This window comes from Microbacterium hydrocarbonoxydans, from assembly GCF_023715885.1.
Classification (GTDB): domain Bacteria; phylum Actinomycetota; class Actinomycetes; order Actinomycetales; family Microbacteriaceae; genus Microbacterium; species Microbacterium hydrocarbonoxydans_C.
In genome coordinates, this window is record NZ_JAMBOY010000002.1 from 395,746 (window position 1) to 453,416 (window position 57,671).

Sequence of the window (57,671 nt, forward strand, 5' to 3'; positions counted from 1 at the left end):
CCTGGTCGATCGAACGACGGGCATCCTCGAGAGCCTGATTCTTGCGGGACTCGAAGAGATCGTTCTGGATGACGAGGGCCATCGTCACGCAGGTGATGAGGATCGCCGTCGAGGTGAGGAGCAGGGTGATCGCCAGCGTGCGGAACCGCAGCGAGCGTCGCCACAGGGCGGCGAGCACGTCGGGCCACCCTCGCCAGTCGCGGAGGACGGCGACCGCGGTGGTGGTCGCTGTCGTCGCGGCCATGGGTCCTAGCCCGCACTCCCGGCACGGTAGCCGACACCGCGCACCGTCATGACGATCTTCGGGTTGTCCGGATCGAGCTCGACCTTGGCACGCAGCCGCTGCACGTGCACGTTGACGAGCCGCGTGTCGGCCTTGTAGTGGTAGCCCCAGACCTGCTCCAGGAGCATCTCGCGGGAGAAGACCTGCTGCGGCTTGGACGCGAGGGCGACGAGCAGCTGGAACTCGAGCGGAGTCAGAGCGATCGGGGAGTTTCCGCGGCGCACCTCGTGGGCGTCGACGTCGACCGTGAGATCTCCCACCCGCAGCTGCTCACCCACGGTCGAGGGAGCAGGACGCAGTCGCGTGCGGATGCGGGCGACGAGCTCCTTCGGATTGAAGGGCTTGACGATGTAGTCGTCCGCCCCCACCTCGAGTCCACGCACCACATCGGCCGTGTCGCTGCGCGCGGTCAGCATGATGATCGGCACGCCGGATTCCGCGCGGATGCGGGTGCAGATCTCGATGCCGTCCATGCCGGGCAGCATGAGGTCGAGCAGCACCAGGTCCGGGCGCTGCGTGCGCCATTCCTCGACAGCCTTGGCGCCGTCGGCGCAGAACACCGGCTCGAAGCCCTCCGTGCGCAGCACGATGCCGATCATCTCGGCGAGCGCGGTGTCGTCGTCGACCACAAGGATGCGTGAGGTCATAACTGTTACCTTATGGCACTCAGTCCCACGACTCCGCGTCTGCACGCGCGACGTGTGTTATGACACGATGGGAGCGCACGACGGAGGGAGTGCCGGTGACCGGCCAGACGTGGACCCCAGCCCCCAAGCGGGGCATCATCCCCCTGCATCCGCTCACATTCGGGATGCTGCTCGGCCGATCCTTCTCGGCTCTGCGCCACAACCCGAAGGTCCTCTTCGGTTTCGGCGTGGTGATCCAGCTGATCGTCGTCGTGCTCAGCGCGGCGGTCATGGGCTTCGTCTTCGCGACGACCTTCGCGCGGCTCGAGTCGCTCTCCCCCTCGTCCCCGGATTTCGAGGCGGTGCTCGCCGGCACGATCGGCATGAACCTCGTCGCCGGCATCGCGGTCGGGCTGGCGTCGATCGCCTTCACGGCCCTCATGCAGGGTGTGGTGGCCGCCGAGATCGGCAATGCGGCCGTCGGCGTCAAGGCCTCCCTCGGCGGGCTGTGGAAGAAGATGATCCCGGCGTTCTGGCGCCTCGCGGCTTTCGCTTCGCTGTCTGTGGCGTTCGTCTTCGGCATCATCGTGATCGCCTTCCTCATCATCGCCGGGTTCATCGCCGGCGGGCTCGGGGGGTCGATCGAGGCGATCGGCGGACTGGTCGTCCTGCTGATCCTGCTCGTGCTCGCGACCATCCCGCTCGTCGTCTGGCTCACCACCAAGCTGATGCTCGTGCCGTCGATCCTCGTGCTCGAGCGTGCGACGTTCCGCGAGGCGCTGGTGCGATCGTGGCGCCTGACCCGCGGACGCTTCTGGGTCGCCTGGGGCGTCACCTTCCTCATCGGCGCGATCATGGGCCTCGCCATGCAGGTGGTGAACATTCCGGTGGCTCTGCTCAGTTCGATGCTCGGGACGGTGATCGCACCGACGGGCTCGACCGACCCCTCGGCCATCATGGGCTTCGTCTTCGCCCTCCTCGCGCCCCAGATCCTCCTCCTCGTACTGCAGGCGATCACCCTCGTGGTGCAGAGCACCGCAGGGACCCTCGTCTACCTCGACTGCCGCATGCGGTACGAGGGCCTCGACCAGGCGCTCATCAGCCATGTCGAGCGCCGCGACCTCGGCTGGACCGACGAGCAGCTCGGCGATCCCTTCGTCGTCGACCCCGGTCGCGCGGTGACGAGCGCGCCGCCGCCCAAGCAGATGCCGGAGTGGGCGATGAACGCGCAGTACCCGGCGGCCGGGTATGCCGCGCAGCCCTACCCCGCACAGCCCTCCCCCGCGCAGTCCCACGCCGCACAGTCTTACCCTGCTGCGGCGCCTCAGCCGGTCTCTCCCACCCCGAACGCCTCCGGTCAGCCGCAGTCGCCTCCGCGCGACTCGGGTCCGGCGTACCCGGCCCCGCCTGCCTACGCTGCTCCGCCCGCACCCCCGGCGCCTCCGGCACCCCCCGCCGTGTCCCGTCCCGCCGCGACGCCCGGAACCGGCGACAGCTCGACCTGGGCGGCCCCCGGATCCGACTCGCACGGACCCGCATGATCGCTCTCCTCGACGTGTTCGCCCCGGACGGCGACGAGGCCCGGCGCTGGGCGGAGGAGGAACTCGCCGACCCGCGGTACGCCGACGCCAAGCCCACCTGGTTCGACATGGTCTCGCGTGACATCGGACGTTTCCTCGCCGATCTCTTCAGCTCCGACAACGGACAGAACATCGGGCCCACCGCACTGATCGTCGTCTGCGTCATCGTGTTCGCCGCTCTCGTGGCGGCGCTCATCATCTGGGGCAGGCCGCGACGCGGACGCGCGGTGCGGCGTCCGATCGCAGGCCTGCTCGGTGCGGACGACGATCGCTCGGCATCCCAGCTGCGAGCGGATGCCGAGCGCGCCGCCCGGTCCGGAGAGTGGGACGAGGCGACCGTCCTACGCTTCCGTGCCCTGGCACGGGGTCTCCTCGAGCGGGATCTCATCGATCCCTCGCCCGGCGCGACCGCGCAGGCGATCGCCCGTGAAGTCTCACGGGCCTTTCCGACCGAGGCCGTCGCCGTCCGGCGCGCGGCGACGTCGTTCGACGACGTGCGCTACCTCCGGCATCCGGCGTCCGCCGAGAGTTACGCCGAGCTCGCCGCCACCGACGACCGGCTGATCGCGCTTCGACCCGAACCGGCACTGGCATGACGACGGTGACGACGAGCGAGCAGCAGCCGACATCGACGGCGGACCGACCGGATCCGCGTCGGCGGGTCAAGGCGATGATCGGGTGGATCGTCGTCGTGGCGTTGGTCCTCCTCGGGGTCCTCGTCGCGACGCAGGTGGCCACCCAGATGCCCGGGGGTCGCGACGGGCTCGACCCGGAGGGCGTCGGAGACTCCGGGACGCGAGCACTCGCCGAGCTGCTGCGCGATCAGGGCGTCGAGATCGACGTGGTGCGCTCGCGCTCAGAGGTGAGGGCCGCGCTCGATTCCGACTCGACCCTCGCGATGGCGAATCCGTACACGCTCACCGACGAGGGCATCGCCGACCTCATCGAGCCTGCCGACCGCGTCGTCTTCCTCTCCGCCAGCACCCATCTCGTCGCCTCGCTCGGTCTCGGCGACAACGCGACCTCGGAATCCGCCGAGGTGGAGGCCGACTGCGACATCGCCGAGTTCGCGCGCGTGGGCGCGATCCGCCCCGACCGGGTCTTCGCCCCGGACCCCGGGGTGCGGGGCTGCTTCGGCACGGAGGATGCCGCGGCCGTGCTCATCGGCGAGATCGACGGTCAGACCCGGACGGTGGTGGAGGGTGCGCGGTTGTTCAGCAACGCGTACCTTGCCGAGAACGGAAACGCCGCCCTCGGACTCGCCCTGCTCGGACAGACGCAGAAGGTCGTCTGGTACGTGCCCAGCTTCACCGACACCGACATCGAGGCGGCCGAACCGGACACCCTCGGGTCGCTCACTCCGGAGTGGGTGACGCCGGCGATCCTCATGCTCATGCTCGCCGCCCTCGCCGCGGGCCTGTGGCGCGGGCAGCGCTTCGGCCCGCTCGTCGCCGAGACGTTGCCCGTCACGGTCCGGGCATCGGAGACGATGCTCGGTCGAGCACGGCTCACCGCCAAGGCCGGCGACGCCGCCCACGCCGCCGAGGCGATCCGCGACGGCAGCCGACGGCGGCTCGCCCGTCGTCTCGGACTCGCCGTGCAGGCGAGCGCCGACGAGGTGGCCGACGCGGCATCCGACCGCCTCCGCATCCCGCGAGGCTCGCTGCAGACTCTCCTCGCCGGCCCGCTCCCGACGGATGACGCCGGGCTCGTCGAACTGGGCCGCCGCCTGAGTGAGCTCGAAGGAGCCGTCGACGATACCCTCCGCGAGATGCGGAGCTCCGAGTGACCGATTTCTCCCCCGCCCCCGACCACGCCGAATCCGACCGGAAGCCGAGGCCCAGCGTGACCCCTGAGAACCCCACCGACGCGGACCTGCGTCAGGCGATGCATCGCGTCAGGACGGAGGTCGACAAGGCCGTCGTCGGCCAAGCCGGAACCGTGACCGGTCTCCTGGTCGCCCTCCTCGCCCGCGGACACGTGCTCCTGGAGGGCGTGCCGGGCGTCGCGAAGACGCTCGTCGTGCGGTCGTTCGCCCGCGCGCTCGGTCTCGACACCAAACGGGTGCAGTTCACCCCCGACCTCATGCCCGGCGACGTCACCGGCTCGCTCGTGTACGACGCGCGCACCGGGGAGTTCGACTTCCGCGCCGGGCCGGTCTTCACGAACATCCTCCTCGCCGACGAGATCAACCGCACGCCGCCCAAGACCCAGGCCGCACTCCTCGAGGCGATGGAGGAGCGTCAAGTCTCAGCGGACGGCACGAGCAGGCCGCTGCCCGACCCCTTCCTCGTGGCCGCGACCCAGAACCCGATCGAGCATGAGGGGACGTACTCGCTGCCCGAGGCTCAACTCGACCGGTTCCTCATGAAGCTGGTCGTGGGGATGCCGGAGCGCGACGCCGAGGTCTCGGTGCTGCGCAAGCACGCGTCCGGCTTCTCGCCCCGCGAACTCACCGGCGTGGAGGCCGTGGTGGATGCCGCGGTGATCCGCGCGGCTCAGGATGCCGCAGCCCGCGTCGACGTGACCGACGATGTGCTCGGGTACGTGGTCGACCTCGCGAGGGCCACCCGTCAGTCCCCGTCGGTCGAGCTCGGAGCGAGCCCGCGCGCATCCACCGGTCTGCTGGCCGCGGCGAAGGCGTGGGCCTGGCTCAACGCATCGTCCGCCGTGACGCCCGACCATATCCAGACCATGCTCGTTCCCGTGTGGCGCCACCGCCTGCAGCTGCGACCCGACGCGCAGATGGAAGGCGTGTCCGCGGACGCGGTGCTCACTTCCGTCGTGCAGCAGACCCGGGTGCCGATCTAGGTGTTCGTCACCGGTCGTCTCGCCCTCGCGGTGGGCATGGGGGTCATCCCCGTCATCCTCACCGGCCTCGCCGGGTACCCCGCGTACGTCGCGCTGGGAATCTGGATCGGGCTGTGCGTGCTGCTCACCGGTCTCGACGTCGCGCTTGCTCCGAGCCCCCGCTCGGTCGTCGTGACCCGCCGGGTGCCGAATCGCACGCGCATCGGCGAGCTCGTGCCGGTGAGCGTGGCGCTGCAGAACACCGGCAGCCGCACGCTGCACGCGCTGATCCGCGACGCGTGGCAGCCCACGGCCGGCGCGGACGGTGCCAGGCAGCGCCTCGACATCCCGCCCGGCGAGCGCCGCCGCGTGGAGATCCCGCTCCTCCCTCGCAGGCGGGGCGAGCTCGTGAGCGAGTTCGTCATGGTGCGGGCGCGGGGGCCTCTCGGCCTCGCAGGTCGACAGGCGCGCCACCGCGTGCGCGGGGCGATCCGCGTGCTGCCCGCCTTCTCCTCCCGAAAGCACCTGCCGTCCCGTCTGGCGCGTCTGCGCGAGCTCGACGGCAACACCAGCATCCAGGTGCGCGGTCAGGGCACCGAGTTTGACTCCCTCCGCGAGTACGTCCGCGGAGACGACGTGCGCTCGATCGACTGGCGTGCCACCGCGCGCGCGGGCACGACGATGCTGCGCACCTGGCGTCCCGAGCGTGACCGGCACGTCGTCATCATCATCGACACCGGGCGCACCGCGGCGGCACGAGTCGGAGACGGCACTCGTGTCGACGCGTCACTCGAAGCCACGCTGCTGCTCGCCGCCCTCGCCGCGCGAGCGGGCGACCACGTGCACCTGCTGATGTACGACCGCGTGGTGAGGGCTCGCGTCACGGGAGTCGAGGGCGCGGCCCTGCTCCCGGCTCTGACCGACGCGATGGCTCCGGTACACGCCCGTCTCGTCGACACCGACTGGCCGAGCGCGTTCGCCGCGGTGCGCACCCTCACGACGCGGCCGTCTCTCATCGTCGTGCTGACCGCGCAGGATGCCGCGGAGTCCGCCCGGGGCTTCCTCGGCGCCTTCCCCGATGCGACGCGGGCCACATCGATCCTCGTGGGCTCCGTGACCGACGACGGGATCGCCGACCTCGCCGGACTGCGCGGGAGCCGCGAAGAGATCTACGTCGCCGCCGCTGCTGAGCAGACGATGAGGGAGGCCGAGAACGTCGCCGACGCGATCCGCCGAGCTGGTGGAGAGGCGATCGCCGCCGACCCGGAATCGCTGCCGCCGCGCATCGCCGACCGCTACCTCGAACTCAAGGCCACCGGTCGGCTCTGAGGCCGGCTCAGCGTCGTCACGGGCTCGGGTCAGCCCGCGACGAGACGCGGGGTGCCCGCCTCGTACTCGACGAGGTCGCCGGTCTCGCCGCGAAGGTACGCACGTCGGCCGATCACCAGCATGTAGATGAGGAACACCGCGAGGGCGGCGACCCCGATGCCGATCTTGACCGGCCACGGGAGCGCCCAGCCCGTGACGAATCCCTCCACGAGGCCTGCGAGGAACAGGGCGAAGACCAGTCCGATCGCGACGGTGGCGAGGGATCGGCCCTCGGCGGCGAGCGACTCGCCGCGCGAGCGGTTCCCCGGCGCGACCCATGACCAGAACAGGTGCAGGCCGCCGGCTGCGGCGACGAAGATGCAGGTCATCTCGAGCAGACCGTGCGGAAGGATGTACAGCACCATGACGTCTGCGCGCCCGTGCGCGGTCATGACGGCACCCGAGATCCCGAGGCCCATGGCATTCTGCATGAGGGCGTTCACCGGCCAGATGCCCGTGATCCCGAACAGTACGCACTGCACGGCGATCCACGCGTTGTTCGTCCACACCATTCCCATGAAGACCGCGGCGGGGTTCTCGGTGTAATAGCCCGTGAAGCTCTCGTCCGCGTACTGCGCGAGCATGTCGGGCGGGCCGAGCGTGGCGATCAGTGCGGGATCGGAGGAGATCCAGACGGCGGTGCCGACTGCGACGGCGATGAACGACACCGCGATCACGAGCGTGGTCCACCGAAGACGGTAGAGGGCGGCGGGCAGCTGCAGCGAGAAGAAGCGGGCGACCTGGGTGAGGATGCTGTCGGACGCGCCGGTGAGACGCAGCCGGGCCCGCACCAGGATCGTGGAGAGGTAGGACCCCTGCGGCGAATCCCCCACCGAGGTCTTCAACTCGGCGAGATCGGCGGATGCCGCACGATAGCGCACGATCAACTCGTCGACGCCCGCTCCATCGAGCCGCTCTCGGCTCAGCCGGTCGAGCCGCTCCCACTCGGCGCGGCGTGCATCGGTCAGCGCATCGGCATCCACCTGATTTACTGTACTCATGTCCGCGCCGCTCGATATGTCTGACGAGGTGCTCTCCGGCGAAGCCGTCGCGATCGACGTGCAGCCGATCGGCTTCGTGCTGCGGGCAGTGGGCGCCATCATCGACATGCTCGTCGGTCTCGGCGTGTTCCTGCTGTGGATCTTCCTGCGCATCTGGCTGCTCGACGCCGGAATCCTCGACGAGGCGACGGACCGCATAGCCACGGTGAGCGCGCTCGTCGTGAGCTTCGTCGTGCTGCCGATCACGATGGAGATGGCGCTCAAGGGGCGGAGCCTCGGCAAGCTCGCCGTCGGCGGGCGCATCGTGCGCATCGACGGCGGCGCCACGGGCTTCCGGCACGCCTTCATCCGCGCTCTCCTCGGCGTCCTCGAGATCTACATGACCCTCGGCAGCGTCGCGGTGCTCGCCGGTGCCTTCAGCGCGCGTTCACAGCGCCTCGGCGACATGGTCGCCGGAACGTACAGCCAGCGCGTGCGCACCCCGAAGCTCATCCCGTCCGTTCCCGTGCTGCCACCGTCTCTGGCGGGGTGGGCGCAGATCGCCGACGTCGCTCGACTGCCGGACCGTCTCGCCCGCCGCATCTCGCAGTTCCTGCAGAGCGCACCCCGCATGGTGCCCGCAGCTCGGACGCGAGTGGCGCACGACCTGCTCGTCGAGGCGTCGCCGTTCATCTCGCCCCTTCCGCCCGTCTCGCCCGAAGAGGTGCTGATCGGCGCCACCGTTCTGCGCCGCGAGCGCGAGCGGCGGGCGCTGGAGAACGCCGACCGCAGGGCCGAGCGCCTGACGGGGCGGCGCGTCGGCGTCTAGCCGGGTCGGGGTCTCGCCGCTCGAGGTCTCGTCGATTCCGGGTCTAGGCGCGCAGCGCCTCGTGCCGCACCACGAGCCACCCCGCCGGAACGGAGAGCCTGTCGGCATGCGGGGCGCACAGGTCGTGGGCGTGCGGGTGGTTCGCGATGCCGAGCGGACCGAGCGCGGCCATCTGGTCGCCGTAATCGTACGTGAGCGTCGCCACGGCTTCACGCGCGCAGCCGACCTTCGAGCAGAGTCTTCCGTCCATCACCGTCAGGTTACGGCTGTGGCATGCCGCGGGCTCGACGCCGCGCCGCACTCGGTTCGGCCTAGACTTTCGCTATGCCCCGCAGGTCCCGCACGTCCGCCTCTCCCCGCCGCGGGGCACGCCATGGCCGACACGGTCGTCTCGGCCGCAGCGAGGTCGTCCGCCCCCCTCTCGCGCCCCTCGACGGCCGCATCGACCGGTTCGACCTGACCGTCGGCACCGCCGTCGAATTCCTCCGCGGCACGTGGCCGGAGCTGCAGGACGTGCGCTTCGAGATCGGGGCGATGCCGGCGTTCGAGAGCGCGGATGAGGTGCCCCGCTGGTACCTCGACCGGGAGAACCGCCGGATCGTGCTGTTCCGGCTCCCGATCGAACGGCTGCTGCCCCCGGGCCACGACGACAACGCGCACCGCCGTATGGCGATCGAGAGCGCGGTGTTCCGTGCCGCGGCCGAGTACGTCGGGCGCGAGCCCTGGGACCTCGGCGGTCACGACCACTGACGCCGGGCCGACGGCGTCCAGCGAGGTCAGGGATAGACGGTGATGGTCTGCTGCGCCCCCGCCTCCGGCCATACCGGCCAGCCCGCGAGCGCGCCGGCCGCGGTCATCCGCACGGAGGCGTGGACGGGGCCGGAGGTGCTCAGCGAATAGGAGGTCCGAGGGTTCACATCGAACGAGGCGGAGGATCCGGCGGGCACCGTGACCGACGACGACTCGCCGCCGAGCACCGCGACCTCGACCGTGGCGTCCTCGTCCTCGTCGTTGGCGAACACCAGGCGGGGCGACGGTCCGTCGGGGACCGCCACGACCACGTCGTCGTCGAACTCCGGAGCGGGCAGGAGCCACGCGAAGTCCGTCTGCGGCCCTGAGCCGTCCTGCTCGCGTATGCCGGTCAGGACGGGCGCTTCCGCCTCGATGTCGACGACGTACTCCCCGACCGGCACGGAGGCGAGGGAGATCTCCGTCGGTTGATCGGCCGCGAGCGTGACGGGTACCTCCGTGGCCGACGTGGAGTCGCCGACCTTCCGCATCGTGACGACGGCCTCCGTGTTGGCGTCGGGCGACATCAGACGCAGTACCGCCATCTCGCTGCCGTCAGCCGGCGCCTGCAGGACTTGGACGCCGGGGATCACGGCGTGCCGCTGCGGCGCCGCCACGGCATCCTGCAGGTCGACCCCCGCCGGGTCGAGCGTGCGGGTGAGCGAGGACTGCAGCACCGCCCGCACGGGAGATCCGGTGGCGGTCACCTTGACGATCGGGATCTCCGAGCCGCTCGCGATGGAAGACAGGGGCAGCGACACCTGGGTCGCCGGGGGCACGATGACCGAGGTGGAGGCACGGACCGTGCCGAAGACCGAGAGCGAGACGGTGCTGGGCACGGCGCCCGGGTTGGTGAGAACGACGATGTCCTTCGCACCGGTCTCGACGGTGCCGCCGATAAGCCACGACTCACTGCTCGCGGGTCGACAGGGAACGGCGGCGAGGCCGAAGAGATCGTCCTCCGCCAGCGAGAACGATTCTGTTCCGGCGATGAGCGGCGCCGTGCGGTCCCGCACCTCGCCGACGAGCCGGCGCACCTCACCCGCGCCGACGAGGTCGTCGGCCGTGATCGAGGTCGAGGCAGGCGTGCCGGCCGTTCCGTCGCTCGTGAAGCGCGGAGAAGCCGCCGACACCATCTCGAGCGAATTCAGCGGGTCACGACCGAGCGCGCGGAAGTCGCCGTTGCACACCAGCACGGCATCGCCGGGCAGCGGGGTGATGTCGGCCTGCGCCGGCTCGTGGGCGATCGTCGGCAGGGAGGCAGAGATCGCGAGCACAGTGCCGACGACGCAGGCCGCCGCGACGAGCGCCCCCGTGACCACGCGGGCACTGGTCGCCGCCACGCGGAAAGCACGGTTGCCGGTCATCGCCTGCCCTCCTCGGGGTCGGTGTCTGTCTCAGGATCCGGATCGAGGTCGCTCGGATGCTCCGGGGCCTGGTCGGTCGCGGCGTCATCGCGCGGATCGTCATCGGCGGCAGGACCGGACGGACCGGCGGGGTCTGCCGGATCGACGTCCGTATCGGCGGATGCGTGAGCATCCGCATCCGCTCTCGCTTCCGCCTCTGCCTCCGCCTCCCCATCCGCTGTCGCTTCCGCCGCGTCCTCCGCTTCCGCGGGCTGCGCATCGGCCCCGCCGTCGGTTTCCTCGGCGGGCTCGTCGTCCTCGGAGAGTTCCGGATCCTCCAGATCCTCAGCGTGCCGAGGCAGCACCAGACGTTCCTCGGCAGCCAGACCGACGATGCGCGGCGTCGCGCGCGCAGCACGGCGAGAGGCACGGGTGGGGATCGACAGGAGCAGGGCGGCGAACAGGAGCACGAGCTGCACCGCGATCACGAGACGGGCCGTCGCCTCCTGCCCTGCGGACAGCGTCGCGCGCGGAGCCGCATCCGCTTCCAGCCGGTAGAGGACCCCGCGATCGGTCGTACCCGCCTGCACGAATCCGGCGCGCTGGTCGAGGGCGGTGATGGCCGCGGTCCCGAGCGCCCTGGCGCGGTCCGACTGGTCGTCCGACACCGAGGCGAGGAGCACATAGGAGATCCCGAGGTCGCCGAGCTGTGCCGCGGCGTCGAAGTCGCGCGCCGAGAGCAAGTCGACCGACAGCGTGGTGATGTCTCGTCCGAGGGGCTCGGTCGCGGTGGAGAGCATCGTGGTCTGCGCTCCGAGCGTCTCGCTCGCGCCCCATGCGACCTCGGCCGCCAGCCCGCCCTCGTCGCGCGGGGTGAGCACGAGGGTTCCGACGGGGCTGTCCTCCCCCGCCTGCGCCGCCACATAGGCGGGCAGCGTCGACGCGGGCCCGTCGGTGAGCGCCGAGCGCCCCGTGTGGAAGGCCGCGAGCGCCGGCACGGCGGACGCGGCGACGGCGAGGCCGACGACGGCGGCGCCGACGATGCGCAGTCGGGGCAGCGAGACCGCGCTGTCGAGCGTCACGAGCGCCGCGCCGAGCACACCGAGCCAGGCGAGGCTCAGGCCGTTTCCCGGCCAGATCGCGACGGGAGTGCCCTGGGCGAACGAGACGGCGATGCCGACCGCGAGGAAGGCCGTGGCGAGTCCGCTCGCTGCCAGGACCAGGAGGGTGATCCCGACGCGCCAGCGCGGAGAGACCGCCGCGATCAGCGCGAGGAGCGCGAGCGGTGCGAAGAGCACCCCGATCCAGGGCGCCGGGCCAGGGCCGAGAATGTTCGCCCAGCCACCGAGGTCCGCGGAGGGGAATCCCGAGGCGAGAGCGAGGCGACCTGCCTGACCGGCGGCGACCTGAGGTCCCGCCCAGATCAGACCGGGGTCGCCGAGCAGGGCGACGAGGGTTCCGTGACGGAGCTGCCAAGCGACCAGGGGCGCGAACAGCGCCGCCGCGGGCACCAGCACCCAGAGGAGCCGGATCGCTCCGCGCACTCGAGCACCGGCAAGGCTGACGCCGACAGCGATCACCCACAGCAGCAGCAATGCCGGGACGAGGGACGGCGCACATGCCGCGACCCCCGCGAAGAGAAGGGACGCGGCGCCCGCGGCTCCCCACGAGCGATGCGCGACGACCGCCGCGTGGAAGAGCCATGGCAGCAGCAGGTGAACGAGGACGCCGGTGGGTCGGCCGTCGACGAGCGCGGTGAGGAACGTCGGCGCCAGCGCCCAGACGATCCCGGCGAGGATCCGGAGACCCGCACGATCCGTGACACGCGTCGCCGCGAACCACGCCCCGAGCACCGCGAGCGGGAGCGCGAGCACCCAGAGCAGGACGAGAGCGAAGGACGGGCCGGCCGGCCACAGCGAGCCGAGCACTGCGATCACCCCGGCGAAGGGATCGGCCGGCCCCACGACGTCGACTCCGAGACCGCGGATGCCCCAGGCCGCGTCGGCCCAGAGGGCTGCGAGCGTCGTGCGCAGCGGCAGCAGCGCACCGCCGCCGAGAACGGGCCACGCGAGCAGAGAGGTGAAGGTCGCGACGCTGACGACCAGGGCGGCGAGCACGGCCCACGCTCCTCCACCCGAGAAGAAGCGGAGTTCGTTGGCCACCCCGCGTTCGCTGCCGTGACCGTCATCCAGACGGCGGCGGAGATCGGCGCGGCTCACGCGCAGCGGCGCGATGCTGGACCAGGTGGATGTGCGGAACTCGCGGATGCGCCGGCGCGAGCGCGACACGGCTCCGACTCTTGCCATGGCGGTGGCGGCAGCTCCCCACTCCGGTGCCACGGCTTCCGGGCGCTTCCCGATCAGGTGCGTGATCGAGCGCCACAGAGCGAGCGGCAGCAGCGTCAGCCAATGCAGGGGAACCGCGGCCACCGGCGCGTAGGCGAGGCGGCGATGCAGCTGTGCGAGACGCTGGGCGAAGGCTCGTCGGCCTCGGCCTGTCGGCAGCGCCGCAGGGCCGTCGGGTGACACTGAGACCCGGGCGGCCGGCGCCAGGACGACGCGGCCGCCGCCGAGGCGGGCGCGGACGCCGAGGTCCAAGCCCTCGTCCGCTCCGCCGAGCGCGCGGTCGGGCCGCAGCGCGTCCCTGACCTGCGAGCGGATGAGCATCCCGCGGACGTCGGCGCCGAGGACGTCGTCGCGGCCGTCGTGCTGTCCCTGGTCGAGCTCGCCCGCGGCGAGCTCGACGGAGCGCCCGAGGCTCGTCATGCTCACGCCGAGTGAGACGATCTCGCGGTCGTCGTCCGTCTCCACGAGCTTCGGTGCAGCGATGGCAGCCGACGGCGAGCGCTCGAGTGTGCCGACGAGTCGTTCCAGCGCCCGAGGATGCGGGGCGGTGTCGTGCGCGAGAAGCCAGACAGCGCTGCCCTCAGGGATCCGCGGTCTCGCCAGCTCGACCGCATCGGCGAACGACGTGCTCGTGCGGGCCTCGATGACCCCCTCGACCAGTTCTCCGACGGTCGCGCTCTCCCGCGCCGTCGTCGCATCGCCGCACATCACGAGCGTGATCGCCGCCGGCGTGACGGTCTGTGAACGCAGAGCGTCCAGCGTGTGCAGCAACTGCGCGCGGGCGGACGAACCGGGGCGCGCGACGATGATGGCATGAACTCGGGCTGGCATGACGTCGTCAGCCTATGCGGGCCCGCGACTCGCCGGATGCAGTGGATGCGGCGTGGCCCGAAGCCCGGTCGTCAGCTCGCGCGGCGCTTGAGCTTGCGGCGCTCGCGCTCGGACAGACCGCCCCAGATGCCGAACCGCTCGTCATTGTTCAGGGCGTACTCGAGGCATTCGCCGCGTACGTCGCACGAGGTGCAGATCCTCTTGGCGTCGCGGGTCGACCCGCCCTTCTCGGGGAAGAAGGCCTCGGGGTCGGTCTGCGAGCACAGAGCGTCGGTCTGCCACGCGAGTGCGTTGTCGTCATCGGCCTCGACCCTGCGGACCCCCGGAACGCCGAGGTTGACCGGGTCGACGAACCAGTTGTCCGGCACGTCCGAACGGTATCCCGTCATCTCGATCTCCAACCCTGTATTCCGCCCCCTCGGCGGGCCGTGCACCACTAATTACACCCGTGTGATTCGCATCGGTCAAGTCGCGGATCGTAAACCCTCAACGATCTCTTGAAGGTTCACGGCGGTCCCTCGGCGTGTCGCGACGGCGTGTCGCGATCTCAGCGCGCGTCGGCTGCGGCTCCCGGCATCGCGATGAACGCCTCGCCCGCCCCTGCCAGGGTGACGCGCCCCTCCTCGGCGTCCGCGAACAGAACGGTACCGACCCGCACAGCTCTCCGTTCGCCGTCGGCACCCACCACCGCGACATCGCCGGCCGTCGCGAGCACCATCGTCGGTCCGCTCACCGGCACCTCGACGTCGTCGCCCGACAGGGCGGCGCGCTGCAGCGCGAAGTCCGCGACCGGGACCTCGTAGGTCGTGAGGGCGCCGCTCGCGGACGGTCGCAGCACCGGCACCTCGCCGGGGGCGGTGTCGAGGATCGACAGCAGCTCTGGGACGTCGATGCGCTTGGGCGTCAGGCCGCCGCGCAGCACGTTGTCGCTCGCCGCCATGATCTCGACGCCGAGACCGGAGATGTACGCGTGCAGAAGACCGGCGCGCAGGAAGACGCCCTCGCCCCGCTTCAGCACGACGTGATTCATCAGAAGCGCCACGACCACGCCCGGGTCGCCGGGGTAGGTCGTCGAGATCGCCGACACCGCCCGCAGGGTGTCCGCCCACTTCCCCGTCGCCGAGTCGGCTGCCGCTCGCACCGCAGTGATGACGTCGTCCACTTCGTCCTGGGCATCGCCGGAGAGCAGCCATCCGATCGCGTCGCGCAGGACGTCGCCCTCGCCGGAGAGGCGCTCGATGAGCGACTCCACACCGGTGCCGCCCCTCAGCTCGGCGAGCAGCCGCAGAGTGCCGGGCACCTCGCGCAGGCCGCTCAGAGACTCGAAGCGGTCGCTGAGGGCCACGATGAGCTCGGGCTTGTGGTTGTCGTCGCGGTAGTTGCGTCGCGGGTCGTCGAGGGCGAGCTCCGCCTCACGGCTCCATCCGTCGCGGGCCTGCGCGATCGTCGGGTGGACCTGGATCGACAGCGGCGATGCGGCTGCGAGCAGCTTGAGCAGGTACGGCAGCGTGCCACCGGTGACGGAATCGAGCGTTCCGCCCCCGTCGATGTCGGCGGGATCTCCGGGGTGGTCGCCGAACCAGACCTCCGCCTCGGGCTGAGCCGCCGGTTCGCGGCCCTCGAGCTCGGCGAGGAGTGTGGTGGATCCCCAGGCGTAGTCGCGGGGTGCGTTCGTCAGGCTGAGCAGCATGTCACCAGGGTAGGGCGCGCCGCGATCAGCGGGCGACTCGATGACACACGTCCGGGGGGGGGGGGGGGGATGACGGGCGGGACCGGGCGCGCGGCGCGTCCGGTCGATGCCCGGGTACGCGCGGTAGCCTGATCCCGATGGCGCAGTACACGAAGCATCCGGTCTCCGCTCCGCCCAGCGCACCGGAACGCGAGTCGACGGGGCATCTGCTGCTGCGCGGCTACATCATCCTCGTGCTGTTCGCGACATTCGCGCATTCCGCGGTCTACAACCTCGTCGGCGAGCTCGGCGCCGGCATCGTGCTCGCGGCGTTCGTCGTCGTCACGCTGGCGATCGGCATCCCGATGGTGTCCCGTCGCCGCCCCCAGGCCTTCGCCTGGCGCCGCCTGCCGTGGGCCGCGACCGCCTACACCGTGCTCGCTCTCGTGTCAGTCGCGTGGTCGCAGTGGCGCGGTGCCACGCTTCTCACGTGGGCCCTGCTCGCGGGAGTCACGGTTAACGCCCTCTTCATCGTGCACGTGCTGAGCTGGAGCGAGATCGTGCGCGCCCTCGCCTCGGCGTTCAAGTGGATTCTCGGTCTGTCGCTCGCGATCGAGCTGTGGGTCGCTGTCGTCGTGCACGGTCCGATCCTGCCGAACTTCTTCGTCCGGCCGGACGGCGATGTGAACGCGCACTGGTACTGGGTCCGCGGCAATCTGTTCGACGGCGAGCGCATCCAGGGCATCGTCGGCAACTCGAATTTGCTGGCGATCATCAGCCTGTTCGCCCTCATCACCTTCGCGATCCGATTCGCGGCACGGGCACGGTGGCGCACGACGCTCGCGCTGTGGTCGCTGCTCGCGGCGTTCTTCCTGATCAGGGCCGGCTCCGCGACCGCCTACGCCTGCGCGGCGGCAGCCCTCGTGGTCCTCGTCGTCGCACTGCTGATGCGTCGCACCACCACCCCCGGGGCCCGCACCCGTCTCTACATGGTCTTCATCGGGGGCGCAGCGGTGCTCGCAGCCGCTGTCTGGCTGCTGCGCGGACCGCTGCTCTCGGTGCTCGGCCGGAGCGCCGACCTCACCGGCCGCTCCGACAAGATCTGGGAGAAGGTGCTCGAGCGCGTCGCCCAGCATCCGCTCTTCGGCAACGGCTTCTCCAGCCCGTGGGTGCCGTTCGACCCGGCGTTCGACAGGTGGATCGTCGACCACGGGATCACGGTCTTCCACGCGCACAACATGTGGCTCGACGTCCTCATGCAGCTCGGCGTGGTCGGTCTCGTGCTGATGGCCCTCGCCTACCTGAGTCTGCTCTGGCGGTCCTGGTTCTTCGCGGTCGACCGCCCGCGCTGGGACCTCACCGCCGATCGCGAGTATTCCCCGCTCACCCTCCTGCCGAACCTCTTCACGGTCGTGCTGCTCGTGCAGGGTCTCACCGAGTCCACCCCGATCATGCTCTGGGGCTGGATGCTGCTGGTGATGCTCAGCTTCAAGATCAAGTCCGTCCCTCTCGTCGGGGTGGGTGAGCGCGACCGCGTGATCGAGCGCGGCGAGAGAGCGCGGCGGGTTCCGTGACGCCCGAACGGCGTCTCGCCGACCTGCTCGGATCCGCGGAGTTCGCCCGGGCGTTCACGATCGCGGTGCTCACCGCGGTGTTCGGATCGTTCACGATCGAGCGCCTCACGTCCCCCGTGACTCTGGCGACCATCATCGCCGTGCTGTGCGGTGTCGGGGCCAGCGTGCTCTGGGTCCGCCGTGCCGAGCTCTCGCCTCTCCGCCTCGCCCCGTCGTCGCTCCTCGCCTTCCTGGCGTGGGCGCTCGTGAGCCTGGTCTGGACGGCCGACAGATCCGACACCGCCTTCGGCTGGATGGCCCTCTTCGGCTTCGCGTTCCTCGCGATCGCCGTCGGGCACGTGCGCGACACCCTCCAGACGGTCCGCGCCCTCGGTGACACGCTGCGCATTCTGCTCGTGCTGTCGCTCGGGATGGAGATCCTCTCCGGCATCCTGCTCGACATGCCGTTCGGATTCCTCGGCATCCAGGGGAACCTCGCGCTCGGCGGCCCCGTGCAGGGGCTCTTCGGCAGTCGCAACATGCTGGGCTTCATCGCGGTCGTCGCGCTCATCACCTTCGTGATCGAGTGGCGGTCCCAGTCGGTCACGGCACCGCTCGCGATCCCCTCCATCGCTCTCGCCACACTGCTGGCGTTCCTCTCGTCCTCCCCCACCGTGATCGTCCTCGCGGTCGCCGTCGGGGTGAGCACGGTCGCGCTCACGATCGTGCGGCACACGCCGCGCGAGCGCCGCGGCGTCGTGCAGTGGGCGCTCAGCGTGCTGGTCGTCCTCGCCCTCCTCGCGGCCTTCATCCTCCGCCACGCGATCATCCGGCTGCTCGACGCCGGATCAGACTTCTCGATCCGCGCGACCCTGTGGAACACCATCCTCGACTTCGTCTCGCTCAAGCCGATCCAGGGCTGGGGCTGGTTCGGGCCCTGGGCGCGCGGCGAGTTCCCCTTCACCTACATCAACTTCCTTCTCGACGACCGGCACGGGAGCGCGCTGAACGCCTACTTCGACGTGGTGCTGCAGCTGGGTTGGGCCGGCCTCGTGCTCTTCCTGCTGCTCGGGGGCGTCGCGATGGTCCGGTCCTGGCTCGTCGCGAGCGCGCGCCGCTCCGTCGTCTACGCCTGGACGCCGCTCATGCTCGTCACGCTCGCCGTCGACTCGATGTTCGAGAGCTTCACCCTCGAGGGCGCCGGATGGTTCCTGCTCGTGCTCTGCGCTCTGCGCGCCGGTCAGTCACGGTCGTGGCGCGAGAACATCGACGCGGCGCACACCGGCGCGATCCCCACGCTGCATCCGGAGCGCTAGCCGCACGCGGCGCCCTCGGGGGATTCGTCGACTCGCCCGGTAGGCTGGGGTCTGCTCGCGGCGCCCTGCGAGACGACACCCTCCCGGAGATCCCACTCGTGACACACGTCCCCTTCGACCCGGCGTCCGCCACGATCGTCATCGTCACCTACAACCGATCGCACCTGCTCACCGGGCTCCTCGAGAGCATCGCGGCGATGGACCCCAAGCCCGGCCGCGTCGTGATCATCGACAACGCGTCCTCCGACGACACGACCGCGGTCGTCGAGTCCTTCCGCCCGCGACTGGGGACCGAGGTGGTGTACCGCCGTCTCGAGACCAACACGGGCGGCTCCGGCGGATTCAGCGAGGGTATGCGCACGGCGTACGAGCTCGGCTCCGAGTGGATCTGGATGATGGACGACGACGTCGAGGTCATGACCGACGGACTCGCCAAGATGGGCAAGTGGGCGCCGCGCTTCAAGAGCATCCAGGGACGCCGCTACGACTACGACGGCAGTGAGTTCTACTGGCAGTACCGTATCGCCGAGCGCATGGGCATCCCGATCCCGTTCGCGCCGTCGGGCTTCGACGCATCGGGGTTCAAGGAGATGAACAGCGGATGCTTCGAGGGCATGTTCATCCACCGCTCGATCGTCTCGCAGATCGGCCTCCCCGATCCCCGGTTCTTCATCTACTGGGATGACCAGATGTACGGCTGGCTCGCTTCCCGCAAGACCACCGCCGTGATCGTCGACGAGTTCGTGCTTCGCCGCACCCGCGAGATCAAGCAATGGGACATGGGCATCCGCCACATGAACGCATCGAGCAACGCGTACCGGTTCTACATCATGCGCAACCGCGCGTACCTCAAGCAGTACTACCGCGTACACGACAACTACAACCCAGTGCTCTTCGGCCTGGGGACCGCGATGACCTTCGCGAAAGAGCTCATCCGCCTGTTCTTCGTCGAGCGCACTGTGCGCGGCACGAGCAACCTCTTCCGCGGTCTCAAGGAGGGCGGCCGGCTCGGCCGCGACCGTTCGTGGAAGCCGATGCCACCTCTGGAGGCGTGAGTCGCATGGCCGAGAACACCCAGCCGGACCTGCAGTGGGGTCCGCTCGAGCAGAAGCCCGACAACCGGCGCAAGATCTGGGTCGTCGCAGGGCTCGCGGTCGCTGCGCTCATCGCCGTCGGCGCGCTTCTCTTCTTCCTGCTCCCGAAGGGCGAGTCCCCGACTCCCGGCAGCACACCGTCGGCATCAGCCGGTGAACCGACGGCCTCCCCGTCGGACGAGCCGACGGAACCAGCGGTGACCACCGCCCCCGAGCCTCAGGAGCCGAGCGTCGACGAGTTCCGCGCGCAGGTCGAAGCTTGGTTGTCGGATGCCGCCCGAGGGCTCGACATCGTCGCCGGCTCAACGGGCGAGGATTCGCTCTCCGCGGTCGGGATCCTCCAGGAAGATGCGCTCCGCCTCGGCTCAGCGCTTCCGCCCTCGTCGATCGCCGATGAATGGCGCGAGGGTGTGAGCGCCTACTCGGCGAGTCTGGACGAGCTGAAGAACGCGCTCTCACAGGGCTCCGACTCGTCCGCTCCGCTCGAAGCTGCACGCGGCGATGTGGTCGCGCTCTCGGAACTCGTCGGGAGCTGACGATCTCGGATTCGGCTCAACGCGGGTCGTAGTCCGCGTTGTAACGGTCGAGCACCTCGCCGATGGGCCCATCGAGCACGAGGCCGCCTTTGTCGAGGTACAAACCGCGGGTGCAGAATCGACGGAGATCTCGCTCGTTGTGACTGACGAAGAACAGCGTCCTCCCGTCGGCGAGCAGCTCGTCGATTCGTTTGTAGCACTTGTCTCGGAAGGCCTTGTCACCCACGGCGAGAACCTCGTCGACCAGCAGGATCGGCTCGTCGAGCTGGGAGACGACCGAGAACGCGAGCCGCACCTTCATGCCGTTGGAGAGGTGCTTGTAGGGGGTGTCCTCGAAACCAGCCAGCTCTGCGAACGAGATGATGTCGTCGTAGCGTCGCGACACCTCGTCGCGCGACATGCCGTGCAGCCCGGCGGTGAGCCGTACGTTCTCCCGAACAGTCAGATCTCCGACGAAGCCGCCGGTGATCTCGATGAGCGGTGCGACACCTCCGTGCACCTGAACCCTGCCTTCGTCGGGCAGCAGAACGCCCGCGACGAGACGCAGCAAGGTCGACTTGCCCTGGCCGTTCCGACCGACCACGCCGATCGACTCGCCCTGCTCGACAGCGAACGAGACACCACGCAGCGCCCAGAACTCTCCAGGTCGTGACCGACGCGACGCGCCGGCGAAAAGGTCTTTGAAGGATCGTCTGCCTCGCCTGTTGCGCCGAAAGTGAACGCCCAGATCCTCCACCTGGATCGCGGTGACCATCACAGCTCCTTAAGCACCGGGCGCTCGAGCGAGCGGAACGTCCAGACCCCCAGCGCGAGGATCACGAGGGTCATCACGACGCTCACAAGAAGGGTGAACAGATTCCACTGATCCGGGAAGAACGGCATGCGGTAGAGCATGAAGATCCCGGCGAGCGGGTTGAACGCTCCGAGAGTCTGGAAGACACCGGGCAGGTCGGTGACGTTGTAGATGATCGGCGTCGCGTAGAACATCGCCCGCAGAATCAGCGCCGTCGTACGCTCCAGATCCACGTACATCACACAGAGAGGCGCCACCAGCAGCCCGAGCCCGACGAGCAGTATCGTCTGGAGGATCATCGCCACCGGCATCCACAGCACGCCCCACCCGATCTGCACGGTCTGAGCGGGATCGGCCTCGACGACGAGATTGACCACGATGAAGATCAATAGCACGGGAAGGGAGAACAGGTACTCCATCCCCTTGCTGAGCACGATGCGATTGACCCAGATCGTGCGCGGAATCGACGTCGAGCGCACCAACCGCGCGTCCTTCTTGAAGGCTCGTGTGAAGTCCGATACCGACGAGTTGAACCAGACCCAGGGCAGCAGGGCGCTGATGAGGAAGATGATGTACGGTTCTTCGCCGACGTCTCGATGGAAGACCTGGGTGAACACGAACCAATAGATCGCGCTCATGACGAGCGGATCGAGCACCGACCACAGGTACCCCAGGAAGCTGGTCGAGTACCGGACCTTGAGGTCGCGCGCAGACAGCAACCAGAGGGAATGCAGGTAGCGCCGGGGCGTCCCGGGCGCCCCGACGACATCGTGACTCACAGAGACGAGTCTACGAGAGCGAGTTGTTCCACAGCGACAGGGCCGAGCCGATGGCCATGTGCATGTCGAGGTACTGGTAGGTGCCTAGGCGGCCGCCGAAGTGCACGTCTCGCTCGCCCTTGGCGAGTTCGCGATACGCCAGCAGGCCTTCACGATCGGTCGATGTGTTGACCGGGTAGTACGGCTCGTCCTCGCGATTTGCGAAGCGCGAGAACTCACGCATGATGACGGTCTTGTCGGAGTCGTAGACGTCCCTGCGCTCCGGGTGGAAGTGCTTGAACTCGTGGATGCGCGTGTAGGGCACGTCCATGTCCGGGTAGTTCATGACGCTCGTGCCCTGGAAGTCGCGGACGTCGAGGACCTCCTGCTCGAAGTCGAGGGTCCGCCAACTCAGCGCGCCCTCCGCGTAGTCGAAGTACCGGTCGACGGGCCCGGTGTATACGACGGGAAGCTGCCCGACGGTCGCCCTCTTATTCAGCGGCTGGGACTCGTCGAAGAAGTCTACGCCGAGCTTCACCTCGATGTTCGGGTGATCAGCCATGCGCTCGAGCCACGCGGTGTAGCCGTCGGTGGGCAGACCTTCCCAGGTGTCGTTGAAGTAGCGGTTGTCGTACGTGTATCGGACGGGCAGGCGGCTGATGATGTCGCCGGAGAGCTTGTGTGGGTCGGTCTGCCACTGTTTGGCCGTGTAGTCGCGGAAGAACGCCTCGAACAGCGGGCGGCCGACGAGCGCGATGCCCTTCTCCTCGAAGTTCGACGCGGTCTTCACGTCGAACTCGCCGGCCTGCTCGCGGACCAGCGCGCGAGCCTGGTCGGGCGTGTACGCCGCCTGGAAGAACTGGTTGATCGTCCCGAGGTTCACCGGCAGCGGGAAGACCGTGCCCTTATGGGTCGTGTAGACACGGTGCACATAGTTGGTGAAGGTCGTGAAGCGGTTGACGTACTCCCATACGGTCGGATTCGACGTGTGGAAGAGGTGCGCTCCGTAACGGTGGACCTCGATGCCCGTCTGGGGCTCCACCTCGCTGTACGCGTTCCCCCCGATGTGGTGACGGCGGTCGATGACCGTGACGCGACGTCCGGCGTTCGCCGCCCGTTCCGCGATGGTGAGGCCGAAGAAGCCCGATCCGACGACGAGGAGATCCATGGAGCTGCTTTCGTTCAGGGGCCCCGTGACGTAGCACGCGCACCACGTCCGGCCCGCATAAGAGCGTACGGTATTCACCTTCGAGGCGACTCCGGACACTCGCCGTGCGAGCGATAGGATCGGAGTCGATGTCCACCGACTCTCCGGCCACAGGTTGCCCGGCCTCCGAGCGCACGGTCTCCGTGATCGTTCCCGTCTACAATGCGATCTCACATCTGACAGCGACCGTCGACTCCATCCTGTCGCAGACGTACCCGCATCTCGAAGTGATCCTCGTCGACGACGGCTCCACCGACGGGTCGGGCGCTCTGTGCGACGACCTCGGCGCGGCGGACTCCCGCGTGCGCGTGATCCATCAGCCGAACGGAGGGATCGGTGCCGCACAGAACGCCGGTCTCGACGCAGCCACCGGCGGATTCATCACTTTCTGCGACAACGACGACCTCATGAGCCCACACCTCGTCGATCGGCTCCTGAGCGCTCTCGTCGAGGCCGACGCCGACATGAGCTGCTGTCGATGGTGGAATGTCGGCGCCAGTGGAGCACGAGCCGCACTCGCGCGACACCGCGACGATCCCCCTGGCGACATCGTCGTGTTCGACGATGCCGCCCGCAGCTACCAGAACGTGTTCAGCGTTGGTCTGCGACGTCTCCGCGGCGAGGAGCTGAAGTACTTCAGCGAGGCGAACTGGGGAAAGCTCTATCGGGCTTCCCTGTTCCAAGGCCTGCGCTTCCCGGAAGGACGCTTCGCACAGGACGTCGCCATAGCGATGGATCTCTACGAGCGCATCCGCCGCGTGGCTTCCCGCAGCGACCGCCTGTACTTCTGGCTCCAGCGCGGCGACAGTGTCTCGCATTCTCTGCGCTCCGCTGCGTACTACCACGACATCGTCCGAGCGCACGCCCGATCCTTCGAGAAAGCTCTCGCCCTCGGCGTATTACCGGCTCGGGCCTTCTACGGGCTCACGGCACTGCGCTACGAGCGACGCAGCGTAGGCTCCCCGTCGGAAGCCGAGACCTACCGTTCGGACCGAGTCCTCGTCCGCTCCCTGCGGGCTCGTCTGAATATCATCCAGCGCGTCCGGTGCTTCGGCCTGCTCGCGCTGCGGCGCGTCGAGGTGTTCGTCTACGACCGCACGATACATCGCCGTCAGTGACTCAACGACGGCGCGCGAAAAGGAAGTGCCAAGCTGCGCCGACAAGGGGACCCGCGATCAGGCCGATGACGGTGCGCGCACCGACGTCGCCGGGCGTGAGTGCGACCGTCGCGATCGCGAGCAGGCACGCGATGACCCATCCCGTCGCGAACACGGTGTGTCGTCCGGCCGCCAGGACTCGAGCACCCGTGACGGTGAGCAGGCCCAGGCACCCGGACGCGACGACGAGCCAGGTCAGCAGCAGGCCTTGCACTGCGAAGCCGTCCCCGAACAACCAGATGAGCACGCCCTCACCCCACAGTCCCGCGATCAAGCCCAGCACGGGCGTGATGACGGCGAGACCCAGCACGACGGCGTACATGAGCTTGCGCGCGGTCTCCGGCGATGCGCTGAATCTGGCGATGAGCATGCTCTGCAGCACGGTGAGGGGAACGAGGATGGGAGCTCTCGCGAGAGTCAGCGCCAGGACGACGGCGCCGAGGGCGGCGCGGTCGTCGCTTGCGACGATCGAAAGGACCAGCGGGAACCCGGTCACCAGAACCGCATTGGACGTCGAGGCGACGATCGTACGGCTCGCATTCGCCGCGAAAGCTCGATAGCTCTCGCGCACGAAGGCATGAGACCGCACGGCCGACCAGCGAGCCCACCCGACCAGAACGAGCGAGATGGGGAACGGGAGCGCGACCGCCCAGGCGATGACAGTCCCGTCTGCGCCCGCCCAGAGAGCGACGGCTACCAGGACGAGGCGGAGCAGGCCGTCGATGAAGGGGATGGCCGCGAAGCCTCCCCAGTGCCCGCTGCCGGCGAGAATGCCGTTGAGAGCGGCGACCCCGACGTACGATGCGACCCCGATCGCGAGCGGGAGCGCCCAGAGCGTGTTCCCGGCACCGAAGAGGGGCTCCGCCCAGAGGAGGGACGATAGCGAGACGAGCAGCAGCACGCACCCTCCGAGTGCGGCGGCGAAGCGAGGGACGGACGAACCACGCCGGCCGACGAGGCCATGCTTGCCGATGTCGGACACGGCTCGCGTGGTCTCCTGCTGAACGCCGAACAGCACACCCACGACCATGAAGAGCGCCGCCCAGTAGACCGAGAAGGACGCGTAGCCCACCGGTCCTACGGCCGGGGCCACGATGAGAAGGGTGATGAACCCGCTCGCTCCGGACACGGCAGTGGCGATGAGGACCAGGAGGATGCTGCGTCGCGGTCGCTGCCGAGCCGGGTTGTCCTCAGTCGCTACCATGCGCGCCGCGCTTCCCTTCTCGGGCGGGTTGATCGACGCCGGATCGCGCCCACGGCCTTCCTCGACCGACTCGGCAATTATGCCAGGCTGTATCGGGGTGGTCGGCCGCTCCACAGCCCGACGGCTCCGTCGATGGTGGCGTCGGCCGACCATATACTGGCAACCATGGTGTACCCCCTGGATCAAGTGCTGGTCGTGATGCCTGCGTTCAATGAATCCGAGGTGATCTCGCAGGTCATCTCCGAGGTTCGAGCGATCCTCCCGGGAGTCAGCGTCCTCGTCGTGAGCGACGGATCCACCGACGGCACGGTCGAGGTCGCCCGAGCAGCTGGTGCTCAGGTGCTCGAGCTGCCGTTCAATCTCGGTGTAGGAGGTGCGATGCGGCTCGGATTCCGCTACGCCGTCGAGAACGGCTTCCCGGTCGCCGTGCAACTGGATTCCGACGGGCAGCACAATCCCGCGGACGTGCCTGCACTCGTGGCGGAACTCGAGCGGTTCGATGTCGCCATCGGCGCGCGGTTCGCCGGGGAAGGCGAGTACACGGTGCGCGGTCCGCGCCGGTGGGCGATGAAATTCCTCTCCGGAACGTTGAGCAGAGCGCTCGCGACCAGACTCACCGACACCACTTCCGGCTTCAAGGCGCACGGACCCCGAGCTGTCGCGCTCTTCGCCCAGGACTTCCCCGCCGAGTACCTCGGCGACACGATCGAATCGCTCGTCACCGGTCACCGAGGGGGCCTCACCTTCACCCAGGTCGGTGTCGCGATGCGCGAGCGAGCCGGGGGCACGCCCTCTCACAACCAGTTGAAGTCCGCCGTCTACCTCGGGCGCGCCTTCTTCGCCCTGGTGATCGCGTTCCTCCGCCCGCGCCGCTGGACGACGGCAGCAGCATGATCCTCGCGCGCTATCTCCTCGGCATCCTCGGAGCACTGCTCATCCTGATCGTCGCAGTCGAGCTGTTGCGTCGGGGAAAGCTACGGGAACGGCACACCTTCTGGTGGCTGATCGCCGGCGCGTTGAGCCTCGTGGTCGCGGTCTTCCCGTCGATCCTCGATGGGCTCGCGGCGCTGTTGGGGGTGGACGTCCCCGTGAACCTCGTCTTCTTCGTCGGGATAGTCGTCCTCTTCCTCGTCTGCATACAGCAGTCGACGGAGCTCACGCGATCGGAAGAGCGGACGCGCACACTCGCCGAGCGGGTCGCACTGCTCGACGATCGTCTGCGCGAGGTGGAACGGCGGTCGCCCGCGTCCGAATCACGCGATCCCGAGTGACAGGTCCTTCGGCGTTCGCCATATAAGCTAGCCGTCATGACTTCTTCGGCCGGTGGGGACACCGCGGGCTCTTCCCCGCGGACCGTCGACTCCTCCTCTCCCTCCTCCCGACGCCACGTCGTTCGCGTTCTCATCGTCGCCTTCCTCGGATTCGCTGCTTTGCTCGGATGGAGCTTCGCGTCCCCGATCGGCGCGAGCCCCGACGACAACTTCCACCAGGTGAGCATCTGGTGCGCGCCGGGCGAACGCCCCGGCCTCTGCGAGACCACCGACAACCCCGACGAGCGATCGGTGCTGTCCGTGCTGGCGAACACCTCGATGTGCTACGCCTTCCAACCGGAGCACAACGGCAACTGCGAACCGGCGCTCTCGGGGATGACCACCACCGGACACGGCAACTTCATCGGCATGTACCCGCCGGTCTACTACAGCGTGATGAGCGTGTTCAGCACGGCGGACGTGCAGACCTCGATACTCACGATGCGTGTGTTCAATTCTTTCGTCGCAGTCGCTCTCGTGACGTCGATCTACCTCCTCGTCGATCGGAGACTCCGCACGCCGATGCTCTGGAGCCTCCTGCTCACGGCAGTGCCGATGGGGGCATTCCTCCTCGCGAGCGTGAACCCCAACGGGTGGGCCATCCTGTCGGCTGCGACCCTGTGGGTCGCCATGGTCGGTTTCTTCCGCGCGCCGACCAGGGCCCGACAGATCGCGCTCGGAGCGCTCGCTCTCATCGCAGCAGTCATGGGCGCGGGATCCCGAGGCGACTCGGCCGCCTACGCCGCGTTCGGGGCAGTGGTCGCAGCGATCCTCTCCTACGAGCGGACCCGCCGCTATCTCCTCTCGCTTCTCGTCCCCCTCGCGACGATCGTGATGGGGGCGGCCTTCTATCTGAGCTCCAGTCAGGTCGGCTCGGCGCTTGAGGGCCAGATGCCCGGAGGACCCGCTCACGAGGTCAACTTCATTCCCGACTTCATCAGCACCGTCCTCAACATCCCCCAGCTCTGGGTCGGAAACTTCGGTTCTCAGGCTCTCGCCTGGGGAGACGTCAAGATGCCAGCCATCGTGTGGTTCACCACGCTCGTGCTGTACGCGGGTATCGCGTTCTGGTCGCTCTCCTTCAAGCGTGATGTGCGGACCACGATCGTCATCGTGCTCGCCGGCATCGCGATGGTCATGGTGCCGAGTTGGGTGATCACTCAGAACGGCGTGGAGGTCGGCGTGCTGGTGCAGCCGCGCTATGTGCTTCCGCTCCAGGCTCTGTTCATCGGCCTCCTCCTGTACGGCGCCGGTGATCTGCGAGTCGCGCTGCGACGTGTTCAGCGCTGGATTCTGGTCATCGGCCTCGCCGCGGCGAACAGCATCGCCCTCTACCTCACGATGCGGCGGTTCCTCACGGGTACCGACTACGCCGGCTTCGACCTGAACAAGAACATCGAGTGGTGGTGGGAGAACATGCCGGTCCCGCCCGGGGTGTTCTGGGTCATCGGCTCCGTGGCGTTCGCCGCCCTCCTCGTCCTCGTCACAGGCGTTCTCTCGCATCGAGACGACAGCGCGGAGTTCGCGCCGACGACGCTGGCGCCGGCCTCGGGAGAGCCAGCGCCGTCCATCCGCTGAACAGAAACAGATAGGGCTCACAGTGCGTACTTCTCAGGGTCTCGCAATCGTCACCGGAGGAGCCGGATTCATCGGCGCCGCGATGTCGTCAAGGCTCGCAGACACATTCGATCGGGTCATCGCGTTCGACAACCTGCATCCCCAGATCCATCCCGACCACCGGCCATCCGACGGATTCGATCCGCGCGTCGAAGTCTTCGAAGCCGACATCACCGATGCGACTGCCTGGGACCGGCTGCTCCGCGATGCTAAGCCGGACGTCGTGATCCATCTTGCGGCCGAGACCGGCACTGGCCAGTCGCTCACAGAGTCGACCCGGCACACCATGGTCAACGTCGTCGGGACCTCCACCATGCTCGATGCGCTCACGCGCAACGACGCGGTGCCCCAGAGGATCGTCCTCGCGTCCTCCCGCGCGGTTTACGGAGAGGGTGCGTGGCGGTACACGACCGGCCCGCAAGCCGGGGATGTCTATTACCCCGGTCCTCGGCCTACCTCGATGTTCGAAGCGAAGCAGTGGGATTTCCCCGGAGCAGAACCGCTCGCGATGAACGCCGCTCTCGTTCAGCCGCGACCGGCGTCCGTCTACGGAGTGACGAAGCTGGCTCAGGAGGATCTGCTCCGCATATGGGGCGACGCGTTCAGGGTCGAGATCGGCATCGTGCGACTGCAGAACGTCTACGGGCCCGGTCAGACGCCGTCCAACCCATACACCGGCATCATGTCGCTGTTCTGCCGGGTGGCGCACAACGGCGAACAGATCTCCGTATACGAGGACGGCGAGGTGCGCCGCGATTTCATCATCATCGACGACGTCGCCCTGGCGATTCTCCGCATGGTTCAGGTTGACGACTGCCCCACCGTGCCCATCGACATCGGCTCCGGCTCATTCCAGACCGTCGGCGCGGCAGCAGAGCTCATCGCGAGTCTCTACGGAGCTCCGGCACCGCAGATCACGGGTCAATGGCGACATGGCGACGTGCGCCATGCCTGGGCCGACCCCGAGCCCGCGCGACGTCTCCTCGGCTTCAGCGCCGAGGTGGGCGTCGATGAGGGATTTCGCCGACTGGCGAGCTGGGTCGACACGCAGACCTCGTACCTCTGATTCAGCGCACGCGCGAGGGGCCCCGATCGGATGATCGAGGGCACTTCTCGCTTGTCGCTCACCGAGGAGGCAGAGTCGGAGGGAACTGCGAAAGATACCTCTCGGTGAAGACGTACAGCACCGTGTCCGCGTCGCAGACCTCAGCAGCGGCGACGATGTCCGGACGGTTGTCCGGGTAGTCCAGGTTGTGCCGCTCCTGGCAGGTCTGCTCGAACGCCTGGGCCCAGACCGGAGCAAGCGCTTCACCGGTCGAATCACGCATGATCAGCGCTCGGCCGACACCGGACTCCGACTCGGTTCGCGCAGGCATGTCGAGCAGACCGACCGTGCCATCCGAGGAGCCTGGCTGCTGGGCGCCGTCCGGACCGGTGATCGTCGAATCGACGGGTGCCGAGGTCGGAAGCATCGGCGATGCCCAGTCTTCCACGGTCGACGTGTTGCCGTAGGGGGTGAATTCGTTCGGGGCGTCGGAGAGCTCGACGCCCGTCGGATCGGGCGCGTCGATCCGGCTCCATACCGAATCAGGGTACAGATCGGATGCACAGGCCACGGTCTGCTGCCACGCCGCGTACGCACCGAACGGACTCCAGTGACTGTTCACGGCCGAGAACACAGGGGCGTCAGTCTTCGCCTCGTCCATGGCACCGCGCACGTCGACGAAGGGGATATCGCCAGAGTGCTCATAGAGCTGTTCCAGATGGGTCATACCTTGGATCTCATCGGCCCAGTCCGGCAGGTTGTCACGGTACAGCTCCCACTTCGCCGGAGCCACGACGATCACGAGCTCCCTGCCTTGCTCGGCGAGCTGATCATCGAGGTCACTGAAGTAGACGAGCCACTGCGCCAGCTGGCTGTCCATCCACGGTGCTCGTCCCAGGGCCTGTGAGAAGTTGTCCGACTGCTCATCACCCCAGAACTCGAATCCGTCCCTGCCTTCCACTCGCATGCCGAAGGCCTCAGGGTGGGCGGCGAACACCGCCTCCGATGCCACGGTCTGCTCCCCCGACCAGATGTCGGCGGGGTGGGCGGCAAACTCATCTGCGACGCAACTCGACGGCAGCGTGAGCTGCTGAGAGGGCTGTGACAGAGCCTCCGCCTGCGCCTGCGCGGCTTCTGCTTTGGAAGCCGCGCGTGCGCTCAGACCGACGATCGACATCGTCACCACGGCCACCATCAGGATGGCGAGAGGCACGAAGTACGCGATACGTCGGGCGCGGGATCGAGGAGGCTGTCGCTCGACATTGTGCATCGAGTGCAGCGACGGACCGGCGCTCACGATGCTGCTCTCTCACCCGAGCGCAGCGAGTCGGCGAAGCGAGTCGAGGAGAAGTCGGGGTTGACGATGCGACTCTTCACACGTGCGGTCAACGGCGAGACGCGTTCGGAGAGCGACCTCATCCATCTCGGGGTCCAATCCTTCAGCGACATGGCCGGCTTCTCGAGGAGGTGCCATGAAGCGATCGCCACCAGGTGGACGGCGATGACGATCACCACGTGGTAGGCGAGCCACCCGTAACGCTCGAGGCCGAAATACGTCGCCAGCGTCATCAGCGGCCACGCGTAGATGTAGATCCCGTACGAGAAGTCGCCGAACCTCGCCCACCGCGTGAGAGGCAATCGGACACCCACCCACATGAGGAAGTACAGGAATCCGAACTGCCCCAGAACGTTCCAACCTCCGAACGCGTAGGTGAACAGCCCCAGCCCGAGCATGCCGATAGCGACCCGGTCGTCGAGGACGATCTTGTCTCCATGAAGGGCGAAGAGCATCCCGAATGCGAAAGGGGCGAAGAACATGAGGATGAACGGATCCGCCAGCACCCGGTTTAGGCCGCCGATGTTCCCCGCGCCGAGCCACTGGAGAGCGTTCAAGGCGATCACGACGACGGCGAATGCCGTCGCGAAGCGCTTGGACGCGAGCGCACCGAACAGCCCCAGCAGTCCCACCACGATGTAGCAGAGGAACTCGTAGGAGAGCGTCCACGCGGAACCGTTCCAGTCCCGCACTCCGTGGTTCAGGAAGTACGGGACGGTCTCACCCAGTCCGGCGATGTTGCGCTCACCGAGGGTCAGGAACATGTTGTCGATGAAGTACGTCTTGGGCGATTCGACGGCGGCCGCCCAGTAGCCGTCGAATGTTCCTTTCTCCAGCCGCCAGGCGACGGGTGCCAACACGACCACGGTGAGGATGAGCGCCGCCCAGAAAGCCGGGAAGATCCTCAAGCAGCGCCGCCAGAAGTACCGCCAGATCGTCGAGCGACCCATCCTGGACTTCGTGATGAGGAAACCGGAGAAGAAGAAGAAGCCGGCGACCGCCACGCCTCCGAGCGACTGCTCGTCGGAGATCTGGATGCCGAGGTCATGACCCCCGTAGAATCCGGCGACGGGCCCCGAGTGGGAGAAGATGACGAGGAATGCGAGGAGCCACCTCAGAAAGTCCAGGGAGTTCGAGCGGGGATTGAACGCCTCGGCAACGGTCAATGGTCCGCGTGTCTTGTTCACGTGTCCTGTCCCTTTCGCGGCCCTCGCCCCATGCGCCATCTGACGTAGACGCGGCGCCCGGCGTCGTAAGCGGGATAGACCAGCCGAACAAGACGCGGAAGGCGGGACCGAACCGCGCGCTTGCTCACGCTGAGCAGAGTCGGTCCTTGCTGCAGACGGTCGAGATAATCCCGCTGCTGCATGACCGTGCCGGGCAGGCCCTGGCTGAAGTTCTGGAGTTTGAACTCGAGAGACGGGTAGTTGATCGACGCGAGCTCCGTGCTCTGCACGGTGTACACGGGCATACCCGCCCCGAGCGACGAGTAGGTGAACAGGCGCTCGACGACGTGCGCGAGCGACCCGTCGCCGTAGGCCTCGTCATCGAAGTCCTGCCAGGTCAGCCCGGCATCCACGAGCGTCCGCAGCGCCCGAGGGCGGGCGATGAACATCGACCCGTACGCGGACAGCGGAGTCGACTCGTCGAGAGGCGTCGTGATTCCGAGCTTCGCGCACAGGAGTCCTGCCCGTTCCTTGTTGAGGAACCAGGACTTGCCCAGCGTGGGGAAGCCGATGTGGATGACGGGCGGGATCACCATGCCCATCTCGGGACGCTCGGCGAACAGGTTCACGACGTTGGCCGCATAGTTGGCGGAGTGGACGAGATTGCCGAACAGGTGCCTCTTGAACCACCCGCCGGCGACGGCACCGTCCTGCGGGGAGCGCTTCGAGTGGAGTTTCACGACGATGTCGAAGCTGTCATCGCGCAGAAGGTCGGCACAGCCGAGAAGGAATGCCGAGACGTCGCGGCCGGCGTTGGACTCCGTGATCCTCACCTCATACGACGAGACTCCCCGTCGCGCCAGCGCGGTCTTGATGGAGGATTTCTTCTGCTCGGTGTCGGTCGTGACGACGACATGCTGCTCGCATGGGATGCGGTCGGCATAATCCATGAGCTCGTCGATCATGTCCTCGTAATAGCAGTGGATTGCGACGAGTGCCCGCATCCCCTTCACACGGTCGAGCTGCTCCGGCGTAATCTCCAACGCGTCCGAGTAGATCCGGTGGAGGGAGAAGTTGGTCGCGGCCACCCTCGGCTCCGTCGTTCGAGCGATGTTCTCCCACACCAGCTCGAGCGGATAGTCGGATGTCTGCTCGAGGATGTCGATCACATCACGCCCGATGATGGCGTAGTCGGAGAAGTAGAGCGGACTGTGGAAGAAGGTCCGACGTTTCAGGATCGGCAATCGCTCAGCAGTGAGCTGCACGACCTCGTCCAAGATGGGATTCAAGCTCGCATAATCCGAACCGGGAAAGAGCACCGCTGACGTGAATCCGAGGTTCTCGAAGTACTGCGTGAAGCGGCCCTCGTGCAGATCGACGGACTGCTCATAGCTGCTGATCATGGGCATAGACGCCCAGTACTCCCGGAACTCTTCCGACGTCAACAGCGGCTTGCGCACGGCGATCCAGTGCGACTGGATGTGACGCTCGAGTACGCCCTTCGCGGCAAAGGGATGCGGGCGCACCTCCTTGTGCTCGGTGATTCCCCAGAAGTCGACGTCCCACGTCTGCGCTTTCTCGAACATTTCCGAGAAGGGGTACATCGGTCCGAAGAAGGTGTAGTTGAGGAGGATCAGTTCATCGAACGCGGCGAGGCGCTCGAACCCGAACCGTTCCAGGCCCTCCTTGTAACCCCAGACGTCGAAACCGACGTTCTCACGCTCCCACACGTCGTCTGCGACCCTTTCGAGGTCCGCGCGACCCGCTTCTGTGAGTGGGCCGTTGGAGACGACGACGATGTGGTCGACGTGCTCGCGCAGCTTCTCGAGACAGTATGCGACGTAACGGTCGACTCCCCCGTCCTTCTCCCAGAAAAGATAGAACGCGATGCGTTTCACGGGGCTCCTTCAGGGGACGACAATCTCGTCGAGTATAGCCGCCGACACCACCGGCTCCCTGAGACCCGCTCATTCTCGCCAGCACGAAGAGCGCGGACGTGGCGCGCTCGTGCCGGCGTGGAGACCGGGATAGGATTGCGGTTTGAGCGGCGCGACGAAGACCAGTCCCGCCCCGGGCCCGACGTCGTCACGACCTGAGCGAGAACGCACCGCATGACTGATTCCCCCCGCACCGGCGAGCCGCACGGCTCGACCAATGTCCTGATCGTCACTCCCGACACCCTCGGCCGGAAGATGGGCGGCCCGGCTATCCGAGCCTGGGAGATCGCGAAGCGGCTCGGCCGCATCACCGATGTACGGCTGGTCTCCATCAAGGGCGCAACGCTGAGTCATGAGGCGTTCCAGGTGTTCACAGCCGATGACGATGAATTACGCGGCCACGTGGCGTGGGCAGACATCGTCATCGGTCAGGGCGAGGTGTTCGCGCTCCACCCCTGGCTGGTGGAGTCCGAGGCGATCATCGTCGTCGATGCCTACGACCCGCTACATCTCGAGGTCCTGGAGTCCGGCAAAGACGAGGGCGAGGAATCCCGCCGGTTCCTGGTCGACTACTGCATCGACATGCTCACGACCCAGCTTCGGCGCGCGGACTACGTGATCTGCGCATCGGAGAAACAACGCGACTTCTGGCTCGGACATCTCGGATCCCTCGGGCGCATCTCGCCGGCGAACTATGACGAGGACCACAGTCTGCGCGCGCTCATCGACGTCGTCCCTTTCGGTGTGTCCGACGATCCCGTCGTGCAGACCCGACACGGCATCCGTGATGAGATCGAAGGGGTCGGTCCCGACGACAAGATCATCATCTGGGGCGGTGGGGTCTACAACTGGTTCGATCCCCTCACACTCATCAGGGCGGTGCACAGGCTGTCGCAGGCACATGCCGACGTGAAGCTCTACTTCCTCGGTATGAAGTACCCCAATCCCGATGTACACGAGTCCAAGATGGCCGGCGACACGCTGCGGCTCGCCGAAGACCTCGGACTCGTCGGTACCCACGTCTTCTTCAACACGGACTGGGTCGAGTACGACGACCGCATCAACTTCCTTCTCGACGCCGACGTCGGCGTCAGCACCCACAGTGATCACATCGAGACCGCATTCAGCTTCCGAACGAGGATCCTCGACTACCTCTGGGCAGGCCTGCCGTTGATCGCGACGGACGGCGACGGGTTCGCTCCGCTGATCCGAGACAACGACCTGGGAATCGTCGTTCCCCCGAACGACGTCGATGCGCTCGCCGCCGCGCTTCAGGATCTCCTCTTCAGCGATCGGCTCGACGAGATCCGTGAGAACGTCCGCACCTTCGGACGGACGATCAGCTGGGATCAGGCGCTCGTGCCACTGATCGACTTCATCCGTGAGCCACGTCACGCGGCCGACTTCCCGTCATCGCTCACAGATTCGCTGGAGGCACACAGGCTGCTACACATCGAAGCCCTCGAGGCCAAGGTCCTCGAATTGGCGGCGGAGCTGGATGGCACCCAGCACGCACTCACCGACGCGCGCGGAGACCTCGACCTCCTGCACCGAAGCACCTCTTGGCGGATCACGAAACCCGTACGGATGTTGGGGCGCACTCTGCGACGGCGCTGATGTGGCGTTGCCGGATCCCAGGGCGACACCCCGACCGGCAGCCATGCCGGGGCGAGGGCGCCCTCCTCAGGATGCGATGGTGACCGTCGCGGCAACCGAGCCCAGAGTGGGCGTGGAGTCGTAGACGGTGAACATCTTCCCCTGCATCAGCACATGCGAATTGATATCGATGACCTCGGAGACGTTGGCGTTGATGTAGTACTGCCCTGCACCGAGGTGCACCTTCTCGATCCGGAAATCCACGTGGGTGTCGCCAGCCGGAATGGGGGGCAGCGTGATGTCGAGCCGCTCGGTGTTCGACGCGATCGTCATCTGACCGAGGGTGGTGTCGATGCTGAACCCGGCAGCCCAGCGAGACATCGCCTGATTCGCGCGAACCTCGATGCGCAGGGTCAGCGGCTCGCCCACCCGTACGGACGCCACTTCGGTGCCCGCATCGTCGAAGAGTCTGATCCCCGTGACCTCGACCGGCATGCCCGACTCGACTTCATGCGTCTCGTCCAGTCGACGCCCCTCGAGAACCTGCCTCAGCACGGCGACTCCCTCGTTGACGTCACCGTCGAAGACGATCTCTCCCGACTTCAACACGACGGCGCGATCGCACAGCTCCTGCACCTGCGAAGCCGAGTGCGAGACGAGAACGATCGTGCGCCCTTCCGCGCGGAACTGCGCGATGCGTTCCATGCACTTCCGCTGGAAGGCCTCGTCGCCGACAGCGAGCACCTCGTCCACGAGCAGCACGTCCGGGTCCGTGTGGACCGCGACCGCGAAGGCGAGACGCACGAACATCCCGGATGAATAGAACTTCACCTGGGTGTCGATGAACTCGCCGATGCCGCTGAACTCATGGATCGCGTCGAACTGCCTGTCGACCTCCTCGCGACTCAGACCGAGTATCGCAGCGTTCAGGTAGACGTTCTCGCGTCCACTCAGGTCGGGGTGGAAACCCGCGCCGAGCTCGAGCAGCGCGGCCATACGCCCACGAGAGAAGATCGCACCGCTCGTCGGCGCGAGGATGCCCCCGATGAGCTTGAGGAGCGTGCTCTTTCCTGAACCGTTGGCGCCCAGCAGACCGACCGTCGTCCCCGCCTGGATCTCCAGAGACACGTCATCGACAGCTGTGAAGCGCTCGCGGTGCTCGCGTCCCAGCTTGCCGAGGTGGAAGATACGGTCCTTGAGGGTGTTGTCCTTGCGGACTTGGAAGGACTTCGACACGCCCTCCACTCGTACGACGACGGGACCGGGTTCAGCGGATACGACCATCACAGCTCCTGTGCGAAGTTGCCCTGCAGTCGCTTGAAGACGCGATGCGCGAGAAAGACCAGTACAACGCCCACGACGAAGGCGATCAGAATCCGCAGACCGAGCTCTGGCGGGTAGTCCGCCTCCGTGCCGCTCCCCCAGAACGCGCGGTGGAATCCGAACACTCCAAGGGTGATCGGACTGTTCAAGTACACCTCTAGCACCCACGACGGGAGATTGAACGTGCGGAACGCGTCGGCCGCCATGTGCCACGAGTAGACGATCGGCGATGCCCACATCGCGAGCATGACGAGCAGCTCGAGCAGGTACTGCACGTCGCGCAGGTACACGTTGACTGCGGCCAGGAAGATTCCGAGAGCAAGGCCGTAGACGAGGATCAGCGCGACCGAGGGGAAGAACCACAGCATCTGAAGGAGATCATCCGGGAGCGCGCGGAAGACGAAGGCTGCGGCGAGCAGCACTCCACACTGGATGAGGAACATCACGCCCGCGCCACCGACGCTGGCGAGCGGGAAGATCTCCCGCGGGAGATAGATCTTCTTCACGAGCCCGGAGTTGGCGATGATGGAGCTCGCCGATCCGACCACCATCTCGCTGAAGAAGCTGTAGAGGGTGAGCCCGGAGAAGAGGTACACAGCGAAATCGGGGATGCCCTGCGCCGCCCGGAGGAATTGCCCGAGCACGATGAAGTACATGAGGAAGACGATGATGGGCCGGATGACGGTCCACAGGAACCCCAGCACACTGTCACGGTAGCGAGCCTGCAGGTCGCGCCGGACAAGGAGTCCGAGCAGCTCGCGACGCTGGAACAGCTCCCTCAGCTTCCCGCCGCGACCAACCGTCACGAGGCCCGACGAATCCGTCCGCGTGAACGGCGTGGCGGCAAGCAGCCTGTATCGAGCGTCCGTATCCACCTTGCTCCACTATCCTCAAACCAACTTGCCCACTCTACCGTAGGCATCCCTGCGCCCCCCTCGGAGCAACCGCCGAGCGACGATCCGATAGCCTCGATGCGAGCGCCCGCAGCCTGGCGGGTACCGACGAGAATGGTGAAGCAATGACGGAATCGTCGCGCGTGGTTGTCACAGGCGCAGGGGGCTACCTCGGTCCTCACGTGGTCTCCGCCCTTGCGGATCGCGGGCACGAGGTCGTCGCCGTGGTCCGGCCAGGATCGTCGACGACCATCGACCGGCGAGCGACTCGATTCGAGGCCGACATCCTGGCCGACGAGTTCGACGTGCGTTCCTGGGGACCTGCACCGAAGTTGGTCCACCTGGCCTGGAAAGACGGCTTCGTCCACAACTCCCCCGCCCACATGTCGCAGCTATCGGCCCACTTCCGCCTGTTGACGTCTGCCGCGCACGCGGGCACGACCCGGATCGTCGCGCTCGGAACGATGCACGAGGTCGGTTACTGGGAGGGTGCCATCACCGCCGACAGCCCCACCGACCCCAAGTCGCAGTACGGCATCGCCAAGGACGCGTTGCGACGCTCACTGCCCCTTGCACTTCCGGAGGCGGTCAGTCTCGCGTGGGCACGCGCTTACTACATCTACGGGGACGATCGTCGCAGCAACTCGATCTTCCGCAAGCTGCTCGAGGCCGTCGACGCGGGCAAGACCCTGTTCCCGTTCACCACGGGCAAGAACCGCTTCGACTTCATCCGAGTCGAGGAACTCGGTCGGCAGCTCGCCGCCTTGACGGAAGCTGCCGACGTGACCGGAACCGTGAACTGCGCGACCGGCGAACCGGTTTCGCTTGCCGAGCAGGTCGAGAAGTTCATCATGGAGAATGAGCTGCCGATCGCCCTGGAGTACGGGGCCTTCCCCGACCGCCCCTACGACTCCCCCGGAGTGTGGGGCGACGCGTCGGAGATCACCGAGGTCATGTCCCGCGGTTGACAGGACGAGGCGTGCCGTCCTACCTCGCGCCGGACGGCACGCCTCGCGTCAGTCGTGCATACGGGCCGGCGTCACCGCGTCTTGCCGTGCGCGAGCACCTCTAGCAGGTATCTGCCGTAGCCGCTCTTCACGAGAGGCTCCGCGCGTTCGCGGAGTTCGTCGTCAGTGAGGAAGCCCATGCGCCACGCTACCTCCTCCGGGGAGCCGATCGACAGCCCCTGACGCTTCTGCACCGTGCGGATGAACTCCGTCGCCTCGCTGAGCGAATCGAACGTCCCGGTGTCGAGCCATGCCGTTCCGCGCGGGAGGATCTGCACGCGAAGGTCGCCGCGGTCGAGATAGACCCGATTCAAATCGGTGATCTCGAGCTCGCCGCGCGCCGACGGCTTGAGGTCCTTGGCGATCTCGACGACGTCGTTGTCGTAGAAGTAGAGTCCCGGGATCGCGTAGTTGCTCTTCGGAACGGCCGGCTTCTCCTCGATCGACAGCGCCCGGCCCGCCGAGTCGAACTCCACCACACCGTAGGCGGTGGGGTCGGCGACCCAATAGCCGAACACCGCGGCGCCGGTGAGGTCGGTGTACTCCCGCAGGTGCGATCCCATCCCCTGGCCGTAGAAGATGTTGTCGCCGAGAACGAGCGCAGCGGTGTCGTTGCCGATGTGGTCGGCGCCGAGCGTGAACGCCTGCGCGAGTCCATCCGGGGAGTGCTGCTGGACGTAGGTGAGCGAGACGCCGAACTGGGAACCATCGCCGAGAAGCCTCTGGAACTGATCGGCGTCGTGCGGAGTGGTGATGATCAGGATGTCACGGATACCCGCAAGCATGAGCGTCGTGAGCGGATAGTAGATCATCGGCTTGTCGTATACCGGAACGAGCTGCTTCGACACACCCATCGTGATGGGATGCAGTCGAGAACCAGTACCGCCGGCCAGGATAATTCCGCGCATGGGGTCTAGTGTCATCCATCGCTGCGTCCGCCGCCAAATCTGCGACGACGCCGGACAGTAGTATTGACGGATGCGAAAGCTCTTGGTTACCGGAGGCGCCGGGTTCATCGGCTCCAACTTCGTCCACTACGTCCTCCAGAACACCGATGACAGCGTGACGGTGCTCGACAAGCTCACGTACGCGGGTGATCGCGCGTCCCTCAGTGGTCTTCCCACAGATCGATTCCGCCTCGTCGAGGGCGACATCTGCGACGAGGACCTCGTCGGCGACCTGTTCTCCGAGCACGACGCTGTGGTGCACTACGCAGCGGAGTCGCACAACGACAACTCGTTGAGCGGCCCGGCACCATTCGTCGAGACGAACCTCGTCGGGACCTTCACGCTCCTCGAGGCGGCCCGCCGCACCGGGATCCGTTTCCACCACATCTCCACCGACGAGGTATACGGGGACCTCGAGCTCGACGACCCGGCACGCTTCACGGAAGACACTCCGTACAACCCCTCCAGCCCGTACTCCTCCACCAAGGCGGGATCCGACCTCCTTGTGCGCGCATGGGTGCGCTCTTTCGGCGTCCGAGCGACGATCAGCAACTGCTCCAACAACTACGGTCCCCGCCAGCACGTCGAGAAGTTCATCCCGCGTCAGATCACCAATCTGATCGACGGCGTCCGACCGCGCCTGTACGGCGACGGCCTCAACGTCCGCGACTGGATCCACGCCGACGATCACTCGTCAGCGGTCCTCCGCATCCTCGACGCCGGCCGTATCGGCGAAACGTACCTGATCGGCGCAGACGGCGAGAAGAGCAACCGCCAGGTCATCGAACTGATCCTCACCGCGATGGGGCGGCCGGCTGACGACTACGATCTCGTCGCGGACAGGCCCGGCCACGATCGTCGTTACGCGATCGACTGGACGAAGCTCCGCGACGAGCTCGACTGGGCGCCGCGATTCTCGGAGTTCTCCACCGGGATCGTCGACACCATCCAGTGGTACCGCGACAACGAGGAGTGGTGGCGACCCCAGAAAGCCGCCACGGAAGCCAAGTACGCGAAGGTCGGGCAGTGAGCGAGGAGCTGCGCTTCGGGCTCGAACTCGCCCGCCACGACACGCCGATCGATGGACTGCAGCGCTGGGACATCCCCGTCCACGGGGACAACCGCGGATGGTTCAAGGAGAACTGGCAGCGTCAGAAGATGATGACTCTCGGGCTGCCCGACCTCGGCCCCGTCCAGAACAACGTGTCGTTCAACAAGAGCCGAGGCACGACGCGGGGCATCCACGCTGAACCATGGGACAAGTTCATCTCGGTCGCGACAGGCAGCGTCTTCGGCGCGTGGGTCGACCTGCGAGAAGGGAACGGGTTCGGCACGGTCTACTCCACCGTCATCACGCCGTCCGTCGCCATCTTCGTTCCCAAGGGAGTGGGCAACGCCTTCCAGACCCTCGAGGATTCGACCGCCTATTCGTATCTCGTCAACGAGCACTGGTCGCCGGAGGCCGAGTACACCTTCCTGAATCTCGCGGATGAGACGGTCGCGATCGAGTGGCCGGTGGCACTTGCAGACGCAGAGCTCTCCGCGAAGGACGAACAGCACCCGCGCCTGTCGCACGTCACGCCCATGCGCTTCGACTGACGGCACGCACGACGACGTGAGAAGAGCCCTGCCGAGCGCCTCGGCAGGGCTCTTCTCACGTGTGCACCGCGTGCTCACGAGATCAACGGAGTGCTCCATCCGCGACGACGACCACGGCGGCCGGCACGCCGTAATACGCGGACGCCCATGCTTGCTGCTCGGGCGTCATCGGCGCCAGCCCTCCAGAAGCGAGGAACACCTGTGTGCTGCTCGCCTCCCTGACGAACCGGGCACCGGTGGCCGCAGGGGCAACCGGAACCGCTTGGATCACGCCGGCTGAGACGGGAGGGAATGTCAGGGCGCCGTAGTTCGCCGCGTCGACACGCGCCCACCCCTGGGCCGACAGGATGTAGGAGATCCCGCTGCTCTGCGCTCGCACCGAGAGGACGCCAGAGGGCTTCACGAGCGCGAACGACTCTTCGGTGAGCGGCTTGGCTGCTGTCTTGAGCGCAGCCACTTGCGCTGCCGCGGGGACATCGAGGGTGACACCACCCGCCGCCACGACGCGCATGGCCCCGCTCGGGGCACGATACGTGCCGCTCGCGATGACGGGGTCGCTCACCGGCAGAAGCTTCAAGAGTTCTGCCGTCACCGGGCTCGAGGCTGATCCGATTCCGTACATGGCCAGAATCGAGGTGTCGGGCACCTCCCGTCGCTTGGCCGCTTGGACGAGCCACGTATCGCCACCTTGGCCGCGCACAAGCGATCCGATGGTGCCTCCATCCTTCAGGCCCAGCGCATCCAGTCGCGCGATGGAGAGCGTTCCGCAATCGCGGCCGAATGCGACGACCGTCGAGCAGTCTCGGAGCCTGAACGATGTGGCCCCGTCGGTGATGAGCAACGTGGAATCGGGCGACTTGACAACGAGACCCGGAGCGAACGTCGTGCCTCGCAGGGCGCCGCCGGCGACAGACCACAAGGCGGAGGGCAAGCCGAAGTAGCTGGCCAGCCACGTTCGTGACGCGTCGCTGTCGACGGGTTGCAGAACCCCACCCGACACGAGGAAAGTCTGGGGCGACGTGCGGTCCTTGACGAAGTGAGGGCGCGACTCGGTCTGCGCTATGGGTATCCCGCTCCACGCCATCGAGGCTGCAGCCGTGAACGACTTCGCTCCTCCGTAGTGGGCGGGATCGACCTGCAGCCAGCCCTGCTCCGTCAGGATGAGCGCGCGCCCGTCGCTGAGCATGCGGGTACTGAGAGTGCCGGTCGGTGGAAGGAATGCAAGACTTTCAGCGGTGAGACGTCGCGCGCTCTGCGTCACGATCGACACACGCGCGGCATCATCGATCCTGACGGTGCCCGCGGGATTGGACAGGAGCATGGCTCCGGCACCGTCGGTGTACACGCCGGGCCCCAACACCGGGTCGCTCGCGGGCAGCGAGCGTAGGAACGCCGCCGACACCGGGCTGGTGGCGGAGCCGATACCGAACGGCGCGAGAACAGCCGTGTCGACGACTTCGCGACGCTTTCCGGATTGAACGAGCCAGGTCGTGCCGTCGGTCTGACGAACGAGGCGCTCGAGCGTCCCTCGGTCAGCATAGGGTGCCAGTTCTGCGGACGTCACTGTGGAGAGCTGTCCGCAGTCCACGCCCCAGTCGCTCACCTGCGTGCAGTCTCGGAAGCGCCAACGACTCGTGCCGTCGAGGAGATACGACGCACCGTCGGCCGTGCGAACGAGCCGCTGCCCCGGACCGGCATGCCCAGCGAGAGCAGTGTCCGCGACCACCCTGACCTGAGACGGTACGCCGAATGTGGCTGTCATCCACCGCTGCTGATCCGCCGTGGCCGTCTGCAGAGTTCCCCCCGAGACGAGGAAGACCTGCACGCTCGATTGCTCTCGGACGAAGTGCGCACCGAGAGCCGATCCGGCGGACGGCAGACCTGCCAGGGAAGCCACCGATAGAGGAGTGAACGGCACTGTGCTTCCGTACGCGTCGACCTGGAGCCAGCCCCCGGTCGCCAGCAGGTAGTTGCGTCCGGCGACGTTTGCGGCCACCGGCAAGGTTCCTGACGCCTTGATGCGCGCCCATGTGTCCTTGGTGAGGCGCTTCGCGACCGCGCTGAGAGCCGCGACCTGCCCTTCGGAAGGAACGTCGTACACTGCGGCGTTCTGAAGGATCGCACGCATTCCACCGGAGCCGTCGGAGTAGACGCCACCACTGATGACGGGGTCGGCCAAAGGGAAATCCGCTGCCATAGCGTCGGACACGACGGTGGCACCGCTCGACATCCCGTAGCTCAGGAGCAGCGTACGGTCCGGCACCTCACGCCGCCAGCCGCCCTGAATCAACCACGACGTCCCGAGCGCGGCGATGGAGGGCTCGAGAGTACCGGGTTCGGGATAGATGGAGACCTGCCCCTGACCGACGACGGGGAGAGTCGCGCAGTTCCACCCGAATTGCAGTGCACGGTCGCACAGCAGACCGAAGCGTCGTCCACTGTCGAGCAGGTACACGTGCCCAGCGTCCGTTCTGACCGCGCGAGGCGCCGCACCGGCGTCTGCGTAGGCCGCGATCTGGGTAGACGGCACGGTCTGCAGTGGAGCGATCCAGGTGTACTGCACGGCCCGTTCGGCGGTCGGGAAGCTGTACCGCTTGCCCTGCGACACGAGGTATGTCGCACCGGTCGAAGCGTCTTTCAACATCTGCGCAGAGGCCGCTTGCGTCGATCCGAACCAATCGGTGAAGTAGTTGTAGAAGTTCCGGTTCCCGTATGCCGAGCAACCGTCGCCCTCGCCGTATCCCGCGTTCAGAGCGGCGGCGTTCGGCTGGTAGGGGGTGTAGTAGTACAGCGCCGAGGTCGCCATGTTCGCGACATACACCGGCGCGCTGCCGCAGTCCCGGTTCGGGTTGTACAGGATGTTCCAAGTCCGACCCGGTGCGTAGTAGGTGAAGTAGCGACCCTCCATGTAGATCTGCATCTGCCGCGCCGCGCCATAGATCTGGTGGAAGAAGCCGACGTATGAAGGATCGCACGGCACTCCGCCGTCGGGACATCCCTGCCCGAGGGCCGCGTTGTACCTGTTCATGCTCGGCCAGGAGTGGGTGACGAGACCCTGTTCCTTCTGCAGCATCACGATCAGCACCTGTGGGTTGATCCCGCAGGACTGAGCCACGCGGTAGATGATGCGGGCGGCCGACTCGTTGGGCGCTCCGGTGTAGCCCTGGCAATAGCGATCAGCAGGTCGGTTGACGGAAGTGATGGTGAAGTCCTTGAGGCAGATGATCGGACCCCATTTGTCCGCCCCGCCCTGACAGCGTGAGACCTTGCTGTTGAAGAACGCCTGGATCTGCGCCTCACTCATCGTGTTGCGGTTGGTGAAGACGGCATCGCTGATGATGTTGCCCGCGTTGAAACCCGCGAGATACGTCTTGATGTCTCTGCCTTGAGCCTCTTTCGCCATCGCGGGCGCGGCAGCAGCCGACGCCGGGGAGATCGGGACCATCACACCGACCACCAGCGCCGACACCGCGACGAACGTGGCGAGGACCCGGGCGATCCTCATGGTGTTTCGAGAGCGTGGGGCACGTCGAGACATGTGACCAGTGTGACGGAAGTTGCGCGATGATGCCACTGTTACACGAATTCCGCGATCGGCGTGTCGGCGTGTCTCAGAAGACACAGCGGACATTCAGCGCGCTACAGGTCGGCGTGCAGCCCCCACACGCGTTCTCCGGCACCATGCCAGGAGAAGGCGCGTGAGCGATCGCCGGCCAGCACGCTGAGTCGTCGAGCCCCGGCTTCAGCAGCGTCCTCGACCGCGTTCTCCATATCGTCCGGAGATACGGTCGCGCCGCCATCCGCGATGACATCGCGGTGCACTCCGGTGTCGCGGGCGACGATCGGCACCCCGAGCGTCATGGCTTCGACCGCGCGCCACGGCCACGCCGCGACATCGTCCGTCGCCACGAAGGCCGCAGCGCCGGCGAGCACGGCAGCACGGTCCTGCGCGGAGAGGGCGGAGCGGATGCGGGCCCGAGCCTCAGGGAGTCCGGCGGCCGCCGCGATCTCCGCGAGTCCGGGCTCGGCGCCCTCTGCGGCATCCAGCACCACGGCATCCGCTCCCGCGGCGACGGCGGCCCGGAAACCGGCCTCGATCGTCGCTGGTCGTCCGGTGACGACGATGTACCGGTCGGGGATCATCAGCGCCGCCCGGCGCTCCGCGGCGTCGAGCGGGACGACGAATCCGGTCGGCGCCGCTCCGGGGATGACCCGGATCCGCTCCCCCAGCTTCGCGATCTCCGCGAGTCGCGTGCCGATCGAGTGTGTGGGCACCACGACCGCGTCCGCGTGCTTCACCGCGCGCTTGAGCATCGCTCGATTCCAGGAGACCGCGGACTTGGTCAGCGTCTCCGGAGCATCCCAGGCCCTCAGGTCCCACAGCGTGACGGTCGTCTGATCGTTGTCGTGCACTCGATCGTGACGCACGAGGGGCGCCATCATCGACGCGGAGTGGATGAGACCGCCGCCGACCCCTGGCGCGATCCCCATCTGCCAGGATGCCGCGAGCTCGCGGCGTGCCAGTGCCAGCCGGTGCACACCGGCGAGCCCGGGCACCGCCGTCTCGCTCTGCGCGGGGACGATCGCTTCGACGTCGCATCCCGACGGCGCGGTGTCGACGAGAGCGCGCGTCAAGTCGAGAGCTGCCCAGGCCTGATCCTGATCGACGACATGCGCCAGTTGATCCAGAACGACACGCAACCGAGCACCCATGCCACCAGCGTAATCTCCGGCCTCGCCGAATCCCGGAGGCGGCGCGGAGCGACGCCGATATGCCGCACGTGCTTGAATGCAGGGGTGAGTGACGGACGCCTGCCGGTACGGCGTCGATGGTTGGGATGGGCCATCGGCGTGATCCTGACCCTTCTCGTGCTCGCGATCGGGTGGGTGACGATCCGCGGCATCGGCGCCGTGACCGATCTGCAGCAGGTCTCGAAGTCCGCCACGCAGCTGAAGGCCGCGATCGGCGACGGCGACCTGGAGCGGGCGACCAGGCTCTCCGACCGCATCGCCCATCACTCGGAGTCCGCGCACGGGCTCACATCCGATCCCGTCTGGCAGGCGTTCGGCGTGCTGCCGTGGATCGGCCCGAACTTCACGGCGGTCAGCGACGTCGCCGAGATCGCGGACGACGTCGCGTCGGAGGCGCTCGTGCCCGTCCTCGATGTCGCCGGCACGCTCGATCTCGCGAGCCTCGGCTTCTCCGATGGGCGGATCGACCTCGCACCCTTCGCCGCGATCGAGGCGCCCCTGGCCGACGCATCCGCCACGTTGAGCGCCGCTGAAGAGCGCGCGCTGGCCATCGACGCGGATGCGACCCTTCCTCCTCTGGCGGACGCCGTCGGTGAGATGCGCTCGGCCGTCACGCAGGCAGCGACGGTCGTCGGCTCCCTGCACGGCGCAGCAGCGCTGCTGCCGAGCATGCTCGGCGCCGAGGGCCCGCGGAACTATGTCGTCGCGATGCAGAACAACGCGGAGCTTCGCTCGTCCGGCGGGATCATCGGGGCCATCGCCCTGCTGCACGCGGAGAACGGGCAGATCAGCCTCGTCCAGCAGGCATCGACGACCGACTTCCCGGCGCTCGGCGAGTCTCTGCCGTTGAGCGAATCCACCGTCGCCCTCTTCGAGGACCGTCCCGGTCGCTACCTGCAGAACATCACGAACATCCCCGACTTCACCGAGGCCGGCCCGCTCGTCGCCGCCCGCTGGCAGCAGCGTTTCGGAACGCCCGTCGACGGAGTGATCGCCGTGGATGCCGTGATGACCGAGAACCTCCTCGCCGCGACCGGACCGCTCACGTTCGGACCCTTCGCCGTCACTGAGGACGATGTCGTGAGTCTGCTGCTCTCCGGTATCTACACGGCGGTGCCGGACCCGGCCGCGCAGGACCAGATCTTCGCCCAGGCGGCCGGTGCACTGTTCGGAGCGGCGCTGTCCGGCACCGAACCGAAAGCCCTGGTCGCCGCTCTCGCCGCGTCGGCGGAGCAGGACCGCATCCGCGTCTGGAGCGCTCACGAGGACGAGGAGACCTTCCTGGCCGGAACGGCCCTCGGCGGTGCGCTCCCCCGCGACGACGCGACGAGTCATGTGGGTGTGCTCTTCAACGACACCACCGGCGCCAAGATGGACTACTACACCGATGCGACGATCACGACCTCGGTCGGGCGCTGCGACGGAGAGCCGACGACACGGGTGAGCGTCACCTGGACGAACAACGCACCCGCGGATGCCGGAACGGCCCTCCCCGAGTACGTCACAGGAGGGGGGACGTACGGCGTCGAACCCGGCACGGTGCGCACCCTCATCACGGTCTACGGCCCGGAGGGCGCGACTCCGTCTCGCGTGGACCGCGAGGGCGGCGGCGGAGAAGAGGACGTCCAGACGGCGCTGCTCGGAACGCGCTCGGCCGTGCAGCAGGAGCTGGTGCTCGGCCCCGGCGAGTCGGCCACGGTCGCGGTCGACTTCCGAGGAACGGGCGCCGGCAACAGGCGGACGAACGTCGACCACACTCCGATGATCCGTGATCCCGACGTGTCTCGCGAAGAACTTCGATGCACTCCGTGACTTTCGTCGAAGCATGATGTAGTCTCTAGTCCACTGGGGAATAACTGGGTTCGCCGATCCTGTCGTGGGGACAGGATGAGCCCACGCAATCGGACGCAGGGGTGTGTCCGGATGCGATTCCGCGTGAATTTCTGGGGAGAATCATGCTGAAGAAACTGGCTGCCATCAGCCTGACCGCTGGCGCACTCGTGCTCATGGCACCTGTTGCCGCCTCCGCCGCACCGAGCGGGTCCGACTCCTATGCAGACACGCCGCGCGTGTCGGTGGGCGACCCGGTCATCGACATCTGCGAGGTGTCCACCGTCGTCTTCGGCCCCGGCTACTTCCAGCCGTCCGAGAACGTGGGCGTGTCCGTGTCGGGTGCCAACGCCGGCGCTGCCGCCGTCTCGGGCAACACGGCCGCCGCCGACGGCAGCCTGCTGCTGACCTTCCGCCCACCGTCCGACGGAGAGGGCTCGTACTCACTCGCCTTCTCGGGCTCGAGGTCGTACACCGCGCTCATCACGGTGTCGCACGGGCACGATGCCGCGGCGAGCTGCGACCACGATCCCGGCGTCGTCGCCGCAGGAACCGAGATGCCGCTCACGGGCGACGGGCTGGAGCTGGCGCTCACCGGTGGCAGCGTGTCGCCGTGGCTGCTCGGCGCAGGTGCCGCTGCGTTCATCGGCGGTGGCGCGCTGGTCGCCACCGGGATCGTTCGCCGCAGGCGCGCCTGATCCGCTCATGCACGCGGGCACCTTGACGCCCACGTGCCGAGATCAGATTCCCGCCCCGCGGGAATCGACTGGGCGACGGTGATCCCTCCCCCTCCGATCACCGTCGCCTGGCGAATCCGGTCCTGAACCGGAAGGCCCACGGCCGTCCTCTCACTCCCGGGAGCCGGCCGTGGGCTTATTCTTTGCTGTGGTGGCGCAACCGCGCGCGGACCCCCTCAGGGTGAGGGTGTCGGGGTCGGTGTCGGCGGGTGCAGCGTCTGCTGAACCAGGTCGTGGATGTAGGCGTAGTCCGGCGAGTGCTCATCGATGCCGTTCTCCGGCGTGAGCTCGATCGTGGTGACCGTCTGCTCCTTCGCCTTCGTCATCAGGTCGAAGAACTCGGGCAGCTTGTCCTGCGGAAGATCCGTGCTGATGAGTGCCGTTCCCGCCGCCGCGACCTCATTGAACCGGGTCAGCACAGTCTGCGGGGTGAATTGCGCGAGGATCGCCTCCTGCAGCTCCCGCTGCCTCTTCATGCGGTCCCAGTCGCTGGTCGTGTAGCGCGAGCGCGCGTACCACTGAGCCGTGTCGCCGTCCATGTGCTGCTGGCCCGGCTCGATCCAGCCGATCGCCCACGCGTCGACGTCGTGCGGGTTCACTCCATCCGGCGGCCCGCCCTTCGGCAGCCTCTCGGTGACATTGATGTCCACGCCGCCGAGCGCGTCGACCAGGGCGGCGAAGCCGTGCATGTCGACGAACACGTAGTAGGGGATCTCGATCCCGAGCACGCCCTCCGCGGCATCCTTCGTCGCCTCGATGCCGGGATCGGAGCCGTGAGACGCCGCATCCGGGTACAGGGTCTTGCCGCCGTCCTCGCGGCAGATCTCCGCCGCGTTGCGGACGTGGTTCATCCAGCCGTTCCATCCGCACGAGTTCGAGCTGTGCCCCTCGAAGCCGTTCGGATAGAGCGCCTGCATCGGGCTGCCGTCGCTGAACGGCGCGTTCGGCAGCTCGCGAGGAATACCCGTGATGGTGACCGCACCGGTGTCGGCGTTCACCGATACCACGGAGATGCTGTCGAACCGCATAGAGTCCCGGCCGTCGCCGCTGTCGGCGCCGAGCAACAGGATGTTGTAGTACCCGTCGCTCGGCGGCAGACTCGGCCCGCTCTGACCGAAGATCGTCGAGATCGTGTTCCGTGCCGAGCCCACGACGGTCGACGCGTAGGCGGTCGATCCGCCGACGAGTCCCAGGATCAGGAGCGCGACGAGCGGGATGGCGAACTTCGACGGTCCGGGGATCCGCACCAGCCTCACGATGCGCAGGGCGTCGAACGTCAGCACGATCCAGAGTGCGATGTAGGCGATGAGCAGCACTTGGACGATCGTGAGGATCACGGCCGAGATCCACCCGCCGCCGACCGTGAGCCACAGGAAGACCGGGCGCGCGAAGAGCGCGAGGCCCGCCGCCACCACGACGAGGAACCATGACAGCAGCGTCGCGCCGAGCCCGAGACGACCGAGCCTCCGGTTGCCTGCGACCACCTGAGCTGCGCCGGGGATCAGAACGTTCAGGAGGACGATCCACCACCCGCGCTTCGTCATCATGCCGGCGTCCCCGGTGTCGGGATTCCGCATGGGGCGCGTCTCGATCAGGGGTCGCGCCGCACCACGCGGCGGCGCGAGGGTCACAGCGAGCCCTTCAGCCGCTCGTTCTTCTCCTCGACCTGCGCTTCGAGGTCGAGTGCATATGCCTCGACGCGATCGGCGAGATCGTCGTCGGACGAGCCGAGGATCCGCACTGCGAGGAGTCCGGCGTTCTTCGCCCCGCCGATCGAGACCGTGGCCACGGGGATGCCTGCGGGCATCTGCACGATCGACAGCAGCGAGTCCATGCCGTCGAGGTACGCGAGCGGGACGGGGACACCGATGACGGGGAGCGCGGTCATCGAGGCGAGCATGCCCGGCAGATGGGCAGCTCCGCCCGCCCCGGCGATGATCACCCGGATGCCGCGGCCGCGCGCCTCGCGGGCGTACTGCATGAGCTTGTCGGGGGTGCGATGAGCCGAGACGACCTCGACCTCGTGCGGGATCCCGAAGTCGCTGAGCGCCTGGGATGCGTCGCTCATGACTCGCCAGTCCGAGTCGGATCCCATGACGACGCCGACCAGTGGAGCGGCGGAGGAGTGCAGTGGCTCAGTCACCCACTCAGGCTACGGTCTACGGCTGGGAGATCCCCCGAACGGCACGCGAGGAACACCGAGCCGCTGCGCCTCAGTCGAAGTGCGCTGCCGCCGCCCTGGCGACGTACACGGCGTCGTCGAGGTCGTCACCGGACACGTTCACATGGCCGACTTTGCGACCGGGACGAGGGTCCTTGCCGTAGGTGTGGATCTTCGCCGAGGGGTGCTCGACCATCGCTCCAGCGAAGCGCTCGCCGATCGTGCCATCCTGAGGGCCACCCAGGATGTTGACCATCACCGACCACGGGGACCGGGGATTCGGGTCGCCGAGCGGCAGATCGGCGACGGCACGGAGGTGCTGCTCGAACTGACCGGTCACTGCCCCGTCCTGGCTCCAGTGGCCGCTGTTGTGCGGGCGCATGGCCAGCTCGTTCACGAGGATGCGCTCGTCGTCGGTCTCGAACAGCTCGACCGCGAGCATGCCGGTGACACCGAGCCCTTCGGCGATCTGTCGCCCTATGCCCTCCGCCACCTGCACGAGGCGGTCGGCGGCAGCCGGTGCCGGGGCGATGACCTCGGCGCACACGCCGTCGCGCTGCACGGTCTCCACGACCGGATACGCGACCATCTCGCCGCTCGGACGCCTCGCCACCTGCTGAGCGAGTTCGCGGACGAACCCCACGAGCTCCTCCACGAGCAGCGCCTCGCCGTCGGCGAGCGCCTCCAGCCAGTCCTGCGCCTCGTCTGCCGCACGAACCACTCGCACGCCCTTGCCGTCATAGCCGCCGCGAGGAGTCTTGACCACTCCCCGCCCGTCGTGGGCGTCGAGGAAGGCCTGGAGCTCGGCCGCGTCGCGCACCGGCGCCCAGTCGGGCTGCGGCACGCCCAGTTCGGCGAGGCGCGAACGCATCACCAGCTTGTCCTGCGCGAACTGCAGGGCGTCCGGTCCGGGGTGCACCGAGACCCCCTCCGCGACGAGCGCACGGAGGATCTCCTGCGGCACGTGCTCATGGTCGAACGTGACGACATCGACGTCCTTCACGAACGCCCTGACCGTGTCGAGGTCGCGATAATCGCCGACGGCCGTGGCCGCGAGCTGGGCCGACATGCCCTCGCTCTCGGCGAGCACCCGCAGATCGAGCCCGAGTTCGACCGCCGGAGCGATCATCATCCTGGCCAGCTGGCCCCCACCGATCACGCCCACGCGCAGCGCCATGTGCCGCCTCCATTCGTCGGGACCATTCTTCCGCATCCGCGCCGCGGTCATTCACACGTGTGCGAGGCGACGGCTCAGAAGCCGGGAATGCCGTCCTGCCCGGATTGCGCGTCGCGGTGGGCGAGGATCTGGCTCACCTCGATCTGATCGGCGAGCGTCTCGTGCACCAGCCGGACGTTCGGCACGTTCGCGAGGCGGAGCGGTGCGTCGACGCCGTTCGAGAGCGTGATGGTTCCGGCTCCCCACAGCCGCTGCAGAGCTCCGCGTCGGACGCCGATCGTGTAACCCCGCGCGTGCGACATCTCCTGCCGGTTCCGCGCGCCGATGCCGTGATGCACGATCACCCGCCGCGTCGTCACTGTGACCGTGCGCGACCACCACACGATCCACGGGATCACGACCACCAGGAGGATCAGGGCGCCCGCGGCGCTGAGCAGCATCCAGTTCTCGAACGGCTCGGGAAGATTGTCGAAGAAGTACCCCGTGCCTCCGAAGACCACGATGAGCACGAGCGCCGACCACGTCAGTCGACGCGCGTGACCGCGAAAGCGCGCGATGAGCAACTCTTCCGACGGCACACCGGGCGGCGGCATCGTCGGCCGACCGCCGAGGGTCACGGGCTGGGTCACCCCTCCATTGTGCCCGCGATCACGGACAAACCCGCTCTCCCGTGACTCCGCGTGTCAGGGCTGGGCCGGACGGACGTGCACGACGTCTCCCGCCGACACGGCGTGCGTCTCGTCGCGGACGCGCACGACCAGCCGTCCGTCCTCATCGATCGTCTCGGCCCTGCCCTCGAGGAACCGGTCCCCCGGCAGCGAGACCCGGACGTCGAGACCGATCGTCGCGCATCGGTCGACGACGGCGGCGTGGAGTCCACTCGACGCCGCGTCGCCGGACTCCACGAGCGCATCCATCCGTGCTGACAGCCGCTCGAGGTAGGTCGCGAGAAGACGGTCGACATCGGCGGTCGACCCCAGGGCCGCGAAGGACGTCGCCGTGGGCACCGGCAGCTCCGCCTCCGTCATCGCGGTGTTCACGCCGCTTCCGACGATCACGGCGTCACCGGCCGCCTCGGCGAGGATGCCGCAGATCTTGCGCCCGTCGACGAGCACGTCGTTCGGCCACTTCACCGCGACGGTGCGCTCAGGGAGCTGCGCGGCGACAGCATCCGCCATCGCCGCACCCGCTGCGAGCGGGATCCAGCCGCGCGCGCTCGGGTCGTCGGGGAGGCGACGCAGCACGACCGACGCGGCGAGCGCCGATCCGGCGGGAGCGGACCAGGTGCGGTCGAGCCGGCCGCGTCCGGCGGTCTGGTTCTCGGTGAGGAGCACGGACAGGTGAGGCCAGCCGTCGGCATCCGTCGCGAGTACCCGCAGCGCCGCATTGGTCGACCCGACCTCATCGAGCTCTTCGACGCGAGACGCGATCTCGCGCGTGCGCTGCAGCTCCATGGTCAGATCTCCTCGTCGGCCTCGTCGTCATCATCGTCCTCGTCACCGCGGACGACGCCGATCTCCCGGCCCTGCCACTCGTCCCACTCGGACATGAGCCGTTCGATGGCGGCGTGGAACTTCGCGGTCGCGGCACCGGGGGTCGTGTCTCCGAAGTAGTGCTGCACCCACATGCGCAGGCGAGCGATCGCCGCCTCGTCCGCACGCACCCGCTCGACGTGCCCGAGGATGTCGGCCGCGGAGTCCGCGTCGAGCCACTCGCAGTCGGAGAGGTAGCCGCTCGTGTCGACCTCGGCGCGTTCGTCGGCCGGGCGCGTGATCATCAGAGGCTTCCCGACCGCCAGACGGTCGTAGACCATCGCCGAGATGTCGACCACGGCGACGTCGGCCGCCGCGAGCTGCCACCCGAGCTCCGGACCGTCGTCGTAGACGTGCTGGGCGGCTGGATCGGCACTGTTCGCGGCGGAGATCGCCGCGAGGATCCGACGATGCGCGGCACCGTACTCCGGGTCGACGACGCCGCTCCGCGGGTGCGGACGGTAGATCAGTCGGTGCGTCCCCGACGCCAGCACCGCCGCGGCGAGCGCCTCGCCGTGCGAGGCGATGGAGCCGTAGTGGGCACTCGGGCGGTCGCCCTCCCAGGTCGGGGCGTAGAGCACGACCGTGCGGCCGTCGGCGGCGTACGGCAGGGCTCCTGAGTAGTGATCGGCCTGCGGCCGCCCGATCTCGATGGTCCGGCGGTCGATGTCGTAGTCCCAGAGCGTGCGTGCGAGCCTGTCGCGGGCGGCCTGACCGGCGACCAGAGCGTAGTCGTACGCCTTGTACTGGTTCGTGGTCATGTACATCTTGTCGGACTCACCGTGGTTGATGAACACGTGCCAGCGGCGCCCGTATCGGAACATCTGGAAGTTACGGGTGTTCTGATTCACGTACAGGACGACCCGGATGTCCTGCGTCGAGACGAAGCGCTCGAGATCCCGCACGGTCGGCACGAAGGCCACGGGCGGGGCATCCTCGTCCAGCAGCTTGTCGGCGCCGGTCGCAGCCCGGGAGAGCACGACGACGGGCCAGCGCTTCGAGAGCTCGAGGAGCGGACGGTACCACTGGCGCATCTGGTACATGTTCACGTCGCCGTCCGCGAAGTAGACGGCCACCCGGTAATGGCCGGCCGGATGCGGGTCGCGCTCCGCGAGCCGGCGACGCACCCTCTGCACGGCCTTTCGAGAGGCGAGCGCGCGCTTCAGCAGTCGGTAGGCCTTCTTCGCGTCGGAGAGTGCACCCATCCCTCCAGGATACCGAGTGACGTTCGGCGACCCCGACCTGCCGTGGCGCCGACGGCGACGCATCAGGGAAGGGTCGAGCGCTCGTGCCATGATCGTGGTGTGCCACACAGAGACGACGACGCCACGGAGGCAGGGGTGTCGTTCGTCATGCCCGTGCTGAACGAACGCGAATACCTCGAGCACGCGGTCGGCTCGGTGCTCTCACAGGAGCTGTCGGTGCCGGCCGAGCTGGTGCTCGCACTGGGCCCGTCCAGCGATGGCACGACCGAGCTGGCAGAGCGTCTCGCCGCCGCCGACGACCGCATCCGCCTCGTCGACAACCCCGAGGCGCACATCCCCGTCGGCCTCAACGCGGCGATCCGCGCCAGCCGCTACGACACCATCATCCGGGTCGACGCCCACTCCGAGCTGTCGCCGGGATACGCTGCGCGCGCCCTCGCGACCTTGGAGCGCACGGGCGCCGCCAACGTCGGCGGCGTCATGCACGCCGACGGCCGCACACCGTTCCAGAAGGCCGTCGCTCGGCTGTACAACTCCCCCGTCGGCCTCGGCGGCGGTGCCTATCACGGCGGGACGCGGGAAGGCGAGGCCGAGTCCGCGTACCTCGGCGTCATGCGTCGCGGCGTCGTCGAAGAGGTCGGCTTCTTCGACGAGTCGATCCGCCGCGGGGAGGACTGGGAGCTCAATCTCCGCATCCGCCAGGCCGGACACCTCGTGTGGTTCGATCCCGAACTGTCGGTGACCTACTGGCCGCGCGAGAGTTGGATCCGCCTGGCACGGCAGTTCCGTGCGACAGGGGCATGGCGCGGTGAGCTCGTCCGACGGTTCGGACGGCGCAACGGCATCCGTTTCTTCGCTCCGCCCGCACTCGTGGCCATCGTCGCCGCGGCACTCGTCCTCGCCGTGCTGCAGGTGACGGGCGTCGTCGGCCAGGCACTCTCCTGGGTGCTCTCCGCTCTGCTGTACCTCCCGTTGCTCGTCTACGTGCTGCTCGTGCTGGCCGTGGCCGCACTCCCGGGCGGCGGAGGGCCGCGTCAGCGGATGTGGACGGCGATCGTGATGCCGACCATGCACCTCTCCTGGGGAATCGGCTTCCTGGGCGGAGTGCTGCGCGGTGCGCGCGACACCGTGGACGCGTCCAGATTGGGCACTCGGAACACGCCTCTCCCCTGACGGACGCGTCCGCTCCTGGGGTCAGCGGGTGACGAAGCCCTGATCGAGGATGCGGGCGACGACCCGCTCGGCGGCATGACCGTCGTCACGGGTGTTGAACTGGGCGCGCCACGCCGCGTAACGCGACGCGTAGGCGGCTTCGACTCCGTCGTCGGCGAGCGCCGCGACGAGCTCTTCCTGTGTGCGCACCAGCGGGCCCGGCGCGCGTGCTTCGAGGTCGAAGTAGAAGCCGCGCAGCTGACCGCGGTAGTGGTCGAGGTCGGGCACGAGGAAGAACATCGGCTTGCCCGTGACGCTGTAGTCGAACATCACCGAGGAGTAGTCGGTGATGAGCGCGTCGGCGGCGAGGAGCAGCTGCGAGGTCTCGGGGTAGCCGGTGACGTCGATCACGCGGGCTCCGTCGCGGTCGCGATCCGTATCGATCGTGCGGGAATGACCGCGGACGAGCACGACAGAGTCGGTCTGCTGCGCGAGCAGCTCGGGATCGACAAAGTCCACCATCTCCGCGCGGTCGTCGCGCCACGTGGGGGCGTAGAGCAGCACGCGCTCCTGCTCGCCGATACCGAGCGCAGCACGGATGGTCGCTGCATCTCCTGTGACGAGCGCATCGTTGCGCGGATACCCCTCGACCCAGATCGGACGACCGAAGAACGCGTACGCCTTCCGCAGGACGCGCTCGGCGTAGGTGTTCTGAGCGAGCAGCACGTCCCAGCGGCGCGACTCCTTGACGACAGCCGCCATGCGCCGCGGGTCGAACCCCGGCCGATGCAGCGCGAGCCGCTTGAGGGGCGTGCCGTGCCAGGTCTGCAGCACCCGCTGCCCCGGTTTGCGCGCGAACCGGCGCCGCAGCCAGTCGTTGACGACGAGCAGCCTCGCCGCGGCCCGGGCGCGCCACCACTCCGGGCTGCCCTCGACGACGGCGATCGCCCCCTCGGGCACCGCGACGGAGAGATCGACGACGCTCCAGTACCGCGTCACGGATGGCGCCTGCGCGGCGAGCGCACGATCGATCGCCCGTGGGTTGCATCCGACGCTCCGGCCGTAGAAGCTCTCGAAGAACACCGCGTTCTCGGTCGCTCCGGAGTGCGTGACGTAGCGTCCCTCGAGCGTGGACTGCCCCTCGGCGGTCTCGTAGACGGGGTCGATGGGCGCGGCCACCCGGGCGACCGACTTCTCCACCGCGATGCGGAGGCCGGGCAGGACAGAGGGTGCCACGGCGAGATCGTCGAGGTCGACGCCGGCGATGCGGATGCGGTACTCACCGGACGGGAGCGGCAGCTCGGCCCCGCCCCAGCGGGAGGCGCGGAGCGGGAAGGTCGCCTTCCACGTCTTGCCGCCTCCGGTGACACGGCCGTCGACGCGCGCGCGGGGTCCGACGAGAGTCGCCTCGGCCGGACGCTCCCCGGTCCCCTCGACCACGAGGGTCTGCGCCGCCTCGTCGATCTGGGCGGTGGTCATGCTGCTCCCTTCGGCGCGGGGACTCCCCGCGCACGGATCCTGTCGTACACCCGTCGGGTGTTGCCCCCGTCGCGGAAGGCGTGCATCTCCGCGCTGAGCGTAGCGGAACGCTCCGACCTCGCCCGGAACGCGCTCTCGTCGTCGAGAAGCGTCGTCAGGTGTGCGATCACATCGTCCCAGTTCCGAGCCGCATCGTCACCGGCGACCTCTTCGAAACGGCCGTAGAAGCCTCGCGTCGCGGCGTACTCCTCGGCATCCGGCGCCAGGTAGACCACCGGCATCCCGAGCAGTCCGACGTCGTACGCGAGGGACGAGTAATCGGTGATGAGCACATCGACGGCGGGCAAGGCGGGGGTCACATCGGCGAGGACGCTCGCGCCCAGCATCCGCACCCGATCGGTCGGGGTCGGCGGGCTGTAGTGCCCCTCTCCCAGCGGGTGGGACCGCACGAGGAGCACGGCATCGCGCTCCTCGAGGGCGCGGACGATGCGAATCCACTGGTCGGTGCTCGGCACCGCAGGGTCGGGAGCACCGTCGCGCCAGGTCGGCGCGTACAGCACGGTCCGGGCGCCGGACAGCTCGCCGACCGTGCTCTGCAGGAGAGCGATCGCCGTCGCACGCCGCTCGGCGGGCTCCCCCGCCGACAGCACGTCGACGCGCGGCTCGCCCGAGACGACGACCCGATCGCCGGGGAGGCCGAAGGCCGACTCGAGCCGGCCGCGCGACCGATGCGACGCGGCCGGGAGGACCCGGATGCGCTGCGCGGCGCGTCTGTAGAGGAATGCCACCAGCGCGCGCAGCAGCGGCGCCCCGGGG

General features: G+C 67.9%; 50 protein-coding genes and 1 pseudogene (2 of these 51 only partly in view). 23 read left to right on the top strand and 28 right to left on the bottom strand.

The features are described from left to right. Both mtrB and mtrA read right to left on the bottom strand, forming a co-directional pair. Positions 1–244, bottom strand: partial view of an MtrAB system histidine kinase MtrB gene (gene mtrB / locus M3195_RS06240; RefSeq protein ID WP_251585685.1) — the start only. Its footprint begins 1,430 nt before the window's first position; the window shows 244 of its 1,674 coding nt (coding positions 1–244); the start codon lies at positions 242–244; its stop codon lies off the left edge, out of view. Between the two features lie 5 nt (positions 245–249). After that, positions 250–930 (bottom strand): MtrAB system response regulator MtrA, encoded by a 681-nt coding sequence (gene mtrA, locus M3195_RS06245; RefSeq protein WP_096714753.1) that lies wholly within the window; start codon positions 928–930, stop codon positions 250–252. A 95-nt stretch (positions 931–1,025) separates the two neighbouring features. On the opposite strand from mtrA, the gene M3195_RS06250 reads away from it, so the two are divergent. The 5 genes from M3195_RS06250 to M3195_RS06270 all read left to right on the top strand — a co-directional run bounded on the left by M3195_RS06250 (position 1,026) and on the right by M3195_RS06270 (position 6,608). After that, the gene (locus M3195_RS06250) at positions 1,026–2,450 is read left to right on the top strand and encodes a hypothetical protein (RefSeq protein WP_251585688.1); all 1,425 of its coding nucleotides are present in this window, start codon (positions 1,026–1,028) and stop codon (positions 2,448–2,450) included. Next, positions 2,447–3,085, top strand: a complete 639-nt coding sequence (locus tag M3195_RS06255) for a DUF4129 domain-containing protein (protein WP_251585690.1) — start codon at positions 2,447–2,449, stop codon at positions 3,083–3,085. Before M3195_RS06250 ends, M3195_RS06255 begins: the two co-directional genes overlap by 4 nt. Then, complete coding sequence (locus tag M3195_RS06260) at positions 3,082–4,278, top strand: DUF4350 domain-containing protein (protein ID WP_251585692.1); 1,197 nt, start codon at positions 3,082–3,084, stop codon at positions 4,276–4,278. The genes M3195_RS06255 and M3195_RS06260 overlap by 4 nt, the downstream gene beginning before the upstream one ends. 98 nt (positions 4,279–4,376) lie before the next feature. Continuing rightward, positions 4,377–5,300: an AAA family ATPase gene (locus tag M3195_RS06265; protein ID WP_251586428.1), complete on the top strand. Its 924-nt coding sequence runs from the start codon at positions 4,377–4,379 to the stop codon at positions 5,298–5,300. Next, entirely contained in the window at positions 5,301–6,608 is a 1,308-nt protein-coding gene (locus M3195_RS06270) for a DUF58 domain-containing protein (RefSeq protein ID WP_251585694.1), read from the top strand. Positions 6,609–6,637: 29 nt separating this feature from the next. Here the strand turns inward: M3195_RS06270 and M3195_RS06275 are convergent, their stop codons facing one another. Continuing rightward, positions 6,638–7,630 (bottom strand): stage II sporulation protein M, encoded by a 993-nt coding sequence (locus M3195_RS06275; protein ID WP_251586430.1) that lies wholly within the window; start codon positions 7,628–7,630, stop codon positions 6,638–6,640. 16 nt (positions 7,631–7,646) lie between these two features. On the opposite strand from M3195_RS06275, the gene M3195_RS06280 reads away from it, so the two are divergent. Beyond that, positions 7,647–8,456: an RDD family protein gene (locus M3195_RS06280; RefSeq protein ID WP_251585696.1), complete on the top strand. Its 810-nt coding sequence runs from the start codon at positions 7,647–7,649 to the stop codon at positions 8,454–8,456. 43 nt (positions 8,457–8,499) lie between these two features. Here the strand turns inward: M3195_RS06280 and M3195_RS06285 are convergent, their stop codons facing one another. Further along, positions 8,500–8,706, bottom strand: coding sequence for a DUF3499 family protein (locus tag M3195_RS06285; protein WP_096714759.1), 207 nt, complete (start codon positions 8,704–8,706; stop codon positions 8,500–8,502). A 74-nt stretch (positions 8,707–8,780) separates the two neighbouring features. Between M3195_RS06285 and M3195_RS06290 the strand changes: the two genes are divergently transcribed. Then, positions 8,781–9,206, top strand: a complete 426-nt coding sequence (locus tag M3195_RS06290) for a hypothetical protein (RefSeq protein ID WP_251585698.1) — start codon at positions 8,781–8,783, stop codon at positions 9,204–9,206. Between the two features lie 26 nt (positions 9,207–9,232). On the opposite strand, the gene M3195_RS06295 is transcribed toward M3195_RS06290, so the two are convergent. The 4 genes from M3195_RS06295 to manA all read right to left on the bottom strand — a co-directional run bounded on the left by M3195_RS06295 (position 9,233) and on the right by manA (position 15,457). After that, a complete protein-coding gene (locus tag M3195_RS06295; RefSeq protein ID WP_251585700.1) occupies positions 9,233–10,612 on the bottom strand; it encodes a DUF5719 family protein in 1,380 nt (459 codons plus the stop codon). Then, on the bottom strand, positions 10,609–13,767 hold the full coding sequence (locus tag M3195_RS06300; RefSeq protein ID WP_251585702.1) for a glycosyltransferase: 3,159 nt from the start codon (positions 13,765–13,767) through the stop codon (positions 10,609–10,611). The genes M3195_RS06295 and M3195_RS06300 overlap by 4 nt, the downstream gene beginning before the upstream one ends. A gap of 71 nt (positions 13,768–13,838) precedes the next feature. Further along, positions 13,839–14,156, bottom strand: coding sequence for a WhiB family transcriptional regulator (locus M3195_RS06305; protein WP_096714762.1), 318 nt, complete (start codon positions 14,154–14,156; stop codon positions 13,839–13,841). A 158-nt stretch (positions 14,157–14,314) separates the two neighbouring features. After that, complete coding sequence (gene manA, locus M3195_RS06310; protein ID WP_251585703.1) at positions 14,315–15,457, bottom strand: mannose-6-phosphate isomerase, class I; 1,143 nt, start codon at positions 15,455–15,457, stop codon at positions 14,315–14,317. 137 nt (positions 15,458–15,594) lie between these two features. Here manA and M3195_RS06315 point away from each other — a divergent pair, with 137 nt between their 5' ends. From M3195_RS06315 to M3195_RS06330, 4 genes are all read left to right on the top strand, one after another. Then, on the top strand, positions 15,595–17,010 hold the full coding sequence (locus M3195_RS06315) for an O-antigen ligase family protein (protein ID WP_251585705.1): 1,416 nt from the start codon (positions 15,595–15,597) through the stop codon (positions 17,008–17,010). Beyond that, positions 17,007–18,305 carry an O-antigen ligase family protein gene (locus M3195_RS06320; RefSeq protein WP_251585707.1) on the top strand — a complete coding sequence of 433 codons (1,299 nt, stop codon included), beginning with the start codon at positions 17,007–17,009 and terminating at the stop codon, positions 18,303–18,305. Before M3195_RS06315 ends, M3195_RS06320 begins: the two co-directional genes overlap by 4 nt. Before the next feature lie 98 nt (positions 18,306–18,403). Then, positions 18,404–19,360, top strand: a complete 957-nt coding sequence (locus M3195_RS06325) for a glycosyltransferase family 2 protein (protein ID WP_251585708.1) — start codon at positions 18,404–18,406, stop codon at positions 19,358–19,360. A gap of 5 nt (positions 19,361–19,365) precedes the next feature. Then, complete coding sequence (locus M3195_RS06330) at positions 19,366–19,935, top strand: hypothetical protein (RefSeq protein WP_251585710.1); 570 nt, start codon at positions 19,366–19,368, stop codon at positions 19,933–19,935. Positions 19,936–19,951: 16 nt separating this feature from the next. Here M3195_RS06330 and M3195_RS06335 read toward each other — a convergent pair whose 3' ends face one another. From M3195_RS06335 to glf, 3 genes are read right to left on the bottom strand one after another with little or no spacing between them, the layout of a single operon-like run. Then, entirely contained in the window at positions 19,952–20,689 is a 738-nt protein-coding gene (locus M3195_RS06335; protein WP_251585712.1) for an ABC transporter ATP-binding protein, read from the bottom strand. Then, positions 20,689–21,507 (bottom strand): ABC transporter permease, encoded by an 819-nt coding sequence (locus M3195_RS06340; protein ID WP_251585715.1) that lies wholly within the window; start codon positions 21,505–21,507, stop codon positions 20,689–20,691. The genes M3195_RS06335 and M3195_RS06340 overlap by 1 nt, the downstream gene beginning before the upstream one ends. A gap of 10 nt (positions 21,508–21,517) precedes the next feature. Further along, the gene (glf, locus tag M3195_RS06345; RefSeq protein WP_251585717.1) at positions 21,518–22,654 is read right to left on the bottom strand and encodes a UDP-galactopyranose mutase; all 1,137 of its coding nucleotides are present in this window, start codon (positions 22,652–22,654) and stop codon (positions 21,518–21,520) included. 128 nt (positions 22,655–22,782) lie between these two features. On the opposite strand from glf, the gene M3195_RS06350 reads away from it, so the two are divergent. Then, complete coding sequence (locus tag M3195_RS06350) at positions 22,783–23,811, top strand: glycosyltransferase family 2 protein (RefSeq protein WP_251585719.1); 1,029 nt, start codon at positions 22,783–22,785, stop codon at positions 23,809–23,811. A gap of 1 nt (position 23,812) precedes the next feature. Here M3195_RS06350 and M3195_RS06355 read toward each other — a convergent pair whose 3' ends face one another. Beyond that, entirely contained in the window at positions 23,813–25,054 is a 1,242-nt protein-coding gene (locus tag M3195_RS06355) for a lipopolysaccharide biosynthesis protein (protein WP_251585721.1), read from the bottom strand. A gap of 165 nt (positions 25,055–25,219) precedes the next feature. On the opposite strand from M3195_RS06355, the gene M3195_RS06360 reads away from it, so the two are divergent. From M3195_RS06360 to M3195_RS06375, 4 genes are read left to right on the top strand one after another with little or no spacing between them, the layout of a single operon-like run. Then, positions 25,220–25,948: a glycosyltransferase family 2 protein gene (locus M3195_RS06360; protein ID WP_251585723.1), complete on the top strand. Its 729-nt coding sequence runs from the start codon at positions 25,220–25,222 to the stop codon at positions 25,946–25,948. Further along, positions 25,945–26,325 (top strand): DUF2304 domain-containing protein, encoded by a 381-nt coding sequence (locus M3195_RS06365; protein WP_251585725.1) that lies wholly within the window; start codon positions 25,945–25,947, stop codon positions 26,323–26,325. The genes M3195_RS06360 and M3195_RS06365 overlap by 4 nt, the downstream gene beginning before the upstream one ends. Before the next feature lie 36 nt (positions 26,326–26,361). Continuing rightward, a complete protein-coding gene (locus tag M3195_RS06370) occupies positions 26,362–27,942 on the top strand; it encodes a DUF2142 domain-containing protein (protein ID WP_251585727.1) in 1,581 nt (526 codons plus the stop codon). A gap of 22 nt (positions 27,943–27,964) precedes the next feature. Continuing rightward, positions 27,965–29,047, top strand: coding sequence for an NAD-dependent epimerase/dehydratase family protein (locus M3195_RS06375; RefSeq protein ID WP_251585729.1), 1,083 nt, complete (start codon positions 27,965–27,967; stop codon positions 29,045–29,047). A 58-nt stretch (positions 29,048–29,105) separates the two neighbouring features. Here M3195_RS06375 and M3195_RS06380 read toward each other — a convergent pair whose 3' ends face one another. The 3 genes from M3195_RS06380 to M3195_RS06390 are packed head-to-tail and all read right to left on the bottom strand — an operon-like array spanning position 29,106 to position 33,426. Next, positions 29,106–30,323 carry an alginate O-acetyltransferase AlgX-related protein gene (locus M3195_RS06380; protein WP_251585731.1) on the bottom strand — a complete coding sequence of 406 codons (1,218 nt, stop codon included), beginning with the start codon at positions 30,321–30,323 and terminating at the stop codon, positions 29,106–29,108. After that, positions 30,320–31,549, bottom strand: coding sequence for an acyltransferase family protein (locus M3195_RS06385; protein ID WP_251585733.1), 1,230 nt, complete (start codon positions 31,547–31,549; stop codon positions 30,320–30,322). The genes M3195_RS06380 and M3195_RS06385 overlap by 4 nt, the downstream gene beginning before the upstream one ends. Beyond that, positions 31,546–33,426, bottom strand: a complete 1,881-nt coding sequence (locus M3195_RS06390) for a rhamnan synthesis F family protein (protein ID WP_251585735.1) — start codon at positions 33,424–33,426, stop codon at positions 31,546–31,548. Before M3195_RS06390 ends, M3195_RS06385 begins: the two co-directional genes overlap by 4 nt. Positions 33,427–33,639: 213 nt before the next feature. Between M3195_RS06390 and M3195_RS06395 the strand changes: the two genes are divergently transcribed. Beyond that, positions 33,640–35,082 carry a glycosyltransferase gene (locus tag M3195_RS06395; RefSeq protein ID WP_251585737.1) on the top strand — a complete coding sequence of 481 codons (1,443 nt, stop codon included), beginning with the start codon at positions 33,640–33,642 and terminating at the stop codon, positions 35,080–35,082. Between the two features lie 66 nt (positions 35,083–35,148). Here M3195_RS06395 and M3195_RS06400 read toward each other — a convergent pair whose 3' ends face one another. Together M3195_RS06400 and M3195_RS06405 are read right to left on the bottom strand one after the other, a co-directional pair. Beyond that, the gene (locus tag M3195_RS06400) at positions 35,149–36,345 is read right to left on the bottom strand and encodes an ABC transporter ATP-binding protein (protein WP_251585739.1); all 1,197 of its coding nucleotides are present in this window, start codon (positions 36,343–36,345) and stop codon (positions 35,149–35,151) included. Then, a complete protein-coding gene (locus M3195_RS06405) occupies positions 36,345–37,259 on the bottom strand; it encodes an ABC transporter permease (protein WP_251585741.1) in 915 nt (304 codons plus the stop codon). The genes M3195_RS06400 and M3195_RS06405 overlap by 1 nt, the downstream gene beginning before the upstream one ends. A gap of 143 nt (positions 37,260–37,402) precedes the next feature. Here M3195_RS06405 and M3195_RS06410 point away from each other — a divergent pair, with 143 nt between their 5' ends. Next, on the top strand, positions 37,403–38,245 hold the full coding sequence (locus M3195_RS06410; protein ID WP_251585743.1) for an NAD-dependent epimerase/dehydratase family protein: 843 nt from the start codon (positions 37,403–37,405) through the stop codon (positions 38,243–38,245). A gap of 71 nt (positions 38,246–38,316) precedes the next feature. Here the strand turns inward: M3195_RS06410 and rfbA are convergent, their stop codons facing one another. Then, positions 38,317–39,192 (bottom strand): glucose-1-phosphate thymidylyltransferase RfbA, encoded by an 876-nt coding sequence (gene rfbA, locus M3195_RS06415; RefSeq protein ID WP_251585745.1) that lies wholly within the window; start codon positions 39,190–39,192, stop codon positions 38,317–38,319. A gap of 70 nt (positions 39,193–39,262) precedes the next feature. Here rfbA and rfbB point away from each other — a divergent pair, with 70 nt between their 5' ends. Both rfbB and M3195_RS06425 read left to right on the top strand, forming a co-directional pair. Next, positions 39,263–40,261 carry a dTDP-glucose 4,6-dehydratase gene (rfbB, locus tag M3195_RS06420; protein WP_251585747.1) on the top strand — a complete coding sequence of 333 codons (999 nt, stop codon included), beginning with the start codon at positions 39,263–39,265 and terminating at the stop codon, positions 40,259–40,261. Between the two features lie 8 nt (positions 40,262–40,269). Next, positions 40,270–40,818, top strand: a pseudogene (locus tag M3195_RS06425) (dTDP-4-dehydrorhamnose 3,5-epimerase family protein); the annotation flags it as partial. Between the two features lie 94 nt (positions 40,819–40,912). On the opposite strand, the gene M3195_RS06430 reads toward M3195_RS06425, so the two are convergent. Then, positions 40,913–44,335, bottom strand: a complete 3,423-nt coding sequence (locus tag M3195_RS06430) for a type VII secretion protein EccB (RefSeq protein WP_251585749.1) — start codon at positions 44,333–44,335, stop codon at positions 40,913–40,915. A gap of 134 nt (positions 44,336–44,469) precedes the next feature. Then, positions 44,470–45,543 carry a glycosyltransferase gene (locus M3195_RS06435; RefSeq protein ID WP_251585751.1) on the bottom strand — a complete coding sequence of 358 codons (1,074 nt, stop codon included), beginning with the start codon at positions 45,541–45,543 and terminating at the stop codon, positions 44,470–44,472. An 84-nt stretch (positions 45,544–45,627) separates the two neighbouring features. On the opposite strand from M3195_RS06435, the gene M3195_RS06440 reads away from it, so the two are divergent. Both M3195_RS06440 and M3195_RS06445 read left to right on the top strand, forming a co-directional pair. After that, the gene (locus M3195_RS06440) at positions 45,628–47,394 is read left to right on the top strand and encodes a DUF4012 domain-containing protein (protein ID WP_251585752.1); all 1,767 of its coding nucleotides are present in this window, start codon (positions 45,628–45,630) and stop codon (positions 47,392–47,394) included. Positions 47,395–47,537: 143 nt separating this feature from the next. Further along, positions 47,538–48,110, top strand: a complete 573-nt coding sequence (locus M3195_RS06445; protein WP_251585754.1) for a hypothetical protein — start codon at positions 47,538–47,540, stop codon at positions 48,108–48,110. 215 nt (positions 48,111–48,325) lie between these two features. On the opposite strand, the gene M3195_RS06450 is transcribed toward M3195_RS06445, so the two are convergent. The 6 genes from M3195_RS06450 to M3195_RS06475 form a co-directional block, all read right to left on the bottom strand. Continuing rightward, the gene (locus tag M3195_RS06450) at positions 48,326–49,726 is read right to left on the bottom strand and encodes an LCP family glycopolymer transferase (RefSeq protein WP_251585756.1); all 1,401 of its coding nucleotides are present in this window, start codon (positions 49,724–49,726) and stop codon (positions 48,326–48,328) included. 50 nt (positions 49,727–49,776) lie between these two features. Further along, positions 49,777–50,244: a 5-(carboxyamino)imidazole ribonucleotide mutase gene (gene purE, locus M3195_RS06455; RefSeq protein ID WP_251586432.1), complete on the bottom strand. Its 468-nt coding sequence runs from the start codon at positions 50,242–50,244 to the stop codon at positions 49,777–49,779. 118 nt (positions 50,245–50,362) lie between these two features. Next, positions 50,363–51,487 carry a 5-(carboxyamino)imidazole ribonucleotide synthase gene (locus M3195_RS06460; protein ID WP_251585758.1) on the bottom strand — a complete coding sequence of 375 codons (1,125 nt, stop codon included), beginning with the start codon at positions 51,485–51,487 and terminating at the stop codon, positions 50,363–50,365. A 74-nt stretch (positions 51,488–51,561) separates the two neighbouring features. Continuing rightward, the gene (locus tag M3195_RS06465) at positions 51,562–52,116 is read right to left on the bottom strand and encodes a PH domain-containing protein (RefSeq protein ID WP_251585760.1); all 555 of its coding nucleotides are present in this window, start codon (positions 52,114–52,116) and stop codon (positions 51,562–51,564) included. A 54-nt stretch (positions 52,117–52,170) separates the two neighbouring features. Next, positions 52,171–52,941, bottom strand: coding sequence for a biotin--[acetyl-CoA-carboxylase] ligase (locus M3195_RS06470; RefSeq protein WP_251585762.1), 771 nt, complete (start codon positions 52,939–52,941; stop codon positions 52,171–52,173). A 2-nt stretch (positions 52,942–52,943) separates the two neighbouring features. Then, on the bottom strand, positions 52,944–54,224 hold the full coding sequence (locus tag M3195_RS06475; RefSeq protein WP_251585764.1) for a CDP-glycerol glycerophosphotransferase family protein: 1,281 nt from the start codon (positions 54,222–54,224) through the stop codon (positions 52,944–52,946). Between the two features lie 147 nt (positions 54,225–54,371). Between M3195_RS06475 and M3195_RS06480 the strand changes: the two genes are divergently transcribed. Continuing rightward, on the top strand, positions 54,372–55,397 hold the full coding sequence (locus M3195_RS06480; protein ID WP_251586434.1) for a glycosyltransferase: 1,026 nt from the start codon (positions 54,372–54,374) through the stop codon (positions 55,395–55,397). A 21-nt stretch (positions 55,398–55,418) separates the two neighbouring features. On the opposite strand, the gene M3195_RS06485 is transcribed toward M3195_RS06480, so the two are convergent. Both M3195_RS06485 and M3195_RS06490 read right to left on the bottom strand, forming a co-directional pair. Then, complete coding sequence (locus M3195_RS06485) at positions 55,419–56,855, bottom strand: CDP-glycerol glycerophosphotransferase family protein (RefSeq protein ID WP_251585766.1); 1,437 nt, start codon at positions 56,853–56,855, stop codon at positions 55,419–55,421. After that, positions 56,852–57,671, bottom strand: partial view of a CDP-glycerol glycerophosphotransferase family protein gene (locus M3195_RS06490; protein ID WP_251585768.1) — the 3' portion only. 431 nt of this gene lie beyond the right edge of the window; 820 of the gene's 1,251 nt are visible here — the last part of the coding sequence; its start codon lies off the right edge, out of view; the stop codon is at positions 56,852–56,854. Before M3195_RS06490 ends, M3195_RS06485 begins: the two co-directional genes overlap by 4 nt.

Excerpts from the sequence above, each read along its gene's own strand:
- rfbA (WP_251585745.1), bottom strand. The coding sequence starts at position 39,192 with ATGCGCGGAATTATCCTGGCCGGCGGTACTGGTTCTCGACTGCATCCC.
- M3195_RS06350 (WP_251585719.1), top strand. The coding sequence starts at position 22,783 with ATGTCCACCGACTCTCCGGCCACAGGTTGCCCGGCCTCCGAGCGCACG.
- M3195_RS06460 (WP_251585758.1), bottom strand. The coding sequence starts at position 51,487 with ATGGCGCTGCGCGTGGGCGTGATCGGTGGGGGCCAGCTGGCCAGGATG.
- M3195_RS06430 (WP_251585749.1), bottom strand. The coding sequence starts at position 44,335 with ATGAGGATCGCCCGGGTCCTCGCCACGTTCGTCGCGGTGTCGGCGCTG.
- M3195_RS06305 (WP_096714762.1), bottom strand. The coding sequence starts at position 14,156 with ATGACGGGATACCGTTCGGACGTGCCGGACAACTGGTTCGTCGACCCG.
- M3195_RS06470 (WP_251585762.1), bottom strand. The coding sequence starts at position 52,941 with ATGGAGCTGCAGCGCACGCGCGAGATCGCGTCTCGCGTCGAAGAGCTC.
- M3195_RS06335 (WP_251585712.1), bottom strand. The coding sequence starts at position 20,689 with ATGGTCACCGCGATCCAGGTGGAGGATCTGGGCGTTCACTTTCGGCGC.
- mtrA (WP_096714753.1), bottom strand. The coding sequence starts at position 930 with ATGACCTCACGCATCCTTGTGGTCGACGACGACACCGCGCTCGCCGAG.
- purE (WP_251586432.1), bottom strand. The coding sequence starts at position 50,244 with ATGGGATCCGACTCGGACTGGCGAGTCATGAGCGACGCATCCCAGGCG.
- M3195_RS06395 (WP_251585737.1), top strand. The coding sequence starts at position 33,640 with ATGACTGATTCCCCCCGCACCGGCGAGCCGCACGGCTCGACCAATGTC.
- M3195_RS06295 (WP_251585700.1), bottom strand. The coding sequence starts at position 10,612 with ATGACCGGCAACCGTGCTTTCCGCGTGGCGGCGACCAGTGCCCGCGTG.
- M3195_RS06265 (WP_251586428.1), top strand. The coding sequence starts at position 4,377 with ATGCATCGCGTCAGGACGGAGGTCGACAAGGCCGTCGTCGGCCAAGCC.
- M3195_RS06315 (WP_251585705.1), top strand. The coding sequence starts at position 15,595 with ATGGCGCAGTACACGAAGCATCCGGTCTCCGCTCCGCCCAGCGCACCG.
- M3195_RS06370 (WP_251585727.1), top strand. The coding sequence starts at position 26,362 with ATGACTTCTTCGGCCGGTGGGGACACCGCGGGCTCTTCCCCGCGGACC.
- M3195_RS06445 (WP_251585754.1), top strand. The coding sequence starts at position 47,538 with ATGCTGAAGAAACTGGCTGCCATCAGCCTGACCGCTGGCGCACTCGTG.
- M3195_RS06300 (WP_251585702.1), bottom strand. The coding sequence starts at position 13,767 with ATGCCAGCCCGAGTTCATGCCATCATCGTCGCGCGCCCCGGTTCGTCC.
- M3195_RS06255 (WP_251585690.1), top strand. The coding sequence starts at position 2,447 with ATGATCGCTCTCCTCGACGTGTTCGCCCCGGACGGCGACGAGGCCCGG.
- M3195_RS06290 (WP_251585698.1), top strand. The coding sequence starts at position 8,781 with ATGCCCCGCAGGTCCCGCACGTCCGCCTCTCCCCGCCGCGGGGCACGC.
- M3195_RS06330 (WP_251585710.1), top strand. The coding sequence starts at position 19,366 with ATGGCCGAGAACACCCAGCCGGACCTGCAGTGGGGTCCGCTCGAGCAG.
- manA (WP_251585703.1), bottom strand. The coding sequence starts at position 15,457 with ATGCTGCTCAGCCTGACGAACGCACCCCGCGACTACGCCTGGGGATCC.
- M3195_RS06475 (WP_251585764.1), bottom strand. The coding sequence starts at position 54,224 with ATGGGTGCACTCTCCGACGCGAAGAAGGCCTACCGACTGCTGAAGCGC.
- rfbB (WP_251585747.1), top strand. The coding sequence starts at position 39,263 with ATGCGAAAGCTCTTGGTTACCGGAGGCGCCGGGTTCATCGGCTCCAAC.
- M3195_RS06480 (WP_251586434.1), top strand. The coding sequence starts at position 54,372 with ATGCCCGTGCTGAACGAACGCGAATACCTCGAGCACGCGGTCGGCTCG.
- M3195_RS06360 (WP_251585723.1), top strand. The coding sequence starts at position 25,220 with ATGGTGTACCCCCTGGATCAAGTGCTGGTCGTGATGCCTGCGTTCAAT.
- M3195_RS06285 (WP_096714759.1), bottom strand. The coding sequence starts at position 8,706 with ATGGACGGAAGACTCTGCTCGAAGGTCGGCTGCGCGCGTGAAGCCGTG.
- glf (WP_251585717.1), bottom strand. The coding sequence starts at position 22,654 with ATGGATCTCCTCGTCGTCGGATCGGGCTTCTTCGGCCTCACCATCGCG.
- M3195_RS06435 (WP_251585751.1), bottom strand. The coding sequence starts at position 45,543 with ATGGGTGCTCGGTTGCGTGTCGTTCTGGATCAACTGGCGCATGTCGTC.
- M3195_RS06410 (WP_251585743.1), top strand. The coding sequence starts at position 37,403 with ATGACGGAATCGTCGCGCGTGGTTGTCACAGGCGCAGGGGGCTACCTC.
- M3195_RS06485 (WP_251585766.1), bottom strand. The coding sequence starts at position 56,855 with ATGACCACCGCCCAGATCGACGAGGCGGCGCAGACCCTCGTGGTCGAG.
- M3195_RS06450 (WP_251585756.1), bottom strand. The coding sequence starts at position 49,726 with ATGCGGAATCCCGACACCGGGGACGCCGGCATGATGACGAAGCGCGGG.
- M3195_RS06355 (WP_251585721.1), bottom strand. The coding sequence starts at position 25,054 with ATGGTAGCGACTGAGGACAACCCGGCTCGGCAGCGACCGCGACGCAGC.
- M3195_RS06400 (WP_251585739.1), bottom strand. The coding sequence starts at position 36,345 with ATGGTCGTATCCGCTGAACCCGGTCCCGTCGTCGTACGAGTGGAGGGC.
- M3195_RS06365 (WP_251585725.1), top strand. The coding sequence starts at position 25,945 with ATGATCCTCGCGCGCTATCTCCTCGGCATCCTCGGAGCACTGCTCATC.
- M3195_RS06280 (WP_251585696.1), top strand. The coding sequence starts at position 7,647 with ATGTCCGCGCCGCTCGATATGTCTGACGAGGTGCTCTCCGGCGAAGCC.
- M3195_RS06260 (WP_251585692.1), top strand. The coding sequence starts at position 3,082 with ATGACGACGGTGACGACGAGCGAGCAGCAGCCGACATCGACGGCGGAC.